General features: G+C 64.9%; 50 protein-coding genes (1 of these 50 cut by a window edge). 32 read left to right on the plus strand and 18 right to left on the minus strand.

Annotated elements, in window-relative coordinates:
• Positions 1-48 precede the first annotated feature (48 nt).
• Genes NK214_RS14750 through NK214_RS14760 form a run of 3 tightly spaced genes read right to left on the minus strand, consistent with a single transcriptional unit; the run spans position 49 to position 2,739 of the window.
• Positions 49-561, minus strand: coding sequence for a hypothetical protein (locus NK214_RS14750; RefSeq protein WP_253314865.1), 513 nt, complete (start codon positions 559-561; stop codon positions 49-51).
• Positions 562-569: 8 nt separating this feature from the next.
• Positions 570-1,955: a FimV family protein gene (locus NK214_RS14755; RefSeq protein WP_253314866.1), complete on the minus strand. Its 1,386-nt coding sequence runs from the start codon at positions 1,953-1,955 to the stop codon at positions 570-572.
• Positions 1,948-2,739: an MBL fold metallo-hydrolase gene (locus tag NK214_RS14760; RefSeq protein WP_107799636.1), complete on the minus strand. Its 792-nt coding sequence runs from the start codon at positions 2,737-2,739 to the stop codon at positions 1,948-1,950. Before NK214_RS14760 ends, NK214_RS14755 begins: the two co-directional genes overlap by 8 nt.
• Positions 2,740-2,988: 249 nt before the next feature.
• Here NK214_RS14760 and hmpA point away from each other — a divergent pair, with 249 nt between their 5' ends.
• From hmpA to NK214_RS14775, 3 genes are all read left to right on the plus strand, one after another.
• On the plus strand, positions 2,989-4,206 hold the full coding sequence (hmpA, locus tag NK214_RS14765) for an NO-inducible flavohemoprotein (protein WP_253314867.1): 1,218 nt from the start codon (positions 2,989-2,991) through the stop codon (positions 4,204-4,206).
• A 198-nt stretch (positions 4,207-4,404) separates the two neighbouring features.
• Positions 4,405-4,854 (plus strand): Rrf2 family transcriptional regulator, encoded by a 450-nt coding sequence (locus tag NK214_RS14770; RefSeq protein ID WP_253314868.1) that lies wholly within the window; start codon positions 4,405-4,407, stop codon positions 4,852-4,854.
• A gap of 96 nt (positions 4,855-4,950) precedes the next feature.
• Positions 4,951-5,808, plus strand: coding sequence for an endonuclease (locus NK214_RS14775; RefSeq protein ID WP_107799633.1), 858 nt, complete (start codon positions 4,951-4,953; stop codon positions 5,806-5,808).
• A 19-nt stretch (positions 5,809-5,827) separates the two neighbouring features.
• On the opposite strand, the gene NK214_RS14780 is transcribed toward NK214_RS14775, so the two are convergent.
• The 4 genes from NK214_RS14780 to NK214_RS14795 are packed head-to-tail and all read right to left on the minus strand — an operon-like array spanning position 5,828 to position 9,718.
• Complete coding sequence (locus NK214_RS14780) at positions 5,828-6,685, minus strand: carbohydrate ABC transporter permease (RefSeq protein ID WP_107799632.1); 858 nt, start codon at positions 6,683-6,685, stop codon at positions 5,828-5,830.
• Between the two features lie 16 nt (positions 6,686-6,701).
• Positions 6,702-7,568: a carbohydrate ABC transporter permease gene (locus NK214_RS14785; RefSeq protein WP_253314869.1), complete on the minus strand. Its 867-nt coding sequence runs from the start codon at positions 7,566-7,568 to the stop codon at positions 6,702-6,704.
• 10 nt (positions 7,569-7,578) lie between these two features.
• Positions 7,579-8,823, minus strand: a complete 1,245-nt coding sequence (locus tag NK214_RS14790; protein WP_227107901.1) for an ABC transporter substrate-binding protein — start codon at positions 8,821-8,823, stop codon at positions 7,579-7,581.
• 28 nt (positions 8,824-8,851) lie between these two features.
• Entirely contained in the window at positions 8,852-9,718 is an 867-nt protein-coding gene (locus tag NK214_RS14795) for a BadF/BadG/BcrA/BcrD ATPase family protein (protein WP_253314870.1), read from the minus strand.
• Between the two features lie 232 nt (positions 9,719-9,950).
• On the opposite strand from NK214_RS14795, the gene NK214_RS14800 reads away from it, so the two are divergent.
• Together NK214_RS14800 and NK214_RS14805 are read left to right on the plus strand one after the other, a co-directional pair.
• Positions 9,951-11,162: an ROK family transcriptional regulator gene (locus NK214_RS14800; protein ID WP_227107905.1), complete on the plus strand. Its 1,212-nt coding sequence runs from the start codon at positions 9,951-9,953 to the stop codon at positions 11,160-11,162.
• A 137-nt stretch (positions 11,163-11,299) separates the two neighbouring features.
• Complete coding sequence (locus tag NK214_RS14805; RefSeq protein WP_253314871.1) at positions 11,300-12,982, plus strand: glycoside hydrolase family 9 protein; 1,683 nt, start codon at positions 11,300-11,302, stop codon at positions 12,980-12,982.
• Between the two features lie 71 nt (positions 12,983-13,053).
• On the opposite strand, the gene NK214_RS14810 is transcribed toward NK214_RS14805, so the two are convergent.
• Positions 13,054-14,373, minus strand: coding sequence for a DEAD/DEAH box helicase (locus NK214_RS14810; RefSeq protein WP_107799626.1), 1,320 nt, complete (start codon positions 14,371-14,373; stop codon positions 13,054-13,056).
• Between the two features lie 519 nt (positions 14,374-14,892).
• Between NK214_RS14810 and NK214_RS14815 the strand changes: the two genes are divergently transcribed.
• A complete protein-coding gene (locus NK214_RS14815; protein WP_253314872.1) occupies positions 14,893-16,422 on the plus strand; it encodes an EAL domain-containing protein in 1,530 nt (509 codons plus the stop codon).
• Positions 16,423-16,498: 76 nt separating this feature from the next.
• Entirely contained in the window at positions 16,499-17,326 is an 828-nt protein-coding gene (locus NK214_RS14820; protein ID WP_107799624.1) for a hypothetical protein, read from the plus strand.
• Between the two features lie 23 nt (positions 17,327-17,349).
• On the opposite strand, the gene NK214_RS14825 is transcribed toward NK214_RS14820, so the two are convergent.
• Positions 17,350-18,147: a response regulator gene (locus NK214_RS14825; RefSeq protein WP_107799623.1), complete on the minus strand. Its 798-nt coding sequence runs from the start codon at positions 18,145-18,147 to the stop codon at positions 17,350-17,352.
• 301 nt (positions 18,148-18,448) lie between these two features.
• Between NK214_RS14825 and flgB the strand changes: the two genes are divergently transcribed.
• The 11 genes from flgB (at position 18,449) to flgL (ending at position 28,666) form a co-directional block, all read left to right on the plus strand.
• The gene (gene flgB, locus NK214_RS14830) at positions 18,449-18,862 is read left to right on the plus strand and encodes a flagellar basal body rod protein FlgB (RefSeq protein WP_019102825.1); all 414 of its coding nucleotides are present in this window, start codon (positions 18,449-18,451) and stop codon (positions 18,860-18,862) included.
• Complete coding sequence (flgC, locus tag NK214_RS14835) at positions 18,862-19,272, plus strand: flagellar basal body rod protein FlgC (protein WP_019102824.1); 411 nt, start codon at positions 18,862-18,864, stop codon at positions 19,270-19,272. Before flgB ends, flgC begins: the two co-directional genes overlap by 1 nt.
• A gap of 11 nt (positions 19,273-19,283) precedes the next feature.
• Positions 19,284-19,994, plus strand: a complete 711-nt coding sequence (locus NK214_RS14840) for a flagellar hook assembly protein FlgD (protein ID WP_227107912.1) — start codon at positions 19,284-19,286, stop codon at positions 19,992-19,994.
• 36 nt (positions 19,995-20,030) lie between these two features.
• Positions 20,031-21,275, plus strand: coding sequence for a flagellar hook protein FlgE (flgE, locus tag NK214_RS14845; protein ID WP_235088229.1), 1,245 nt, complete (start codon positions 20,031-20,033; stop codon positions 21,273-21,275).
• 17 nt (positions 21,276-21,292) lie between these two features.
• Positions 21,293-22,036: a flagellar basal body rod protein FlgF gene (locus NK214_RS14850; protein ID WP_107799621.1), complete on the plus strand. Its 744-nt coding sequence runs from the start codon at positions 21,293-21,295 to the stop codon at positions 22,034-22,036.
• A 72-nt stretch (positions 22,037-22,108) separates the two neighbouring features.
• Entirely contained in the window at positions 22,109-22,891 is a 783-nt protein-coding gene (gene flgG / locus NK214_RS14855) for a flagellar basal-body rod protein FlgG (protein ID WP_253314873.1), read from the plus strand.
• Between the two features lie 58 nt (positions 22,892-22,949).
• Positions 22,950-23,630, plus strand: a complete 681-nt coding sequence (locus tag NK214_RS14860; RefSeq protein ID WP_107799619.1) for a flagellar basal body L-ring protein FlgH — start codon at positions 22,950-22,952, stop codon at positions 23,628-23,630.
• Positions 23,631-23,710: 80 nt separating this feature from the next.
• Positions 23,711-24,787: a flagellar basal body P-ring protein FlgI gene (locus tag NK214_RS14865; protein WP_370445216.1), complete on the plus strand. Its 1,077-nt coding sequence runs from the start codon at positions 23,711-23,713 to the stop codon at positions 24,785-24,787.
• A 95-nt stretch (positions 24,788-24,882) separates the two neighbouring features.
• Positions 24,883-25,869, plus strand: a complete 987-nt coding sequence (flgJ, locus tag NK214_RS14870) for a flagellar assembly peptidoglycan hydrolase FlgJ (protein WP_253314874.1) — start codon at positions 24,883-24,885, stop codon at positions 25,867-25,869.
• Positions 25,870-25,950: 81 nt separating this feature from the next.
• Positions 25,951-27,732, plus strand: a complete 1,782-nt coding sequence (gene flgK, locus NK214_RS14875) for a flagellar hook-associated protein FlgK (protein WP_253314875.1) — start codon at positions 25,951-25,953, stop codon at positions 27,730-27,732.
• A 10-nt stretch (positions 27,733-27,742) separates the two neighbouring features.
• Positions 27,743-28,666 (plus strand): flagellar hook-associated protein FlgL, encoded by a 924-nt coding sequence (flgL, locus tag NK214_RS14880; protein WP_227107915.1) that lies wholly within the window; start codon positions 27,743-27,745, stop codon positions 28,664-28,666.
• Positions 28,667-28,730: 64 nt separating this feature from the next.
• Here flgL and NK214_RS14885 read toward each other — a convergent pair whose 3' ends face one another.
• Both NK214_RS14885 and NK214_RS14890 read right to left on the minus strand, forming a co-directional pair.
• Entirely contained in the window at positions 28,731-29,756 is a 1,026-nt protein-coding gene (locus NK214_RS14885) for a hypothetical protein (protein WP_253314876.1), read from the minus strand.
• A 105-nt stretch (positions 29,757-29,861) separates the two neighbouring features.
• On the minus strand, positions 29,862-30,611 hold the full coding sequence (locus tag NK214_RS14890; RefSeq protein WP_227107917.1) for an MgtC/SapB family protein: 750 nt from the start codon (positions 30,609-30,611) through the stop codon (positions 29,862-29,864).
• Between the two features lie 229 nt (positions 30,612-30,840).
• Here NK214_RS14890 and NK214_RS14895 point away from each other — a divergent pair, with 229 nt between their 5' ends.
• The 5 genes from NK214_RS14895 to NK214_RS14915 all read left to right on the plus strand — a co-directional run bounded on the left by NK214_RS14895 (position 30,841) and on the right by NK214_RS14915 (position 35,727).
• Positions 30,841-31,872: a flagellin gene (locus NK214_RS14895; RefSeq protein WP_107799612.1), complete on the plus strand. Its 1,032-nt coding sequence runs from the start codon at positions 30,841-30,843 to the stop codon at positions 31,870-31,872.
• 207 nt (positions 31,873-32,079) lie between these two features.
• Entirely contained in the window at positions 32,080-32,934 is an 855-nt protein-coding gene (locus NK214_RS14900; RefSeq protein WP_253314877.1) for a hypothetical protein, read from the plus strand.
• A 25-nt stretch (positions 32,935-32,959) separates the two neighbouring features.
• Entirely contained in the window at positions 32,960-34,042 is a 1,083-nt protein-coding gene (locus NK214_RS14905; protein WP_253314878.1) for a hypothetical protein, read from the plus strand.
• 53 nt (positions 34,043-34,095) lie between these two features.
• Positions 34,096-34,860 (plus strand): YdcF family protein, encoded by a 765-nt coding sequence (locus tag NK214_RS14910; RefSeq protein ID WP_253314879.1) that lies wholly within the window; start codon positions 34,096-34,098, stop codon positions 34,858-34,860.
• A gap of 3 nt (positions 34,861-34,863) precedes the next feature.
• On the plus strand, positions 34,864-35,727 hold the full coding sequence (locus tag NK214_RS14915) for an AraC family transcriptional regulator (RefSeq protein ID WP_253314880.1): 864 nt from the start codon (positions 34,864-34,866) through the stop codon (positions 35,725-35,727).
• Here NK214_RS14915 and NK214_RS14920 read toward each other — a convergent pair.
• Positions 35,701-36,285, minus strand: a complete 585-nt coding sequence (locus NK214_RS14920; protein ID WP_253314881.1) for a LysE family translocator — start codon at positions 36,283-36,285, stop codon at positions 35,701-35,703. The genes NK214_RS14915 and NK214_RS14920 overlap by 27 nt on opposite strands.
• Before the next feature lie 222 nt (positions 36,286-36,507).
• Between NK214_RS14920 and NK214_RS14925 the strand changes: the two genes are divergently transcribed.
• Entirely contained in the window at positions 36,508-37,749 is a 1,242-nt protein-coding gene (locus tag NK214_RS14925; protein WP_253314882.1) for a chitinase, read from the plus strand.
• A 60-nt stretch (positions 37,750-37,809) separates the two neighbouring features.
• Here the strand turns inward: NK214_RS14925 and NK214_RS14930 are convergent, their stop codons facing one another.
• Positions 37,810-38,538, minus strand: a complete 729-nt coding sequence (locus tag NK214_RS14930) for a peptidylprolyl isomerase (RefSeq protein WP_107799605.1) — start codon at positions 38,536-38,538, stop codon at positions 37,810-37,812.
• Between the two features lie 1,037 nt (positions 38,539-39,575).
• Here NK214_RS14930 and NK214_RS14935 point away from each other — a divergent pair.
• Complete coding sequence (locus NK214_RS14935; protein ID WP_107801826.1) at positions 39,576-40,004, plus strand: thioesterase family protein; 429 nt, start codon at positions 39,576-39,578, stop codon at positions 40,002-40,004.
• Between the two features lie 71 nt (positions 40,005-40,075).
• On the opposite strand, the gene mnmC is transcribed toward NK214_RS14935, so the two are convergent.
• Both mnmC and mnmH read right to left on the minus strand, forming a co-directional pair.
• Positions 40,076-42,061, minus strand: a complete 1,986-nt coding sequence (gene mnmC / locus NK214_RS14940; RefSeq protein ID WP_253314883.1) for a bifunctional tRNA (5-methylaminomethyl-2-thiouridine)(34)-methyltransferase MnmD/FAD-dependent 5-carboxymethylaminomethyl-2-thiouridine(34) oxidoreductase MnmC — start codon at positions 42,059-42,061, stop codon at positions 40,076-40,078.
• Between the two features lie 100 nt (positions 42,062-42,161).
• Positions 42,162-43,199, minus strand: coding sequence for a tRNA 2-selenouridine(34) synthase MnmH (gene mnmH, locus NK214_RS14945; protein ID WP_253314884.1), 1,038 nt, complete (start codon positions 43,197-43,199; stop codon positions 42,162-42,164).
• 20 nt (positions 43,200-43,219) lie between these two features.
• On the opposite strand from mnmH, the gene selD reads away from it, so the two are divergent.
• Positions 43,220-44,260 (plus strand): selenide, water dikinase SelD, encoded by a 1,041-nt coding sequence (selD, locus tag NK214_RS14950; protein ID WP_107799602.1) that lies wholly within the window; start codon positions 43,220-43,222, stop codon positions 44,258-44,260.
• A 10-nt stretch (positions 44,261-44,270) separates the two neighbouring features.
• Positions 44,271-44,768 (plus strand): translesion error-prone DNA polymerase V autoproteolytic subunit, encoded by a 498-nt coding sequence (locus tag NK214_RS14955; protein ID WP_253314885.1) that lies wholly within the window; start codon positions 44,271-44,273, stop codon positions 44,766-44,768.
• Positions 44,769-44,927: 159 nt separating this feature from the next.
• On the opposite strand, the gene NK214_RS14960 is transcribed toward NK214_RS14955, so the two are convergent.
• The gene (locus NK214_RS14960) at positions 44,928-45,410 is read right to left on the minus strand and encodes a hypothetical protein (RefSeq protein ID WP_253314886.1); all 483 of its coding nucleotides are present in this window, start codon (positions 45,408-45,410) and stop codon (positions 44,928-44,930) included.
• Positions 45,411-45,654: 244 nt separating this feature from the next.
• Between NK214_RS14960 and clpB the strand changes: the two genes are divergently transcribed.
• Positions 45,655-48,234 carry an ATP-dependent chaperone ClpB gene (gene clpB, locus NK214_RS14965; RefSeq protein ID WP_107799599.1) on the plus strand — a complete coding sequence of 860 codons (2,580 nt, stop codon included), beginning with the start codon at positions 45,655-45,657 and terminating at the stop codon, positions 48,232-48,234.
• Positions 48,235-48,293: 59 nt separating this feature from the next.
• On the opposite strand, the gene NK214_RS14970 is transcribed toward clpB, so the two are convergent.
• Positions 48,294-48,860, minus strand: a complete 567-nt coding sequence (locus tag NK214_RS14970; RefSeq protein ID WP_107799598.1) for a DNA-3-methyladenine glycosylase I — start codon at positions 48,858-48,860, stop codon at positions 48,294-48,296.
• The gene (gene fliW / locus NK214_RS14975; RefSeq protein WP_107799597.1) at positions 48,860-49,294 is read right to left on the minus strand and encodes a flagellar assembly protein FliW; all 435 of its coding nucleotides are present in this window, start codon (positions 49,292-49,294) and stop codon (positions 48,860-48,862) included. The genes NK214_RS14970 and fliW overlap by 1 nt, the downstream gene beginning before the upstream one ends.
• A 206-nt stretch (positions 49,295-49,500) precedes the next feature.
• Between fliW and NK214_RS14980 the strand changes: the two genes are divergently transcribed.
• The 4 genes from NK214_RS14980 to NK214_RS14995 all read left to right on the plus strand — a co-directional run.
• On the plus strand, positions 49,501-50,715 hold the full coding sequence (locus tag NK214_RS14980; protein WP_158274294.1) for an EAL domain-containing protein: 1,215 nt from the start codon (positions 49,501-49,503) through the stop codon (positions 50,713-50,715).
• Positions 50,712-51,443, plus strand: a complete 732-nt coding sequence (locus NK214_RS14985; protein ID WP_107799595.1) for a response regulator — start codon at positions 50,712-50,714, stop codon at positions 51,441-51,443. The genes NK214_RS14980 and NK214_RS14985 overlap by 4 nt, the downstream gene beginning before the upstream one ends.
• A 10-nt stretch (positions 51,444-51,453) precedes the next feature.
• Complete coding sequence (locus NK214_RS14990) at positions 51,454-55,317, plus strand: PAS domain-containing hybrid sensor histidine kinase/response regulator (protein WP_253314887.1); 3,864 nt, start codon at positions 51,454-51,456, stop codon at positions 55,315-55,317.
• Between the two features lie 157 nt (positions 55,318-55,474).
• Positions 55,475-56,164 carry the 5' portion of a ferritin-like domain-containing protein gene (locus NK214_RS14995; protein ID WP_227107938.1) on the plus strand. The gene runs 144 nt beyond the window's last position, so only the first 690 of its 834 coding nucleotides appear in the window; the start codon lies at positions 55,475-55,477; its stop codon lies off the right edge, out of view.

The raw sequence follows: 56,164 nt of genomic DNA on the forward strand, positions 1-56,164 counted from the left end.
CCGCCAGCGTCGGGACGGGCGCGCGCTCCGGCGGCGTCGCGGCGACGATCAGGGCCGGCAGCGCCGCGCCAGCCGCGTCGTCGCGCCGAGCAGGCCGCGTCGGGGGTCGAAGCGGGCGATGGAGATCGACGGCATGGACGGCGGCGGAGCCGGAGCGGCGACCGGTTCGGGCCGGGGCGCGGGCGCCGGGAGCGCTTCCGCTGCCCTTGCCGCGTCGGGCGCGCGCCGCAGCGCCGCTTGCAGTTGAGGAAACAGGGTCTCCACCCGCAGCGGCTTGGCCAGCGTCGGGACGGGCGCGCGCTCCGGCGGCGTCGCGGCGACGATCAGGGCCGGCAGCGCCGGATGACGCTGGCGGAATGTTTCCCAGGCCTGCCAGCCGACGGGGCTGTCGACATCGACGATGGCCAGGTCCGGCGCGCGTTCGTCGGACGGGGACTCGAGCAAGCGGTAGCGCAAGCTGTGGTGCAGGCGGAAGGCCATGCGCAGCAGGGCCAGCTTGCGATCGTCCATGCCGACGGCGAGCACGGCGATATCGGGGGCGGGAGGGGCGGCGCGCGGCATGGGCGTGCTCAGGCGGCCAGCATGCGCCGGCGGGCGGGGCCGGCGTCGGCGTCGAAACCGGCCAGCTGCGCGCTGACTTCCAGCGGCAGTTGGGCCACATGGCCGCGCAGTTGCCGCAATAGCCACTGGAAGCGCGCCCGGTCGTCCTGGCGGCGGTATAGCTGCAACAGGGGAGGATAGTTGGCGGCGTCCTCCGGCCGGCTCAGAACCGCGTGCTCCAAGGTCTGGATCGCCATGTCGACCTGGCCTTCGTTGAGGTAGGCGTCGGCTTCGCCGCGCGCGTCCAGATTCTCGGCCGCCTCCGTCTCGGTCCGCCGCGTCACCAGCGGCCGGCGCTGAGGCGCGACGGCCGGAGGCGCGCCGCTGAAGCCGAAGCTGCGGCCGATGCGTTCCAGTTCCGGCCTGTCCGGGCGTCGCGCCAGCAGGTCCAGCACCGGATGGGCGCCCAGCAGCCAGCCGGCGTGGATCAATTGTTCCTTGAGGCCGGCGCCGTGTTCGCCCAGCGCCAGATGGAAGCGCCATAGCGTCCGCGCATAGCGCGGCAGCTGGCGTTGCCGGTAATGCGCGTGCAGCAGGTCCAGCAAATGCGTCAGCGAGTGGGGGCGCAAGGTCAGCGTCTGTTCCAGCGCCGCCGTCGCCGCCGCGTATTCCTGCCAGCGCAGCCAGACTTTGGCCTGACGCTCGGCCGGCAGCAGCGCGGCGATGGCGTCCTTCTCCCGCTCATTCAGCGGAAACAACGGGGCGCAGCCGTGCAGCAAGACTTGCGGCCGTCCGGCTTCGGGAGGCGAGGGTTGAGACGGATGGGCGGGGAGGACGGCTGCCGTGGTTTCCTCGGCGTCTTCCGCCGCCAGTTCCGGCGCGTCATCGCCCAGGCGCAGGCCGATGGCCTCAGGTCCCCAGCCCAGCCTTTGTTCCGCCAGCACGCGCAGGGCCAGCTGATTGCGCTCGACGCGCAGACCGGCTTCCACCGCTTGTTCCAGCGCTTCCCGCCCGATCAGCGCCAGATCGTGCTGTCGTTCCAGCATCGCGGCGTAGTCGTCCAGCGCGCCGGTCTTGAGGTAGAGGCCGGCCAGCCGCAGCAACTGCTTGGAGGAGTGCGGCGCCTGCCTGTCCACATAGTGGCGCAGGGCCTGCGCCGCCTGTTCCAGATAGCCGAACTCGATGAAGATGTCGACTTCGGCGAGCGAATCCAGCTCGTCCACCTGATAGGGCTGCTCGGCGTCGCCGGCGTCCGTTGGGTCCGGCTCGGCCAAGGAGATGTCCTCGTCCCGCGCTTGGGCGGCGCGGTCGCGGCGAGCCTGCCAGCGCAGCGCGGCCAGCAAGGCGAGCAGGCCCATGGCCAGCGCCAGGCCGACGACCAGATCGACGGGGTTCTGCGGCAGCCAGTCAGTCATGGCGCGGCGCCTCGCGCGGCGGCGGCGTGAAATCGGCGGGGCCGATCAGATCGGTGCCGCATTCCAGGGTTTCGAACCAATCCAGAAAACGCTTCACCATGGGCTTGCCCTGGAAGGAGCCGCCGTGTTGCGGCACGATCCATTCGATGTCCAGCCGGCGGACCATGTCCACCCACAGCCGGCAGGCTTTGTTGTTGGACATATAGCGGCGATGGAAGGCGAGCATGTGGCTGTCGTGCAGGTGGGCGTCGAAGTCGCTGACCGGCAGGCCGGCCGCGTGGCCGTCCATCAAGGAGGCGCCGATGTCGCCGGAGAACAGGATCTTGCTGATCGGGTCGTAGATCTGAAAAAAGCCGACCGTGTGCAAGTAATGGGCCGGCACGATTTGCAGGTCCGCGCCGCCCAGCCGCATCCACATGCCGCGCGGCGGAATCGCCACCAGCCGCCCGGCGGTGGCGCCGCGCATGCAGAAGTGGGGCAGGAAGCGGGTCCATTCTTCGGCGATGATCACCTGGGCGTCGGTGATCAGCAGCCAGCCGCCCACCGAGGCGATGATGTCCGGGTCCTGATGCGAGGCGAAGATGTAGCGGGTGTGGGAGGGCAGGAAGTAATCGGCCAGTTCCGCGATCAGATGCTTGTAAGTGAGGTTGCCGCCGGGGTCCAGCAGAATGCCCTCGCCTTGGTCGATGATGGCGAACTGATTGGATTGTATGCCTTCGCCCTGCACCAGTTCGGTGAAGGCGACGCATTTGTGATTGCCGTCGTCGTAAAGCACCAATGCCATGAACCGCCCCGTTTGCTTGGCCCGCCCGCGAATGGACGTGTTATGCCGTAAGAATGCGCAGATATTATGCAAGCGGTATGGTTTGGGTCTTGACCTGGGTCAAGCTCACCCGGAAGGAATATTTTTACGCGGCGGTGACAGCATCGCCATAAAGATGTATTATTTTTACATCTTTAAGCCGACCGGCGCCGAGTCGGCGTTTTTTATCCACAATAAAATGTATTAAGCACACATCTTTAGGAGCCCGCCATGTTGAGTCCCGAAACCCGCGCCCTGGTCAAAGCCACCGTTCCTGTGTTGCAGCAACACGGCCTGAGCCTGACCAGTCATTTTTATCGCCGCATGTTCAGCCATAACCCGGAGCTGAAAAACATCTTCAACCAGGGACATCAGCACTCCGGCCAGCAGCAACAGGCGCTGGCCATGGCGGTGCTGGCCTACGCCCAGCACATAGACGACCCGTCGCCGTTGGCGCCGGTGCTGACCCGGGTGGCGCACAAGCATGTCAGCCTGGGCATCCGCGCCGAGCATTACCCCATCGTCGGCAAGCATTTGCTGGCGTCCATCCAGGAAGTGCTGGGCGAGGCGGCGACGCCGGCGCTGATAGCGGCCTGGGCCGCCGCCTACGGCCAATTGGCGGACATCTTGATCGCGGAGGAACGAGAACTGTACCGCGCCAGCGCCAACGCCGAAGGCGGTTGGGCCGGCTGGCGGCCGTTTCGCATCGCGCGCAAGGTGGCGGAGAGCGAGGAAATCACTTCCTTCTATCTGGCGCCGGCCGACGGCGGCGCGGTGCCTGGCTTCCGGCCCGGCCAGTATGTGTCGGTCAAATGCTTCGTCGAGGAATGGGGGCTGGCCCAGCCGCGTCAGTACAGCCTGTCCGACGCGCCCAACGACGAATATCTGCGCATTTCGGTCAAGCGCGAGGACGGCGGCGAGGGCAAGCCGGCGGGGCGAGTATCCAATCTGCTGCACGCGGAAAAACGGGAGGGCGACATTCTGGAGCTGAGCGCGCCGCAGGGCGATTTCTTCCTGCATGAAGAGCGAGACGGCCCGGTGGTGCTGATCAGCGCCGGCGTCGGTCAGACGCCGATGCTGTCCATGCTGCGGCATTTGCTGAGAACCGGCAGCCGCCGCGAAATCCGCTACCTGCACGCGGCTCGCCACGGCGGCGCGCACGCGATGCGCGACGGTTTGCGCCAGATGCAGGAACGCCACGCGCAGCTGCGCGCCCATGTCTGCTACGAGGCGCCGCGCGCGGAGGACGTGTTGGACCGGGACTATCAGCAGCAGGGACGCCTGCAACTGAGCCAGCTGCGCGAGATGACGCTGCTGCCGGACGCCGACTATTATCTGTGCGGCCCGGTGGGCTTCATGCTGGCGCAGCGCGCCAGCCTGCTGGACTTGGGCGTGGCGGCGGAACGAGTGCATTTCGAGGTGTTCGGCTCCAACGCCGTCGGCGGCTAAGCCGCGGCAAGGCCCGCGCTCTATTGAGCGGCGGGCTTTAGAACCTGTTCAATGTCCGCCGCGCGTCCGCGATAGGGCCGGAAAGGGCCTTGAAAACAGTTTTAGAATGCTGGTGTACCATGTGTACACTTCGCTTCTTCAGCCATTTTTGCCTTGTCTCGCGCTGGCTCGCGAGGCTTTGAACAGGTTTTTAAGATCATGCAATTGACCCGTTTTACCGATCTCGGCCTGCGCGTGCTGATGTATCTGACCTGGCAGGAAGAGGGGCAGTTGGCCACCATTCCCGAAATCGCCGCCCGTTTCGAAGTGTCGCGCAACCATCTGGTCAAGGTCGTCCACTTCATGGCGCAGCAGGGCTGGCTGCAGACCAGCCGCGGCAAGGGCGGCGGCTTGGCGCTGGCGCGGGCGCCGGAGCGCTACCGCGTCGGCGAGGTGGTGCGCACGCTGGAAGGACTGTCGCAGTTGATAGATTGCGCGGACCCGCCGTGCGCGCTGCGGCCGGGCTGTAGGCTCAAGGGCGCGCTGGACGAGGCGCTGGCGGCGTTTTTCCGTACGCTGGACCAATACACCTTGCGCGATATGATGGCCGCGCCCACCGGCGAGGCCATCGTCCGGCTGCATCGGCAGCCCTTGCCCATCTCAAAATGATGTTGGCGTATTTTGTTGAGATTCACATGGATTATCATTTGTAATATTTTTTGTATCTTATTGTCGTGAACGCGGCGGGTACTTACACTGCCCGCCATGCGTTATCCCATCCTTCTCCCCGTCGTTTTATTGTTGGCCGGCTGCGACGCGGCCGAATTTTCAAAAATCAGCCAATCCGCGGAAGTCAAAACCCTGGCCAAGGCCGGAGCGGCCGTGGTGCGCCAACTGGAGCAGGCGACGCGGCCCGCGGCCGAGGCCGGCGCGCCGGGCCGGGTCCAGGCGGCGCAGCTGGTCAGCGGCGTCAAGCAAGTGGGGCACCGCGATTTTTCCAACGCCAAGAAAGTGCTGCCGCGGGTGTTCTCCGGCATGGAGCAGGACTTCTATTGCGGCTGCGATTACCGCGGCAAGGCGGTGGATTGGGCGTCCTGCGGCTATGTGCCGCGCAAGTCCGAAACCCGCGCCAGCCGCATCGAGTGGGAACACGTGGTGCCGGCCTGGAATCTGGGCCATCAGCGCCAATGCTGGCAGCAGGGCGGCCGCAAGAACTGCGCGTCCAGCGATCCGGTGTTCCGCATGGCGGAAGGCGATCTGAACAATCTGGTGCCGGCGGTGGGCGAGGTCAACGGCGACCGCGCCAACTTCGCCTACGGCGCGTGGAGCCGCAAGCCGGCGACCATGTACGGCCAATGCCAATCGGTGACGGATTTCGGCAACAAGCGTTTCCAGCCGCGCGAGGAAGTACGCGGCGCGGCGGCGCGCATCACCTTGTACATGCACGCGCGCTACCAGCTGCGCATGAGCCGTCAGGATCAGCAACTGATGTGCGCCTGGGCGCGCCAGTATCCGGTTAACGCCTGGGAGCGCCGCCGCGACGCGCGCATTGTTCAACTGCAGGGCGAGGGCAATTTCCTGGTGGCGGAGCCGCAGCGGCTGGCCGAGCTGTGCGGCGCTTGAGCGCGGCGGCCGGGCGGCCTTATTTGACCGCGCCGTCCATGCCGCGCATGAAATAGCGCTGGCAAAACAGGAAGACCAGCAGCACCGGCGCGATGGTCAGCACCGCGCCGGCGGCCACCATGCGCGTGGAGGTGGCGAAAGCGCCCTTCAGATATTGCACCCCGACGGACAGCGGGTAGAGGTCCGGGTTCTTCAGCACCACGCTGGGCCAGACATAGCTGTTCCACGACCAGACCAGGGTGAAGATGGCCAGGGTGGCCAGATAAGGCCGGCTCAGCGGCAAGCAGACGCGCCAGAACAGCTGCCAGTCGTCGGCGCCGTCCATGCGCGCGGCGGCGACGATTTCTTCGGGAATCTCCTCGAAGGCGTGCTTCATCAGAAAAATGCCGAAGGCCCCGGCCAAGGCCGGCAGCGCCACGCCGACGCGGCTGTCGTCCAGGCCCAGCCAGGACAGCGTCACGTAATTGCTGAGCACATTGGTTTCGCTGGGCAGCAGCAGGGTGGCGATGATGGCGTAAAACACCCACTGCCGGCCGCGGAAGCGCAGCTGCGCCAGCGCGAAGCCGGCGCAGCTGGAAACCAGCAGGGTGCCGGCGGTGGTCAAGGCGGAAATCAGCGCCGAGTTCCATAAAAACCGCCCCATCGGAATCTGGGTCCAGACTTCGCGAAAGTGAGCCAGCGACAAGGGCTCGGGCAAGCGCGGCGGGAAGTCGAACACCTGCTCGCCGTCGCCCAGCGCGATCATCAAGGTCCACCAAAACGGATAGCAGGCGGCGCAGGCCAGCGCCAGCAACAGCAGATAGTCCGGCAGGCGCCGCAGCGCGCGCGAACGGGTTTGCCGGGCGGGGCGGGCAAGCGGGCTTGAAACGGCGGTCATGGCGGGCGTCCTGAAACTAGCGGTGGGCCGGGCGCAGCAGGCGGAAGTTGAGGCCGGCCAGCAATAGGCAGATCACGGTCAAGAGCAGGCCGGCGGCGGCGCCGCGGCCGAAGTCCAGCTGATCGAAGCCTTGGTGGAACATGTAATACAGCACGGTATAGGTGGAATTCAGCGGGCCGCCGCGGGTCATCACCAACACCTCCTCAAAGGCCTTTAGCGCGTCCAGCGTGGAAATCAGGCTGCAAAACAGAATGGTGGGCTTCAGCATGGGCAGGGTGATGCGCCAGAAACGCTGCCAGGCGTTGGCGCCGTCCAGCAAGGCCGCTTCCTGCATTTCCGCCGGGATCGCCTGCAGGCCGGCGAGGTAGAGCACCATGTAATAGCCGACGCCGCGCCAGAAGGTGACGAACATCACGGAAAACAGCGCGATGTCCTCGTCGCTGAGAAAGCCGATTTCCTGCGGCGCCGCCAGCAGGCGCAGCCAGCGCAGCGCGCTGTTGAGCACGCCGTAATCGGCGTACATCCAGTTCCACATGATGCCGACCACGGCGACGGTGGTGATCACCGGCAGATAGACGGCGGCGCGAAACAGCTTGACGCCGCGCAGCGGCCGGTTGGCCAGCAGCGCCAGCGCGATGGCGGCCAATTGGATGACCGGCACCACCAGCAGATAGAGCAGGGAATTGCGCAGCGCGCGCCAGAACACCTCGTCCTGCAGCAAATAGTCGAAGTTCTCCAACCCCGCCCACTGCGGTGGCGACAGCAGATCGTAGCGAGTGAAGGCCAGATAGCTGCCGAACAGCAGCGGCCAAAAGGTGAACGCCGCCATCAGCAGCAGGGCCGGGGCCAGGAACAGCCAGGCGTTGCGGGCGCTGGATTTCATCGCGGCGCGCTTACTTCAGCTGCCGGTTCCAGAAGGCGGCCGCCTCGTCCAGCGCCAGCTGGGCGTCCTTGCGGCCGGTGACCGCCGCTTCCACGCTGTCCACCAGTTTTTTCTTCAGGTCCGCCAGCCGCGGCACGCCGCTCAGGCTGAAAGTGCGGATGTCCGGCGCGGCCTTGGCGCCCTGGGCGCGGGCGACGTCGACCAGGCTGCCGCCGGCCTGGGTGAAGTAAGGATCGCGCAGCGCGGCGCGGGTGGAGGGGAAGGTGGCGCCGGTGACTTTGGAAAACGCCAGTTGCTGCGCGTCGCTGGTCAGGAAGCGGGCGAACTTGATCGCTTCGGCCTGGGTGGGCGCCGGCAAGCCCTTGGACACCGCCCAGCCGAACTGATAGCCGCCCTGGACCACGCCGGTGGGTCCCAGCGGCGCCGGCTGCACCCGGCTGACCGCGAAAATGGCGCGGGCGTCGGTCTGAGTGCGCCGCACCGCGGTGGGCGCGGTCTCCATCATCGCCAGCCGGCCGCTGTTGTAGAGCTTGACGCTGGCCTGGTAGTTGTCGTCGGCGAACAGGTTCTCCTTGGCCAGCGCGCCGGCTTTGTAGGCGTCGGCGTACTGGCGCAGCAAGGCCGCGTGCGCCGGGCTGTTGAAGACCGCCTTGCCGTTTTGCAGCAAGGGCAGGCCGCGGCCCAGCATGATGCCGTCGATCTGGCCCAGTTGCGGCAGCAGGCCGGGCACGCCGGTCTTGGCGCGGATGGCCTTGGCCGCGGCCAGCTGCTGTTCCAGGCTGAGCAGCTGGCGCGCCGGGTCCAGGCCGGCTTTGCGGAACAATTCACCGTTGAGCACCAGCACGTTGACGTTGTTGTACCAGGGATAGGCGTAGAGCTTGCCGGCCACGCTGAGGTCGGCCAGCGCATTAGGCAGATAGCCGGCCTTGTCCGCGGCCAGCGCGCCGTCCAGCGGCAAGAGCGCGCCTTTCTGCGCGTATTTGTACAGCCGCGGCACGTCGTGGTTGATCAACGCCGGCGGCTTGCCGGCGGCGATGGCGGCGTTGAGCTTGGTTTCGAAGCCCTCGTTGAACACGTCCACCCAGCGCAATTCGACATTGGGATGCTGCGCCTCGTACTGCTTCTTCGCTGCGGCGAAGTAGGCGTCGAACTGAGGCTTGAGCGAGTCGGTCCAGTACTCGACCACGATCTTGTCGGCGCGGGCCGGGCCGGCCAGGGCCAGCAGGCCGGCGAGCAGCAGCGGGGAGAGGCGCATGGGATGTCCTTATGGAGTGAGGAGGGGGTCAGTCGGCCAGCAGGAGCAGCGCGCCGGCGCAGGCGTCGCCTTGCGGCGAACTGAGGCGGCCGGCGAATTCCGGTGGCAGCCAATCGCGCAGCGCCTGGCCCAGGCCGCCGCACAAGGCCGTCGGCAAACTCTCGTCAGGATCCAGCGCCTTGGCGATGGACCAGGCGTCGCGGCCGGCCTGGCGCAGCAATTCGGCGGCCAGAGAGTCGCGGCGGCCATTGGCCACCACCAGCGGCGCCAGCTGCGCGAACAGCGTGGGCGTGGCGCGGCCGTTCCAGGCCATCATCGCCTGCCAGTCGCCGCCGACATGTTTCAGCACCGCCCGGGTCAGCGGCGTGGCGGCCAGGCGGCCGTCCAGCGCCATCTGCGCGTATTGCGCGGCGCGTTGGCCCAGCCAGGCGCCGCTGGCTTCGTCGCCGCTGGGATAACCCCAGCCGCCCGCCTCGCGATGACTGCCGTCCGGATACAGCGCTTCGCCTATGCTGCCGGTGCCCAGCGCCACGATCACGCCGGGCCGGCCGCCGTGGGCGCCCAGCAAGGTGGTGTAGCCGTCGGTGGCCAGGCGCAGACGGGCGTAGCCGGGATCGGCGGCGCGGAAGGCGGCCGCCCAATCGGCGTTGTGCACGCCGGACAGGCCCAGGCCGATCGCGCATCGCGCCGGCGGCGTCGGCGGCAGGCCGGCTTGGGCGAAGGCGTGGGCGACGACTTCGTTCACGGCGTCCCAGGCTTGCGGCACGCCGCGCGACAGCGCGGAGGGGCCGCCTTCGGCGCGGGCGAGCAGGCGGCCGGCGGCGTCGCTCAGGCAGACGCGGGTGCCGCTGCCGCCGCCGTCAACGCCCAGGCGGTATTCAAAAGCTTCAGTCACGGTGCTGTCCTTGGTCAAACGCGGGCATCCGGCGCAAATCCCCGCAACATCATGGGTTTGCATGGCCGGCGTCCGATGCCATTAGAATTTTTGAAAATTCAATCATTACGATGGCATTTCGTCAAGTTGATTTATTTAATTGCGGCGACTGGGGCGCCTGGCTGTCGCCGCCGCCGCAACAAGGCCGGCGGACGCGCTTGTCCGCCCGGGGCCGGCTCGCCATACTGCCGGCATGAAATCCATTCCTGCAGGCCAGGACCCGCGCACGGTGGCGGGGACCAATCTGGAGCACGCCCGCGCGCACAACCGTCGCGCGGTGATCGAGACCATACGCCTGAACGGGCAGCTGACCCGCGCCGAAATCGCCCGCCTGACCGCTTTGACGCCGCAGACGGTGTCCAATATCGCGGCGGAATTGCTGGACGGCGGCATGCTGTTGGCCGGAGAGCCGATGCGGGAGGGCGCGCGCGGCCAGCCGGCGATACCCTTGAGCATCAACCCGGACGGGGCCTACTCGCTGGGCATTCAGCTGGACACCCAGTCGCTGATCGCGGTGGCGGTGGACTTGGCCGGTCAATGCCGCGCGCGAGTGGAGGCGCCGGTGAGGCGGCCGGATCCGCAACTGGCCCTGCCCTTGATCGAAGAGGTGGTGGGCCGGCTGCGCGCCGAGTCGGGCATAGACTGGGGGCGGGTGCTGGGCCTGGGTCTGGTGATGCCGGGCCCTTTCGGCGTCGAGGGCATGAGTTCGGTCGGCCCCACCACCTTGCCGGGCTGGGAGGAGGTGGACGCGGCGGCGCAGCTGGAGCGCAGGCTGGATCTGCCTGTCCTGCTGGAAAAAGACGCCACCGCGGCCGCCATCGGCGAGCGGCTGTACGGCCGCGCCGCCGCGCTGCGCAACTTCGTTTATCTGTTCATCGGCGCCGGGCTGGGGGCGGGCTTGTTCCTGGACGGGCGCTTGTACGCGGGCGTTCGCCACAACGCCGGCGAGATCGGTCACATGATCGTGATGCCGGACGGACGGCCCTGCGATTGCGGCAACCATGGCTGCCTGGAGCGCTATGTGTCGCTGCGCGCGCTATACGAAACGCTGGGCCTGGCCGACGACGCGGAGCTGGCGGCCCGCAGCCTGCAGCGGCCGACGCCGGAGATCTGCTACGGCATCGAGCGCTGGCTGGCCACCGCCGCGCCGCCGCTGCGCCAGGCGATCAATATCCTGGAAAGCCTGCTGGACATCGAGGCGGTGGTGATCGGCGGTTTTCTGCCGCCGGCCTTGCTGGAGCAGCTGGAGCAGCGGCTGCATCCGCTGCCGGTGTCTATCCGGCAAAGCTGCGGCCCGCGGGTGCTGCTGGGCGGAGCCGGCCGCGACACGGTGGCGCTGGGCGCGGCGGCCCTGCCGATCTTCGACGAGTTCAATCCGCAGTACGAGGTCTTGCTCAAAGCTTGAGAAGCGGTTGGCGATCCAGCGCGCCGGCGTCACGGCGAGATCTTTTTATGTCATTGGCTTGACCTGGCCATCGCGGCGCGTAAATATTGCCCATCATTAAAGCAAAACGCTTTATTTAATTGAACGGGGATCGCGCCATGAAGATTCTGCTGAACCACATCGGTTTCGAACCGCAAGCGTCCAAGCTGGCCTTGTTGCAGGCGCCGGCCCAGGCCGCGCCGACGGCGCTGGTCTTGCTGGATGCCGAGGGGCGCGCCGCGACCGAAATCCCTTTGCAGCCGCAGGGCATGGCGGAGGGATGGCCGGAGTGGCATTACTGGCAGGCGGATTTCAGCGGCTGGACGCGGCCGGGCCGTTATCGGCTGTGGCTGCGGGACAGCGCGCCGCCGGTGATCAGCCATGAGTTCGAGGTGGGGCCGGGCTGCTTGGGCGGGCAGATGTTGTCCGACCTATTGCATTATTTCAAGTCGCAGCGTTGCAGCGGCCTTTACGACCAGGCGGATCGCGCGGCGCCGGAGTGGGGCGGCGAAGCGAGGCGGGACGTGCGCGGCGGCTGGTTCGACGCCTCCGGCGACTGTTCCAAATACCTGTCGCACCTGTCTTACGCCAACTTCATGAATCCGCAGCAGACGCCCTTGCTGGCTTGGGCGCTGATGGCCGGCCGCGAGGCGCTGCCGCCGCAGCCGCGCTGGTTCGACGAGCGCATGGTGGACGAGGCGCTGCACGGCGCGGACTTTCTGTTGCGGATGCAGCATTCGTCGGGGTTTTTCTATATGACGGTGTTCGACGGCTGGAGCAAGGCGCCGGAACAGCGCGAACTGTGCGCCTATTCCACTCAGCGTGGGCTCAAGTCGGGGCGTTTTCAAGCCGGCTTCCGCCAGGGCGGCGGCCTGGCGATCGCCGCGCTGGCGCGCGCGGCGGAGTTGCCGCGCGACGGCGAGTTCGGCCGAGGCGATTATCTGGCCGCGGCGCGGCGCGGCTTCGCCCATCTGCAGCAATACAATGCGCGCTATCTGGACGACGGCAGCGAAAACCTCATCGACGACTATTGCGCCCTGCTGGCCGCTTGCGAGCTGTACGCGGCCAGCGGCGAGCCGGTGTTCGCCGACGCCGCCGACCGCCGCGCGCGGCGGATGTTGGCGCGGCAGGACGAGGCGGGCCGCTTCTGGATGGACGCGGAGCGCCGGCGCAGTTTTTTCCACGGCGCCGACGCCGGCTTGCCCTATCTTGCCTTGTTGCGCTTCGCCGCGGTGTTGCCGGCTTCGCCGTTGGCGAGCGCCGCGCGGCAGGCGGTCCGGCGGGGGCTGGAGGCCGAAATGGCGCTGACGGCGGCGGCGGGCAATCCTTTCGCCTATCCGCGGCAATGGGTGGCCCGCGACGGCGAGGAGGGCGCGGCGCGCTTTTTCATGCCGCAAACCAATGAAAGCGCTTATTGGTGGCAGGGAGAAAACGCGCGGCTGGCGTCGCTGGCCGCCGCGAGCTGCGCCTTGGCGGAGAGGGAGGAGGGGGACGCTCGCGCGGCGATGCTGAAGTACGCGCAGGGCGCGCTGGACTGGATTCTGGGGCGCAATCCCTTCGACGTTTGCATGCTGCAGGGCTGGGGTCGTAATAATCCGCGCTATGAGCCGGGCTATTACAACGCTTGCGGCGGGGTGTGCAATGGGATCACCGCCGCGCCGGGCGCGGACGAGGGCATCGCCTTCCTGAGCCCGGAACAGACCGATATCAGCCAGTCCTGGCGCTGGACCGAGCAATGGCTGCCGCACGGCGCCTGGCTGTTTCTGGCCCTGGCTTTGCGTGGAAGGGCGGACGGCGCTTGAAATGCGAAACGCCATCGGCAAGCCGATGGCGTTCTGTTTCAGCGGCCCCCGCTGCCGGGGGCGTCTGAGATTTACTGCTGCTGGGTGCTGCGCGGACCGCGATTGCCCTGATAGCCGCCTTCGCGGCGTTGGCCTTGGTAGCCGCCTTCGCGACGATTGCCGTAGCCGCCGCGACCGCCGCCGCTGCCCGGACGGCGATCACCGTAGCCGCCTTTGCCGCTGGTGTTGCGACGCGGGCCTTTCGGCGGGCGACGGGTGGGTTCCATGCCTTCGATCACGCCTTCGGTGATCTGACGCTTCAGATACTGCTCGATGCGGCGCACTTTGTGGAATTCCTTGGACTCCGCCAGGGTGATGGCGGTGCCGTCGCGACCGGCGCGGCCGGTGCGGCCGATGCGGTGCACGTAGTCTTCAGCCTGTTTCGGCAGGTCGAAGTTCACCACGTGGGTGATGGTGGGCACGTCGATGCCGCGTGCCGCCACGTCAGTGGCCACCAGGATCTTGATGCGGCCGCGACGCAGATCGTTCAGCGTACGGTTACGCCAGCTTTGCGGCATGTCGCCGTGCAGGCAGGCGGCGGAATAGCCCTGGTCGGACAGCTTGTCGGCCAGTTCTTCGGAGTAGGCTTTGGTGGCGGAGAAAATCACGCACTGGTCGAAGCCGGACTCTTTCAGGATGTGATCCAGCAGACGGTGTTTGTGGTTCAGGTCGTCCGCGTACAGCAGGTGCTCTTCGATGGTGCCGCCCGAGGTCTCGGTGCGGGCGATCTCGATGCGTTGCGGATCGCGGGTCATCTTCTCGGCCATGCGGCCCACGGTGCCGTCCAGCGTGGCGGAGAACAGCACGGTCTGGCGGGTTTCCGGAGTGGCTTTGACGATGGTCTCGATGTCTTCGATGAAGCCCATGTCCAGCATGCGGTCGGCTTCGTCCAGCACCAGCATTTCCAGGCGGGAGAAGTCGATGCGGCCGGAGCGCATGTGGTCCATCAGACGGCCGGGAGTGGCCACGATCAGGTCAACCGGACGCGACAGCGCGCGGGTCTGATAGCCGAAGGAGGAGCCGCCCACCAGACAGACGGTTTTCATCCAGCGCAGGTCCTTGCCGTATTCCAGCGCGTTCTTTTCCACTTGCTGGGCCAGTTCGCGGGTCGGGCACAGCACCAGTACGCGCGGGCCCTGGCCTTTGCCGGTGGAGCGCTCGGACAGCTTGGTCAGCGCCGGCAGCAGGAAGGCTGCGGTCTTGCCGCTACCGGTTTGGGCGGAAACCAGCAGGTCGCGGCCGGCGATGGCTGCGGGCACGGCTTGAGCCTGTACTTCGGTAGGGGAAGAGTAACCAGCGGCTTCCAGCGCGCGCAGGATGGTCGGGGCAATGCCCAGGTCGGAAAAATGCATGATGTCCTTTCAAGCCGGAAACTGCCGGCGTCACTTGTAGCCAGGTTGGTGGCGGTCGGTTATACGGCGCCTTTAAGCCGTAAATCATCGGCACTAACCTGACAAGCGGCGAACAGCGGTCCAGTCTGATGCGACATTATAAGCGTGGACGAAGCCTGGAAATGGTCAGGGACGATGAAGCAATCTCACTCGGGCTGAGGCGTGGTTTGGAATGCCCGGTGGAAACACAAGAGGCCGGACTATACGGTAAATCAGGCGGGTTTACAACTGTTTTTTCAAAACATGCCGGCTAAGTATTTGATTGTTTGCCGCTTGCCGCGGCGATTTTGCAAAAAAACTGTCGGAATCCGCAATGACGACCGACAGCCAGGCTTGGGCCAAGCGACGTCCGCTTATGGAGATTTGCTGGCTTCTAACTACACTTCAACGATGACGGGCCACGCGTGAAACCTTCGTTGAGGGCTGGCAATGAGTGGAAAAAACAGATTCGCAAGCACGGACCGGGCTCACTCCTGGTTGATGTCCTGCTCCCCTGGCGCGGCCTATGCCGTTTGCGTCGCCTTGGCCCTGGCCTTGACTCTGGGCCTGGCGCTGGCGCTGACGGCGTGGCGCTTGCAGTCGCTGGCCGGGGAAAAGGCCGAACTGGTCGCCGGCCAGCTCACTTGGCAATTGTCGCCGGCGTTCGCCGCCTTGACGCGATTGGACACGCTGCCGCCGCCGGAGCCGGATTGCCGCGCCCAGACCCAGGCCTTGGCGGAATTGGTCCAGCGCACTTCGCTGGTGCGCTTCGCCCAGGCGCGCGGCGCCGGAGGCCTGCTATGCGCATCGCGGCGCGGCGCGGTTGCGGAGGCGGGCGGCGTGGAAGGCGGGGCGAGCCTGTTGCCGGCCGGCAGCGGACAGTTGTTGCCTGGTTTGCGGCTGGCGCATACGGCCGGAGTGCTGGAGCTGGACGCCGGCCCGCTGGTCGCGCAATTGGCCCTGGCCGAGCGCGAAGGCGTGAAAGTGAGCCTGCTGGCCGGAGGGCGGGCCTTGGCCGCCAACGGCGAGGTCAGAGAGCAGGGCCCGGACGCGGGCGGCGAGGTGGCCTGGGTGCCGTCCGCGCCGGCGCGCATCGGCGTGTTGGCGGCGCCGCAATGGGGGGCGGCGCCCTTGCTGGTGCTGAAAACCCAGTGGCTGGCCTTGTTGCTGGCCGCGGCGCTGGGCTGCGGCATCGCCTGGGGCGCGCGCCGCGGTTCGGGCGGGCGCAAGGCGACGGGGTGGGAGATCTCCGAGGGCATTCGGCAAAAAGAGTTCTTCGCTCATTACCAGCCCATCGTCACCGCGGCCAGCGGCGAATGCGTCGGCGTGGAAGTGCTGGCGCGCTGGCGGCACCCGGTGCAGGGCAATGTGCGCTCCGAGCTATTCATCCAGACGGCGATCGAGGCCGGCTTGATCGTGTCGCTGACGCGCTACATGTTGCGGCGGGTGGCCGAGGAGTTGAAGCAGATCGTGCTGCCGCCCGGTTTTATGGTGGGGCTCAATATTTCCACCGAGCATCTGGCCTTGCCCGAATTGCTGGAGGATTGCCGGCCGCTGGTCAATCTATTGCGCGAGAAGCAGGCGCAACTGGTGCTGGAGGTGTCGGAGCGGGCGCCGCTGCAAGAGGCGTCCGGCGCGCAGAAGGTGATCAACGGTTTGCGGCAGATGGGGGTGAGGCTGGCGCTGGACGACTTTGGCGCCGGCTACGCCGACAAGACATATTTGAGCCGCTGGGGCTTTGATTATCTAAAGGTTGAAAAAGGCTATGTGTCCGCCTTGGGGCAGGATAGCCTGAAGGGCAATATTCTGGACGGCCTGCTCTTGTCCTCCAATGAGATGGGGGTGCAGGTGATCGTGAAAGGGGTGGAGACCCAGGGGCAGCAAAGCTATTTGAATGTGAAGGGCTTCGAGTATTTGCAGGGCTTTTACTTCGGCAAGCCGATGACCTTGAATCATTTCCGGCAGTGGCTGTATTCCGGCATCGCCGAAAGCCGTACCCGCCCCTCCGGCAAAAGGGAGGGCGGCGGCTGAAACCGGATCGCGGCTTGGGGCGACGGGGGCGCTTTGTTACAATGCGCCCTTTTTTGTTTCAGGAAAGGGGTAGGGAATGATGTATGCCGTGCAGCGTTATGCGGCCTCCCGTCCTTGGGCCAAGCGCGTCAGCCAGCTGTATGTTCAGGCTTTGCAGCCGTCCGCGGCGCGCAAGGACATGAAGGAAGTGATCAAGCGCGAACTGGAGCGCGCCGCCCAGGTGTTCGAAGTGGGGCAGCAGACCATTGTCGCCGAACTGGCTTTGGCGGAGTCCTGGGGCTGCTTCGCCCGCCATGGCCGCGTGATTTCCCATCTGGACGACGGCTTGGTGCAAGCCTTGGCCCACACCCGGCTGCCCTCGCAATTGCCGGATACGCTGAGCTTGCCGGCCGACGCCTTCTTTTTACATGTGCCGGGCGGCGGCGGGGCTTTCGTCTCGCATCAAGCGGAGCGCAGGGCCTTGCTGCTGACGCTGGTGGGCGAGGGCTTTTCTCGCGACGCCGCGCAATGGCTGCACGAGTCCGACGGGGTGGAGGCCTTGTTGGTCAGCTACCCGGGCGAACTGGCGCCGCAGATCGCGGCGGTGGCCGAGCGTTGGCAGGCCTTGTTGGCCGCGGTGCTCAACGGCCTGGCGATGATGACCCAGCCCAAACTGGAACGGGAGCAGGCCTGGCAGCCGGGCGCGCCGCAGCCATGGGTGGAGCAGGCCGGCGCGCCGGCTTGCGTCAAGACCCGGCAGCGCGGCCGCAGCCAATTGCTGAAAGCGGGTTTCAGCGAGGTGAGTTTCTGCCGTATTCCCGAGCTGGACGCCGCGCAGGCTTACGCGACCCAGGGTTACTGGCGGCGGCAGGCGTTTGGCGAAGCCAAGGCGAATTCGCGCCTGGTGTGGGTGGCGCCGAAATAAGAGCGGCGGCTTGGAGCCGGCTCTCAGTATTCCTGCAGCAGTTCGCGTATGGTGTCTCTGAGCTTGTTGGTGGAGAAGGGCTTGTCGCAGCAGGCCGAGACGCCGGCCGCCTCCACCTCGGCCAGCCGGTCGTGGTCGGTCTCGCTGGTGATCATCAGGATGGGCGTTCGCCCCTGAGCGCTGTTCTGACGGATGTGGCGCGCCAGTTCGCAGCCGTCCATGCCGGGCATGTGGTAGTCGACGATGATCAGCTGGAAGCTTTCGTTTTCCAGCAAGGGCAGCGCGTCGGCGCCGCTGGCGGCTTCGGTGAAGTGTTCGAAGCCCAGGCGCTCCAGCACGGCGCGCACATGGCGGCGCGAGGTCTGGCTGTCGTCGACGATCAACACCTGGACGTTGGCCAGATCCGTGTCCACCTCCATGGCCAGGCTCTCGGTATTGATGAAGTCCAGCGCGTTGGCCAGCACCTCGTCCAGTTGGCCGCTGGTGAAGGGCTTGGGCAGAATGCCCAGGCTGCCGGCCTGGCGGATGGGCTCCAGCCGTTCCGGATTGGTTTCGCTTGAGACCAGAATGAAGGGCATGCCGCTGAGATCGGCGCTTTCGCGCATCTGCTGCAGCAACTGCTGGCCGGTCATGTCGGGCAGATAGTAGGCGCTGATCACCAAGTCGGGGCGCGACTCGCGCGCGCGGTTGAGCAGCGCTTCGCCGTTGGGATGGATCTCCACTTTGGAGATGCCCATCTCGCCCAGCGCCTTGCTGATGATCTGCGCTTGCACATGCGACGGTTCCGCCAGCGAGATGATTAAATGTTGTACTTCCAGCATGCCTCTTCCCCCGCCTGTCTTCTCTATTTTCTCAAAGCCGCCCGCCAGCGCCGGCCAATGTCTGAGTGTCGGCGATTCCGGACGCGTCTTCAATGGTTCTTATGTTGGTTTGGCACGAATTGCGCGGTGCGGCAAGCAAAATCTGTCGCTTGGGCCGGAGGCGGCAAATCTTGCCGCTCATTGTTGCCATTTGGGCCGTTGCGGCCGAGGGTTTGACGGATTGCCTAGAAAAATCAATGCGCTGGCGTGTCTGCATGGCTTGGCACGCTTCCTGCTTTAAGGTCGCCTCAAGGAGGCTGACATGCTAGACAAAATCGCCAAACATTTCGACTTTCAGCAGCGAGCGCTGAATTTGCGGGCCTATCGCACCGAGGTGCTGGCCAGCAATATCGCCAACGACGAAACCCCCAACTACAAAGCGGTGGATTTCGACTTCGGCAAGGCCTTGCAGGCGCAGACCGATGCGCAGGGTCGCTTGGCGATGAATCTGACCGATGCCCGCCACCTTGCCGGGGCCGGCGGCGCGGGCAACGGCGCCGCGCTGCAATACCGCGCGGCGGTGCAGCCCAGCGTGGACGGCAACACCGTGGACATGGATGTGGAGCGGGCGGCTTTCGCCGACAACGCGGTCCGCTTCCAGTCGACGCTGACTTTTCTGAACAAGCGGATCAGCGGCCTGAGTTCGGCGATCCAGGGCCAGGGAGGCAATAGCTGATGTCTTTGTCCAATGTGTTTTCCATTTCCGGTTCGGCGATGTCGGCGCAATCGATGCGCCTCAGCCTGGTGGCCAGCAATATCGCCAACGCGGAAAGCTCGACCAGCTCCACCGGCGAGCCCTACAAAGGGCGTCACGCGGTGTTCACCGCGATTCCGGTGACGGCGGCGCAGCCGCAGGTGGCCGGCGTGCGCGTGACCGCGGTGGTCGAAGACCAGACCCCGCCGCGGCTCAAGTACGATCCGGGCAATCCGCTGGCCGATCAGCGCGGCTATGTGACGATGCCGAATGTGAATCCGGTGGAGGAGATGGCCGACATGATCGCCGCCTCCCGCGCCTATCAGAACAATGTCGAAATCATGAATACCGCCAAGACGCTGCAGCAAAAAGTGCTGCAGCTTGGCCAGTGAGGAGTTAGGCGATGGCTAGCGCAAATCCTTATGACGTGTTGAACAGTCAGACTCAGACCAATCCGAACAGCAGCGTCAACGGCAGCAAGAGCAATTCCGGCGTGGTGGGCTCCAGCGCCAGCGACATTCAGAACACCTTTCTGAAACTGTTCGTGGCCCAGATGCGTTCCCAGGACCCGATGAATCCGATGGACAACAGCCAGATGACGGCCCAGATGGCGCAGATCAGCCAGGTGGGCGGCATTCAGCAGCTGAACCAGTCCATGCAGGCCTTGATCGGCGCGCAGGCGGCCTCCCAGTCGCTGATGGCGTCCAGCATGATAGGCAAAAAAGTGTTGGTGGCCGGCAGCAGCCTGCCCAAGCCGCCGGATGGCGGCACCACCCCGGCCGGCGTCTTGCTGAACGGGCCGGCGCAAACGGTGAAAGTCAACGTCAAGGACGCCAACGGCAATGTGGTTCGCACCATGACTATCGACAAGCCGGTGGCCGGCGTCAATACCTTCAGCTGGGACGGCAAGAACGACAAGGGCGAAGTGGTTCCGGCCGGCAAGTACAGCTTCAGCGCCGACGTGACCCAGGCCAGCGCCAACGGCAGTACCACGGCCGTGGCCTACAACACGCAAACGGTGACCGCGGTGGCGTGGGATAAAGGCGTTCCCGAACTGGTGCTGCCGGACGGCAGCCGCGCCCAATTGGGCGATGTGGCGCAGATGACCGCCTGATTCCACTGACCTCATTCGACTTCAAGGACTGACATCATGGGCTTTCAACAAGGTTTGAGCGGCTTGAACGCCGCCTCCACCCAGCTGGACACCATCGGCAACAACGTGGCCAACGCCAACACCGTGGGTTTCAAGAGTTCGCGCACCGAGTTCGCCGACATGTACGGCAACACCTTGTACGGCATCGCCACCACCACGCCGGGCATCGGCGTCAAGGTGGCCGCGGTGACGCAGAACATGAGCAACGGCAACGTGACCACCACGGGCCGCAGCCTGGACCTGGCGATCAACAACGGCGGCTTCTTCACCGTGGCCCAGCCGGACGGCACCTTGTCCTACACCCGCAACGGCCAGTTCCAGATCAACAATCAGGGTTACGTGGTCAACAACGGCAATTTCCTGCAGGGCTGGCAGGCGGACGCGGCAGGCAACATCACCCAGGGACCGGTCAGCAAAATACAGCTGAACTCCAACCTGGTGTCGCCGCAGGCCACCACCAAGGCCACTCTCGGCATCAATCTGGATTCTCGCAGCACGGTGCCGACCGTTGCGCCGCTGGATCCGACCAATTCGGCCTCCTACAACTGGTCCAACACCAATACGGTTTACGACTCGCTGGGCAACCCGCACCAGGTGACCATGTACTATGTCGCTGGCGCGCCCACCGCCGCCGGCCGGACCTGGACCGCAACCGCCTATGTGGACGGCAACCCGGCCAATAACACGCCGCCCAACAGCAATAATTTTTCGTTGACCTTCAACACCTCCGGCGTGTTGACCACGCCCGGACCGTTCAACATCAACTTCACCCCCAGCCCGCTCAACGGTTCGGCGGTGCCGCAGACCGTGGCCTTCAGCTTCACCGGCTCCACCCAGGTGGGGCAGAACTTCGGCGTGACCACGCCGCCGACCATAGACGGCTCCGCGCCCGGCAATCTGAAGGGCATCAATATTTCGTCCTCCGGCATCATCCAGGCGACGTTCACCAACGGCCAGACCAAGACCATAGGCCAGGTCGCCTTGGCCAACTTCATCAACCCGCAAGGCTTGCAGTCCAAGGGCAACAATCTGTGGGCGCAGACCTACGATTCCGGCATCGCCTCCTACAATGCGCCCGGCACCGGCAATACCGGCACCATCCAGGCCGGCGCGGTGGAGGATTCCAACGTCGACCTGACCGCGGAACTGGTCAATATGATCACCGCGCAGCGCTATTACCAGGCCAATGCGCAGACCATCAAGACCCAGGACACCCTGGTGCAGACCTTGCTGAACATCTGATGAGCTGAGCGCGCGCGATGGATAGAATGCTTTACCTGGCGATGAACGGCGCCAAGCACGTGATGTGGCAGCAGGCCACCACCGCCAACAATCTGGCCAATGTGCACACCAACGGCTTCAAGGCCGACGTGGTGGCCTTCCGCGCCTTGCCGGTGGTGGGCGAGGGCGCGCCGACGCGGACCTATGTGGTGGACAACACCGTGGGCCACGATCTGAGCCAGGGCAGCTTGATGCACACCGGCAACGTCAGCGACTTCGCCATCGGCTCCAAGGGTTTCTTCGCGGTGCAGGCGCCGGACGGCGCCGAGGCCTATACCCGCGACGGCGGCTATGTGCTGGACGCCACCGGCATGATGCGCACCCGCTCCGGCCTGCCCATCATGGGCGACGGCGGTCCCATCGTGGTGCCGACCGGCTCCCGCGTGCAATTGGGTCAGGACGGCTCCGTGGTGGCGATTCCGCTGTCCGGCGCGGTGCGCACGCCGCAACTGGTCGGGCAGATCAAGATGGTCAACCCGGGCCCCAAAGAAGTGTACAAGGGCGAGGACGGCCTGTTCCGCATTAACGGCGGCGGCAACGCGGCCGCCGACGCCAACGTCAAGCTGGTGCCGGAAATGTTGGAGGCCAGCAATGTCAACTCGGTGGAAAGCCTGGTGCAGATGATTTCCCACGCCCGCCAGTACGACCTCAACGTCCGCCTGATGCAAACCGCGCAACAAGGCGATCAGCAGGCGGCTCAACTGTTGTCCACCAACGGTTAAACCATAATATGAGATTGCGAGCCGCGGCGGCCCTGTAAGGGAACGCGGCTCTGGAGACGAGGTAAACAAGCCATGATGCGCGCACTGTATATCGCCAAGACCGGCATGGATTCCAGCCAGTTCCAACTGGACGTGGTGTCCAACAACCTGGCCAACGTCAATACCGTCGGCTTCAAGCGCAGCCGGGGCATTTTCGAGGACTTGTATTACCAGACCCTGCGCCAGCCCGGCGCGCAGCTGGCCAACGGCAACACCACGCCCACCGGCTTGCAGGTGGGCACCGGCTCGGCGGCGGTGGCCACCGCCCGCATCCACTCCCAGGGCAATACGACCCAGACCGGGCAGCCGCTGGACATGGCGATCTCCGGCGAGGGCTTCTTCCGCATTCAATTGCCGGACGGGACCACCTCCTATACCCGCAACGGCGAGTTCAAGCGCAACTCCAACGGCGACGTGGTGAATCCGGACGGTTATCCGCTGAACCCCAATATCAATATTCCCGGCACCGCCAACCAGATCACGGTGTCCTCCGCCGGCGTGGTGCAGTACTTCTTGCCCAATAATCCGGCGGCGCAAACCGCGGGCACCATACAGCTGACCACCTTCATCAACCCGCAGGGTCTGGAGAGCGTGGGCAACAACCTGTATCTGCAATCCGCGTCCTCCGGAGATCCGCAGGACGGCGATCCGCAGACCGATACCCGCGGCGCGGTGCGTTCCGGCTTCGTGGAAGCGTCCAACGTCAACGTCACCGAGGAACTGGTCAATATGATCACCGCGCAGCGCGCTTTCGAGATGAACTCGCGCGCGATCACCACCGCGGACCAGATGCTGCAGAAACTGAGCCAGCTGTAAGCAAGAACGGGCCGCCGGCTGAGGCGGCCGATCCGGATTTGAATTGACGAGGTGTTTGATGAAGGCGATGGCGATGGCGGCGATGTTGGCCGCACTATTGAGCGCTTGCGTGACCCAGGAGCCGCCGCTGGTGCAGCAGCCGACCAGCGCGCGTCCGCAACCGCAGCCGGTCAGCATGCCCAGCAACGGCTCGATTTTCCAGGCGGCCAGCTACCGGCCGCTGTTTCAGGACCGGATGCCCGCTTATGTCGGCGACACCCTGACCGTGAACATCCAGGAAAACTCGTCGACCTCGGCTTCCGAGCAGACCACCAATACCCGCACCTCGGGCCTGAACAGCAGCATCAACGCCGGCATCAAGATTCCCTTCCTGCCCAGCGGCGCCGCCGGCGGTTTGGCCGGCGCCAATTTCGGCGGCTCGGGTTCGGCCAACAATACCGGCAAGGGCGACAACAAGGTGGCCACCTCCTTCGTCAGCTCCATCACCGTCACGGTGCTGGAGGTGTTGCCCAACGGCAATCTGTCGGTCAGCGGCGAGAAAGTCGTGAGGGTGAACAGCGACACCGAATCGATCCGCCTGTCCGGCGTGATCAATCCGCGCGATATCGGCGCGGACCGCAGCGTGTCTTCGCTCAAGGTGGCGGACGCCCGCATCGAGCAGCAGACCAAGGGGACGCACCGGCTGTACAATGAGCCGGGTTGGCTGGCCAAGTTTTTCATGAGTATATTGCCGATTTAACGGATTACCGGCCCGGGCGCGGCCATCTGGCGGGCGCGATGGGCTGAAAGCGGGCGAAAATGAAGCGATTGATGTTAGCGATGCTGCTGGCGCTGGCCGTGTTTCCGGCCATGGCGGCGCAGCGTTTGAAGGATCTGACCAATGTCGGCGGGGTACGTCCCAACCAGTTGATAGGCTACGGCCTGGTGGTGGGCCTGGACGGCAGCGGCGACAAGGTTACCTCCTCGCCCTTCACCGGCCAGGCGATGTCCAATATGCTGAATCAGCTGGGCGTGCAAGTGCCTCCGGGCACCAAGCTCGATCCCAAGAACATCGCCGCGGTCACGCTGACCGCGACCTTGCCGCCGTTCGCGCGGCAGGGGCAGGCGATAGACGTGACGGCCTCGTCTATCGGCGACGCCAAAAGCCTGCGCGGCGGCACCTTGCTGCTGTCTCCGCTGAAAGGCGCGGACGGGCAGATTTACGCGATGGCGCAGGGCAATGTGGTCGTCGGCGGCGCCGGCGCCTCGGCGGGCGGCAGCTCCGCCCAGATCAATCAGCTCAGCGTGGGCCGCATTCCGGCCGGCGCCACGGTGGAGCGCGAAGTGCCCACCGCGCTGGGGTCCGGCGAATTCGTCAATCTGGAACTGCGCGAGTCCGATTTCACCACCGCCAACCGCGTGGTGCAGGCGATCAACAAATCGTTCGGCCAGGGCACCGCGCGCGCGGTGGACGGCAGGCTGATCGAAGTGCGCGCGCCCTTCGATCCGGACCAGCGCGTGCAGTTTCTGTCCAAGATGGAAAATATTGCCGTCGACCCGGCAGATGTTTCCCCCACCGTCATCATCAACGCCCGCACCGGCTCCATCGTGATGAATCAGGCGGTGACCCTGGCGCCGTGCGCGGTGTCGCACGGCAACTTGACGGTGACCGTCAGCAACACGCCGCAAGTGAGCCAGCCCAACCCGCTGTCCGGCGGCAAGACCACGGTGACCAACCAGGCCGACATCAGCATCAACACCCCGGGCAGCAAGCTGATCAGCCTGCCCAACGGCGCCAATCTGTCGCGGGTGGTGGCGGCGTTGAACGCGTTGGGCGCCAACGCTCAGGATCTGATTTCCATCTTGCAGGCGATGAAATCCGCCGGCGCGTTGAAAGCGGATCTGCAGATTATCTGAGCGCCGCCAGGACGGCGAACAACAAAGACGGCCGCGCGGCCGTCTTTTTATTCCTGGCCCGAATCTTGCTATTAGCTGGATTCCAGGAGCGAGAAATGACGATTCAGTCCATCAATGCCGGCGCCGTGAGCGCCAACGATTTGCTAAACCGGCAGCTGGCCGTGGATCCGAACCAGCTGAACGAGCTGCGGGCGCAGGCGATCAAGGACCCCAAGGGCGCGGCGAGACAGGCTGCGTCGCAGTTCGAGGCCTTGTTGATGAGCACCTTGCTCAAGAGCATGCGCGAGACCAAGTTCGACCCGGAAGGCGAATCCAACGATTTGAGCACCTACCAAGGCCTGTACGATCAGCAACTGACTCAGGCTTTGAGCTCCAACGGCGGCCTGGGGCTGGGCGATATGTTGTATCGCCAGATCGCCAAGCAGTCGAACTTCGATCCGGACGACAAGAGCGCGCGCACGATTTACGCCGCTCCCGGCCCGCAATTGGCCGCGCGTCCGGCCGGCGGCGCCAAGGCCCTGCAGGCCTACCAGGAAGCGCAGCAGACCGCCGGCGCGGTGTTGAGCTTGACGGCTCCGGCGGCTCAGACCAAGGTCGAGGCGGCCGGCAAGGGCGGCAGCCGCGACTTCGCCGCCGAAATGCTGCCGCATGCCCGCACGGCCGCGGCCCAGCTGGGCGTGGCGCCGGAAGCCGTGGTCGCGCACGCGGCGCTGGAAAGCGGCTGGGGCAAGCGGGCGATCCGCCATCCGGACGGCAGCAACAGCCATAATCTGTTCGGCATCAAGGCCAGCGGCGATTGGCAGGGACGCACGGTCAGCGTGATGACCACCGAATACGAGGGCGGCGTCGCGCAGAAGCGGGTGGAGAAATTCCGCGCCTACGGTTCTTATTCCGAGGCCTTCAGCGACTACGCCCGTTTGTTGAAGGATTCGCCGCGCTACAAGAGCGCGCTGAACCAGGGGCAGAATATGTACGGCTTCGCGCATGCGCTGCAATCCGGCGGCTACGCCACCGATCCGCGCTACGCGCGCAAGCTGGTGGACGTGGCGGCGACTTTGGCGCAGCAAACCACGCGCAGTTAAGGACAAGGCAGCGGCGGCCGAGCTTGCACTTCAGGGTCAAGTTTTGGCGCGCCGGGCCGATAAGGCAAAGAGAGGTAAATCATGAGCTCCAATATTTTCTCGATCGGCGTGAGCGGACTGAATGCGGCTCAAACGGCTTTGTCGGTAACCGGCAACAACATCGCCAATGTCTCCACGCCGGGGTACAACGTTCAATACATCACCCAGGCCGGCCGCACGCCGCAATATCAGGGCTTCGGCTTCCTGGGGCAGGGCGTGGACGTCACCAATGTGCTGCGCACCTATGACAAATTCCTGTCCGGCCAGGTGCAGACCGCGCAGACCAACAGCAGCTATTACAGCACCCAGGTCAAGCAGCTGAATCAGATCAACAATCTGATGGCGTCGACCGACGTGTCCATTCTGCCCGCCTTGCAGGATTTCTTCGGCGCGATGCAGACGCTGTCGCAGCAGCCGGACGCCATTCCCAGCCGGCAGACCGTGCTCAATATGGCCCAGGCGCTGAGCACCAAGTTCGCTACCGTCGACGGTCAACTGCAGCAACTGCAGTCCGGCGCCAACGGCCAGATCAAGAGCACGGTGGACAGCATCAACTCGCTGGCCTCGCAGATCGCCAGCCTCAACACCGAAATCGCCGCCTTGACCGGTGGCAATCAGCTGAGCGCGCAGCCCAACACGCTGATGGACCAGCGCGATCAGGCCATGCTGGAATTGAACAAGCTGGTCAGCGCCAAGGCCGTGCCGCAGGCGGACGGTACTTACTCGGTATACGTTGGCAACGGCCAGACCCTGGTGACCGGCGGTCAGACCAATACCCTGGCCACCCAGCCGCTGCCCAGCGATCCCACCACCTTGCAATTGGTGTTCAACAATCCCAACGGCACGGTGACGGCGATTCCGAACAATCTGATGTCCGGCGGCCAACTGGGCGGTTTGCTGAACTTCCGCGACGGCCCTTTGTTGCAGGCCCGGCAACAGCTGGGCACGATGGCGATCAACTTTTCCGCTTCGATCAATTATCAGAACCAGCTGGGCGTGGACAATACCGGCGCCGCCGGCCTGCCCATCTTCAACGATCTGAGCAGCTACGCCGCCAATCCGCAGAATGCGGCCAGCAATCTGCAAGTGCTGATGGGCGATCCCAATAAACTGGCCACCGCGTCCAATATGGTGTCCACCGGCGGCGCCGGCGGCAACGGCGTCACCATGAGCGGCGTGTGGGCCACCTTGCCGGGCGGTTACGCGGGCAGCATCAACAGCGTGCCGCCGGTCTTTCCCGGCACCGGCACGCATCCGTCCATCGGCATGACCGGGATGACCATCACCGCCGCGGGCAGCCCGGCGACGATGACGGCCACCATCGCCGGCCCCAACGGCGGCGGACCTTACAATGTGGTGCCGGTGGGCGGCGGCGCCAGCAATAGTTTCAAACTGCAGACCACGGCGGTGCCGCCGGTGGACGTGGGTGTCAGCTTTCAGCTGTCCGGCGCGCCGATCAACGGCCAGACCTTTACCGTGGGGCCGGCGCCGGCAGGGACCAAGCCGCCGCCGGGCGACAACACCAATTTGCGCGAGCTGCTGGCGCAGCAGAACCTCAAGCTGATGGGCAATCAGTCCTACGGTTCGTATTATTCGACGTTGGTGGCCTCGGTGGGCAACCAGACCAACACCGCGCAATTGCAGTCCGCGGCCATGCAGACTACTTTGAAGCAGACCACGGAAAGCCTGTCCAATGTCACCGGGGTGAGCCTGGATCAGGAGGCGGCCAACCTGATCAAGTACCAACAGTCCTATCAGGCGTGCAGCAAGGTGATACAGGTGGCGCAAACCACCTTCTCCAGCATTCTGAACCTGATGGGCTAAGGAGAGACCGATGCGTATCAGCTCCAACAATATTTATCAGTCAGGCCTGAACAATATGCAGAGCCTGCAGGCCAACATCTACAAGCTCACCATGCAGATCGACAATCAGCAAAGGGTGGTGACGCCGGCCGACGATCCGGTGGCCGCGGCGCGCATTCTGCTGATCAGCCAGTCGCAGGGACAGAACAGCCAGTACATCAACAACACCCAGGCGGTCAGTTCCTGGCTGTCGCTGTCGGAAACCGCGATCAAGAGTTCGTCGGACCTGATGGCCAGCATGAAGAGCCTGGCGATTTCCGCCGGCAGCGGCGCGTTGAGCCCAACCGAGCTGCAGGCGATCCAGAAGCAGCTGCAGGAAGGCATCACCGAGTTGACGACTTACGCCAACTCCACCGACGGCCGCGGCAATTACCTGTTCAGCGGCAACAAGACCGATACGCTGCCCTTCGCGGTCAGCTTGTCGGCGGTGCCGCCGGCTTCGTATCTGGGCGATACCGGCCAGCGCAGCGTGCAGATCAGCGCTTCGCAGCAGATGACGATTTCCGACCCTGGCAGCACGGTGTTCGGCACGCCCGGCGGCAGCGCCACCGCGGCCTTCGACGGTCTGATCCAGTTGAACACTCTGCTGGGCCAGAATCCCAAGCCCGCCAACTTCGGCACCCAGCTGAACAGCGCGATCAACGCCATCGATGCGGCTCAGCAGCAGATGTCGCTGTCTTTGGCGTCCATCGGCGCGCGCGGCCAGCAGAACGACAATATGCAGAATGTCGGGGGCAGCCTGAAACTGCAATACGCCAGCAGCATCGGCGATTTGCAGGATCTGGACATGCCGCAGGCGATATCGGACTTCACCTTGGCGCAGACCTCGTTGAAGTACAGCCAGCTGACCTATAACAAGGTGACTCAGCTTTCGCTGTTCAACTATATCTCCTAATCCGGCGTGCGCCGGACAAGACAAAGGCCGCGTAAGCGGCCTTTGTCGTTGGCGCGGGCCGGGTTCAGCCGTAGACGTCCACCTGGCTGATGCGGCCGGCGCGGCCGTCTTCGGTCAGGTAGACGCCGGAGCGACGAATATCGGCCTGGGACTGGTTGTCGGCGTTCTTGATGCTGAACGGGCTGTCCACGCTGGGCAGCAGGATGGCGCCGATGCCCAATTCCTTCAAGCCCATCAACTGGTCTTTGTCGCCGTCGCGGCCGGACCAGAGCTTCAATTGCGCGAACGCGGCGTCGCCGTCGTCCAGCACGCCGTCGCCGTTGCCGTCCAGCTTGGCCAGATCGGCGAAGCCGTTGCCCGATTGGGTGCCGAACAATTCCTTGCCGTCGTTGATCTTGCCGTCGCCGTTGCGGTCCAGGGCCAGCCAGCCGCCGTTGTTGATGAAGGGCAGCTGGCTTTGCTGGCCCTTGCTCTGCAGATCGAAGCTGACGCTGGCGCCGCTGAAGCTGCCGGCGTCGTTGCCCAGGCTGAGCATCAGCGGGTCGGTGGCCTTGCCGTTGCCAAACTGTATCGTGCTGCTGCTGTGGTATTCGAAGCTGCGGCTCATTTGCACGTCCAGCGCGAAATTGAACTCGCGTCCGTCCTGTGTCTTGATCGAGCCCTTGGCCGAAAACGCCAGGCTTTCGCTTTCCTGGTAGTCGACGGTCTGTTTGAACTCGCCGCCGGCGAGCGCTTGCTGCGACTGCGGGGCAGAGGACTGGCCGGATCGCGCGGGGCGCGAGTCGGCGGATGGCTCGCCTTGGCCGTCGTCTCTTTGCAAAGTGCCGTCAACAACCTTGAACTTGACGCCCAGCACCTTTTCCAGAATGTCCTTGATCAGCCCCAGCATCGGCGTCATGCCATCGGCGAAGGCCTTGTCCTTGGCGCTGGCGTTGACGCCGTCGGAGCTTAGGCTGACGTCGGAGGAAGGTTTGGCCGGAGGGGAGGACGGGGGCAGTTGCGCCCAGGTGCGGCTTTGTTGTTGAACGCTGAGGCTTTGGCTGAAACTGTATTGGCTGCTCATCGACAGCGCCATGGACGCGACTCGCATTGCAGACTCCGGAACAGGAAGTGTAGGTGAACTGATATCGTCAATCCGGAGGGAAACTTGATGGCGTGGAAACACCTAGCCGGCGGGCCGGCCGGGCGATAGGCCTTAATTGCGCGCGGGCTGGATGCTGAGGGTTTCGATATGGTCGATCTGCATGATTTCGCGCGACAGATCCACGACATTGATCAGGTCGCGCCGGTTTTGCGCGGAGACCAGAAAGCTCCACTCAGTGGCGTCCGGGCCGGCGTTCAGCGCGATGCTGTCCTCGTGTAGGCGCACGCCGAAGCGGAGCAGGCCGGCGCTGAGCGTCTGCACCGTCCATTGGTATTCCGGCTTGAAGCGGATGACGATGAACAGGCTGAAGCGGCGCGGCAAGCGGTTCTCCATCTGATTGATGGAGAGCATGCACAGCACGCACAGCAAGGTGATGGCGATGGCCGCGGCGTAGAAGCCTACGCCGACGAGGATGCCGATCACCGAGGACATCCAGATCGAGGCGGCCGAGGTCAGGCCGCTGATGCTCAGCCCTTCCTTCATGATCATGCCGGCGCCGAGGAAGCCGACGCCGGTCAGCACGCCCTGGGCCACACGGGTCATGTCGCCGTGGGTCATGTCGGGATAGAGGCCGCCGTACCAGTAGCCGGAGTAACCGACGATGCTGATGGCCGCGGCGGAGGCCATGGACACCAGGCCGTAGGTGCGCATGCCGGCGGCGCGGCCGTTGAACCAGCGCTCGTAACCCACCAGACAACCCAGCAACAGGCCGCCCAATAGGTTCAGCGTGATCAGCAGATTGACTTCCCACTTGGGGGTGGACCAGTACTGGCCGATCAGTTCGGAAAAGGATAGTGCCATGCGGGCTCCTGCGGCGCTTTGAAACGGCGAACGGACCGACGATAGCAAGTTGCGAGGCCGGCGGCTACTGGCTTGAGGGCGCGGCATGCTCAGGGGCGAGGAGGCGAGGCAAGACGGCGATGTGATTTTTCACGTTTTGGGCGGGCTTAAGTTTGTCAGTAGACGGCCGCCTTGTGATGGTGACGGCAGCAATGCCGGACCAACCAACCTGACTTCTGGAGCAAAAGCTATGCTGAGCCTGCACACCAATATCGCCGCACTGAACACCAAGTCCAACCTGACCGGCACCCAAACCGCGCTGTCCACCTCGATGACCCGTCTGGGCACCGGCTTCCGCATCAACTCCGCAATGGACGACGCCGCCGGCCTGCAGATCGCTACCCGTCTGGACGCGCAAAGCCGCGGCATGCAAGTGGCGATGAAAAACGCGCAGAACGGCATCTCCATGCTGCAAACCGCCGAAGGCGCGCTGAACGAAGTGTCCAACATCCTGCAGCGCATGAAGGACCTGTCCACCGAAGGCGCCAACGCCACCTCCACCAAAGCCGACAAGAGCGCGATGCAGTCCGAATTCGCCGAACTGGGCAAGGAACTGACCAACATCATGAAGAACACCTCCTTCGGCGGCGAGAAACTGCTGCAAGGCGGCAAGCTGACCGATGAGATGAAGTTCCAGATCGGCGCGTCGGCCGACGAATCCATGACGGTGAACATGAAGGATGGCATGACCGCGCTGAACAATGCGCTGGGCAGCGTTTCCAAGACCTTCTTCAAAGATGACACCGCCAGCACTGACTACGCCACCGCCGTCAAGACCGCTACCGATGCGATGCCGGCTCTGGTGACCGCGACCGACGCCGCCAAAGCCGCTTACGACGCCGCTCCGACCGATGGCACCAAGAAAACCGCTTACGAAACCGCGCTGAAGGCTCAGCAAGACGGCCAAGCCGCGCTGGACAAAGCCGCCAAGGGCGACGAAATCGGCAAAACCGACACCATCAACACCATCCAGGCCGCTCTGGATTCGGTAGGTTCGGTTCGCTCCTCCCTGGGCGCCAACGCCAACCGTCTGGACCACGTGAACAACAACCTGGCCAACGTGAACAACAACACCCTGGCCGCCAAAGGCCGCATCATGGACACCGACTACGCCAACGAAAGCGCCAGCATGACTTCCAAGCAAATGCTGATGCAAGCCGGCACTTCCATGCTGAAGCAAAGCGGCAGCATGAGCAGCCTGGCGATGTCCCTGCTGCAGTAATCGCGATTCAGCGTCGATCCGGCGCGAATCTGGAGCCAGCTGCGTACGCGGCTGGCTTTTTTGCGTCATGCGAGCGGACTTTTGTGAAGGGGCAAGGCGATTTCAATCAGAGCGATCACGGCGGCGACCCCGGTTACGCCGAGCGCGCCGATCTCGAACGGCGCGCAGCCGGGCGCGGAACTGACGCCGGGCCGGCAGTGGGAAGCGGTGCTGAGCCGCACCGCGGACGGCCGTCCGCTGTTGAGCGGCGACGGCGTCCAGCTGGCCCTGCCGACATGGCCGCAAGGCCTGGCGGAGCTGACGCCGGGAGCGGTGTTGAAAGTACTGGTGCTGGCCACGCAGCCGCGGCTGGAACTGTCGCTGTTGATGGAAAAGCCGGATGGCGACAGCGGCGGCGAAGCGCCGGCGCGGGCCTGGCAGCTGGAGCAGGCCGCGATGCCGAAGTTGGCGAGACCTCAGCCGGCCGCCGCCGAATTGGCGCAGTCCTGGCGGCAGGCTTTGCTGGGGCGCTTGACCCAGGCCGCGACCCAGTTCCAGCAGGCGGGCGGCAGCCATCTGCCGGGCGCCTTGTTGCAGCAGTTGCCGGAGCTGGCTCTGGCCGGCCTCAGGCAGGCCGCCGGCGAGCCGCCCTTGCCGCTGACTCTGCCGTTTTGGCTGTGGGGCGGTCCGGCGCTGACCTTGAGCGTAGAGGACGCGCTGGAGCGCGAGTCCGAGCCGGAACGGGACGAACTGGACCTGCTGCTGTGGCTGACGGCGCCGGGAATCGGCGCATTCTGCCTGCGCATCCGCCGCGTGGCGGCCGGGGTGGCGCTGGCCTTTGTGGCCGAGGCCGAGGTGTGCCGGGCTCTGCGTCGGCGCCTGCCGGAGATTGAGGCCGCGGCGGAGCGAGGCGGCGGCAGGCTCGCCGCTTGCTTGATCGGCGAGCGCATGCCGTGGAGCGGCTTGGCGATCAGCCGGCACGGCGCAACGGGTTTGCAGGCGCAGCGTCTGTCGCCGCTGCTGTTTGCGGTGGCGGCGGAAGTGGCCGGCCAGTTGCTGGCGGGAGACGGCGCGCCGCTTTGACCCGGCCGTGGTCTATAGTGGGTCCATGTTGCGCCTTCTCATACTGCTTCTGTGTCTGCTGAGCGTGGAGCCGGTCGCCGCCGATCCGGCGGCCAAGGGCGTCGGCGCGCCGCCAGCCCGGGATAATCCGGCGCGAGAGTGGACCGAGTGGGACGGCCCCGTCAGCGGGCCCGCGGCGCAGCCTGGCCGCAGCGTCTGGTTTTTGGCGTCGGACTTGCGCAACGGCGGCGTGGTCGGGGTTTACCGGGGCCTGGCCGAGGCGGGGCGTTTGCTGGGCTGGCGCGTGACGCTGCTGGATGGGCAGGGGCAGCGGAATTCCTTGCTCCAGTTTCTGGAGCGCGCGCAGCGGGAGCGGCCGGCCGCCGTGGCTTTGGGCGGTTTCGACGCCCAGGAATTCCAGCCGCAGATTCAAGGCCTGCACGCGCTGGGCGTGCCCGTGCTCGGCTGGCATGCCGGAGACAAGCCCGGCCCGGTGCCCGGACTGCTGTTCACGAATATCTCCACCAGCCCCTTGGCCGCGGCGCAAGCCGCCGCCGACTACATCGCGGCCAGCAGCCGCGGCCCGGTCGGCGTGGTACTGTTCACCGACAGCCGTTTCGCCATCGCCACCGCCAAAACCCGGCAGGCGGTGCGGCAGCTGCAGACGTGCCGGCGCTGCAAGGTGCTGGCGGTGGAAGACATCTCGCTGGCTCAGGTCCAGCAGCTGTTGCCGGCGCGGGTGGCGGAACTGTATCGGCGCCACGGCAAGGCCTGGACCCACAGCATAGGTATCAACGATCTGTATTACGACTCCATCGGTTATCCGCTGGGCAAGCTGAACGCCTCCGTCGTCAATATTTCGCTGGGTGACGGCTCGCTGAGCGCGATGAGGCGGATTCGGGCGGGCCTGATGCAGGAGGCGACCATCGCCGAGCCTTTGCACTTGCATGGCTGGCAGATGGCCGATGAGCTGAACCGCGCCTTTGCCCGCCAGCCGCCCAGCCTGTACGTCACCCAGCCGCATCTCTTGGTCAAACAGACGATACGCGACAGTTATCTGAGCATCGGCTACGATCCGGCCAACGGCTACCGCCGCGCCTACGCGGCCATTTGGTTCCCGCGGCATTGATTTGCCGCGCGACGCGTGCTTAACTGGCGCTCAATCCACGCATCGTCATCCCCATGATCTCCACGATTTCCACGCAGGCGCTGGTCCATTTGGTGTTGGGCGCCTTCTTGCTGCCGCCGCTGAACATGTTGTTGCTGATCTTGCTGGGACTGGGGCTGCGCCGCCGCTGGCGGCGCCTGGGCGCCGGCCTGCTGGCTTTGGGCATGGCGGGCCTGTACGCCTTGAGCACGCCGATGATGGCGATGTGGCTGAACCGGGGCCTGGAACGCTATCCGGTGATAGGCGCGGAGCCGTTGAGCCGGGCGGAGGCCATCGTGGTCTTGTCCGGCGGCAAGAAGCCCGCGCCGGAATACGGCGGCATGGAACCGGGCGCGGACTCGCTGGCGCGGCTGCGTTACGCCGCGCGGCTGGCGCATCAAAGCGGCAAGCCGATACTGCTGACCGGCGGCGCGCCGATGGGCGGGGAAGCCGAAGGCGCGGTGATGGCGCGGGTCCTGCGCGAGGAATACGGCATCGTCCCCCGTTGGGTGGAGACGCGTTCCAACACCACGCTGGAAAACGCCCGCTACTCCGCCGAATTGCTGCGTGCGGCCGGAATCAAGCGGATTGCGCTGGTCAGCCAGGGCTGGCATTTGCGTCGAGCCTTGCCGTTTTTCCAGCGTCAGGGTTTGGAAGTCACCGCCGCGCCAACTGCCTTTATCCGCTACGACGGCGGCGGCGTCGCCTGGTATCTGCCTAGCGGCCGAGCGATGCAGGAGTGCCACGCCGCGTTGAGGGAATGGCTGGGCATGCTGTTTTACCGGATGAAGGGAGAGTAGCCCATGCCGACGCAATCCGCCGCGCCCGCGCGGCCAAGAGTCGATCATCGCTTCTGGCGCGACGCGGCCTTGCCGCAGTTCGAGGCGCGCTCAGTGGCGGACGGACGCCGCGTCTGTTACGCCAGGCACGCGCATGAGACGTTTTCCCTGGGCGTCATCACCGCCGGTGCCTGCGACTACTTCAACGGCAAGGTGCGCCGCAGCGAGCGGGGCGCCTTGGTGTTGATGAATCCGGGCGACATCCATGCCTGCAATCCGGTGGCGGGGCAGGCCTGGTCCTATCGCATGCTGTATGTGGATGTGGGCTGGCTGGGCGGATTGCAGCAAAGGCTGGGTCAGGGCCAGGCCGGCGGCTTTCGTCCCTTTGGCGAGGCGGCGAGCCGGGACCCGCGGCTGTTCTCCGGCTTCAACGCCTTGTTCGATGTGCTGTGCGCGGAGGGGCGGGAGCTCTTGGAGAAAGACGCGGCGGCCACCGCCTTCTTCGACGGCGCGCACCGGGTATTGGGCTTGGCCGTCGAGCCGGCGGCGGAATCGAATCAGCGTTTGGCGCGCGCGGCGGAATATATCGCCGCGCATTGCGATCAAGCCTTGCGCTTGGAGGAGATCTGCGCGGCGGCGGACTTGTCGGCCTCCTATCTGATCCGCGCGTTCAAGCGGCGTTACGGCGTCACGCCTCATGGCTTTCTGCTGAATCAGCGGGTGCAACTGGCGCGGCGGCTGATGCGCGGCGGCCTGCCCTTGGCGGAGGTGGCGCAGGCCGTCGGCTTCTCCGATCAAGCTCATCTGCATAAAATCTTCAAGCAGTACGTGGCCGCCACGCCGGGACAGTACCGCGGGGGCTCAGGTCAACAAGCCCAGCGCGCTTAGTCCCAGCAAGACCGCCATCGCTTGGTTGAAGCGGCGCAGCCGCCCAGCCGAGGCCAGTTTCTGTCCGAGCCAGGCGCCGGCCAGAACCCAGCAGGCTACCGAGGCGTAGCAAATCAGAAAGTAAAGCGCGGCGAAGCGCCATAAGGCCATTGCGTCTTGGCCCGAGGTGAACGCGGCGCAGCCCGCCAGCGCCGCGACCCAGGCCTTGGGGTTCAGCCATTGAATCGCCGCGCCCCGCCACCAGCCGGGTTGGACGCCGCTTTTGTCCCAGTCCAGCGCGCCGTCGCTGCGAGCCAATTGATACGCCATATAGAGCAAGAACGCCACGCCGGCCCATTGCAGCGCCTGCGTCAGTGCCGGCCATTGTCCCAGGGTCTGTTCCAGGCCCAGGCCGGTCAGCAGCAGAAGCAGGGTGAAACCGACGGTGGCGCCGCCGACATGGCGCATGCCGGCGCGCGCGCCATGCTGAGCGCCGCAACTGAGCGCGACGATATTGACCGGGCCGGGCGTGATGGAGGCGGCCAGCGCGAAGCCGGCCATGGCGAGAGTCTGATTCATGATGTGTCCTGGAGGGTGGGCGATGCGGACAAAGTAGCCGGGCGAGGGCGGGGCGTATTGTAGAAAATTGACCTGTCGGAGAGGTTTATCAAAAAATGCCTTTGACATGAACGGTTTAATGTAATACCAATTAAATACCAGCAAGATCTGGGCTGACGTCCCGTTTGGCTCCCGTCTCCTGCGCGCGCCGACGCGGACGCTGCAATCCAAGGAGGAAGACGCATGTCGTTGAACTGGATAACCGTGATGCGGGCGTCCGCGTGCGCGCTGGCGGCGGGGCAGGCGTGGGCGATCTGCCCTGCATGGCAGGAGGGCGCCAGCTATCGGGCCGGCGACACGGTCGCGTACGCCGCGGCCAACTACACCGCGCGGGTGGCGCATACCGCCCATGTCGGCGCCAACTGGAATCCTCCGGCGTCGCCGACCCTGTGGCTGGCGGGAGGTAGTTGCGCGGGGGCGCCGGAGCCAACGCCGGAGCCGACGCCGTCTCCCGCTCCTGGGCCGTCCGCGCCGTTCGCCAAACATGCTTTGGTGGGCTACTGGCACAATTTCGCCAACCCCAGCGGCGACGCTTATCCGCTGAGCCAGGTCAGCGACGATTGGGACGTGATCGCGGTGGCCTTCGCCGACGACGCGGGCAACGGCAAGCTCAGCTTTGCGCTGGATCCCAAGGCAGGTTCCGAAGCTCAGTTCATCCAGGATGTTCGCGCCAAGCAGGCCAAGGGCAAGAAGGTGGTGTTGTCGCTGGGCGGGCAGAATGGCTCGGTCACGCTGAACACCCCGGCGCAAGCCCAGAATTTCGTCAATAGCCTCTACGCCATCATCGTCAAATTCGGCTTCGACGGCATCGATCTGGATCTGGAAAGCGGGGTGTCGCAAGGCGCGCCCATCATCGGTAATCTGATTGGCGCGGTGAAGCAGTTGAAGGCCAAGGTGGGGGCGGGTTTCTACCTGTCCATGGCGCCGGAGCACCCCTATGTCCAGGGCGGCTATGTCGCCTACGGCAGCATCTGGGGCGCTTATCTGCCCATCATCGACGCGTTGCGCGACGATTTGAGCGTGATCCATGTCCAGTATTACAACAACGGCGGGCTGAACACGCCTTATTCCAACGCCGCATTGGCTGAGGGCAGCGTGGACATGTTGGTGGGCGGCAGCAAGATGTTGATCGAGGGCTTCCCGCTGGCTTACGGCGCTTCGGGCAGCTTCAAGGGTTTGCGGCCGGATCAGGTGGCTTTCGGCGTGCCTTCCGGCCGCAGTTCCGCCAATTCCGGCTTTGTCAGCGCGGATACCGTGATCAAGTCGCTGGATTGCCTGATGGCCTTGAAAAATTGCGGCAGCGTCAAGCCGAGTCAGGCCTACCCGTCGTTTCGCGGCGTCATGAGCTGGTCGATCAACTGGGACCGCAAGGACGGCTTCCCGTTCTCGCGGTCGGTGGGGGCCTCGCTGCGCGGCCGCAACTGATGGACGTAAAAAAACCGGGGCGCGATTGCGCCTCGGTTTTGTACGGGTTCGCGCCGTGGCTTACAGCGCCGGCATCGCATAGCCTTCGATCTGAGCGGCGGCGACCAGCTGGCCCAGATAGGCCTGCATCGCCTTGTTGCCGGCCATGTCGTTCAGGTATTGCTGCAGGCGGTCCTTGATTTCCTCAAAGCTCACCTTGCCGCCCTCGTGGCGCTCTTGAACCTGGATGATGTGGTAGCCGAACTGGGTCTGCACCAGGTCCGGAGCGAGCTGGCCGGCGGCGGTGTTGAATACCGCTTGTTCGAATTCCGGCACCATCTGGCCGCGGCCGAACTGGCCCAGGCTGCCGCCTTGCTGGCCGGACGGGCAGGTGGAGTGTTCGCGGGCCAGGTCGGCGAAGCGGGCCGGATTGGCCTTGATTTCTTCCAGCACGCCTTCCGCCTTGGCTTTGGCCAGGCTGCCGGCCAGGCCTTCGCCCAGCGGGAACAGAATGTGGCTGGCCACGGCGGACTCGCCGCTGCTGAAGCGCTCGGGGTATTGATTGTAGAAGGCCAGGCATGCGGCCTCGTCCACGGCGTCAACGTGCAGTTCCTGTTCCAGCAAGGCGCCGATGGCGGCGCCTTGGTCGGCGGTGTCGATGCCGAGGGACTTGGCTTTCTGCAACAGCAGTTCGCGCAGGACCAACTCCTGAACGGCGGCGTCGCGCGGGTTCGGCGCGTCAGCGTAGTGGGCTTGTTCCGCTTGCACCGTGTCTTCGGTGATTTCGATGCCGTTGACTCGAATGGTCATGGAGATTTCCTGTGATGGTAGATGAGGGATGCGCCCAAGGGCGGGAAATGTGCGATTTAAAAAGCGTTCGCCGCGCTTGTCAAGAAAGGCGGCGAGTCTTATCGAGGGGCATTGGAATAAAGCGCGAAAATTTTAAGAATAATCTTATATTTGCCCGGTCGCTTAATCGCTAGTATACGAGCCATGCAGCTTCAGGGCTTGCATGAAAACCCGGTTGGCTGCTCATGCTTGTACGCCGCTTGCCGAGTCTTGATGTTCATGTGTACGTAGACGTCGTCCGTCTGTACTTCGTTCTGGTGCGCCAAGCTTGGGCTTGGACACTTGGTGAATTGAGATCCCCGTTTGGGCCGCCTCCGTGCGGCCTCTTTTTTTGCCCAGCCCTCTGAGCATAACACGAAAGCATGCCGGCTTGGCCCGCGCCGCCGGGAACGGAGCATAAAAAAAGAGCCCCGATCAGGGGGCTCTGAATTGCACCTTCGCTCAGGTGATCGTCGCGGTTGCCGGTGGGCGTGTATCCACAGCCGGCAGCGCTTCGATCGTATCGAACCGCCCTCGGGGGAGAGCCGATTCGATGGAGGCAGTATGCGCCTGCCGGCACGGGCCAAATAGAGTGATTATTGGGGGCTTGTGTGACGGGCTGTGATGAAATCGGGGCGGGCTTAACATTTGCGCAATGAATTGGCGCGCAGGTCTGGCTGAGGGGGCGCGAAGCATAAAAAAAGAGCCCCAGATGGGGCCCCAATTTGCACCTTCGCTCAGGAGACCAACGCGCCGGCCAGAAGGGGTAGGTAATTTCCAACAGAACCCGCGCGCTGATCATGCCAGATCAGGACTCTTGCGAGCCCTGGCTGCTGACGGAAACCAGTATGCCGATTTGTTTCGAGGCCGGATATTTGGATTTGTTGTGTTTTATGTGACGCTATGTGACCCGGACGGGATTGGCCGCTATCATGACGCAGTGCAAACAATCATGGCGCGCCGGCCGTGAACGGCGCGCCTATGGACGCCGCGCCGGCTCGTCTTTTAAGGGGAACAGCGTGGACAAGCATTACCCGGTTATCGATACCCGCAGCATCGTGATGCGTTGGGGCGATATGGACGCCGTCGGGCATCTGAACAATACGTACTATTTCCGTTATCTGGAGCAGATCCGCCTGGATTGGCTGGAAAGCCTGGGGCACGGCATCGACCCCTCAGGCTGCGGTCCGGTGCTGGCGGGCACCGCCTGCGTGTTCCGCAAGGAGATCACCTATCCGGCCACGCTCGACATTAGCATCGAACTGGAAAAACTGGGACGCAGCAGCTTGAAGCTGCGCCATCATTTTTATCGGCGCGACGATCCCGGCGTGGTGTACGCCAGCGGCGAGGTGACGCTGGTGTGGGTGGATTATCAGGCGGGCAAGTCGGTCGCCATCCCGGAGGACATTCGCGCGGCGGTGGAGACGGCGGCCAAGTCCGCCGCCTGAGACGACCAGGTTTTCCCGGCCCCCGTCGCCTTGGCGCGGCGGGGGCTTTTTCGCGCCCGGCTGCCGCCGGGTCAGCTTTGCCGCGGCACTTTGTTGCGCGTCAGATCGCGCATCAGGAAACGGCTGGGGTGGGTGGCCTGCATCAGGCTGCGGGCCACGGGGGCCGGTTCGTCCTCCAGCAGGGCGGCGAGTATTTCGCCCGACAGCGGCGCGGTGATCATGCCGCGCGAACCATGAGCGGTGTTGACGTAGAGGCCGTCTATCCAGGGCGCGGCGGCGGTCAGCTTCAAGGAAGCGTCCTTGCTCAGCGGCAGATAGGCGTCGATCAGGCCTTGCGCGTGGGCGACCGGTCCGACGATGGGCAGATAGTCCGGGCTGGTGCAACGCAGCGCGGCGCGTCCGGCCAGGGCTTTGTCCAGCAGGCTTTCGCCGCCCAGGGCTTGGTACAGGCTGGGCGCGAGTCCCGCCAGCATCTGCAGGTTTTCCTGATGCTCGAACAGGTTGACGCCGAGATCTTCGGTGTTGAACTTGAAGGTGGCGCCCAGGCAGTGTTCGCCGAAACGGGCCGGGGAAATATAGCCTTCGCCGCACAGCACGGTGCGCAGCGCCTCGCTGTGTTCGGTGGCGCGCGTCACGGTGACCTGGCCGCGAATCTTTTTCAAGGGCAGATGCTGGGTGGCGTCGAAGGCGCCGGTTTCCGCCGCGCCGGCCAGAATGACCACGGAACCGATGGCCACCGAGCCTTCATCGCCGATGGCGACCCAGCTCTTGTCCAGCGGGTTGTAGTCCAGCTCTACGATGGTGCGGCTGGTGCGGACCTGGATATTGGGATGCTCCACCAGCTTGCGCACCAGGGCGGGCGGATTGACCCAGCCGCCCTGCGGAAAGAACAGGCCGCCGTGCTGCAGCTCGACGCCGGCCAGCTCGCTGGCTTCCCGCGCGTCGACCGGGCGCAGGAAGTCTTCGCCGAAGCCGGCCGCGGCCAGCCCTTGCTGGCGTTCCGCCTCGGCCGCGTCGTAGGCCAGTTGCAAGACGCCGCAGCCGCGCCAGTGCGCGTCGTCCTCCGGCAGCTGGGTTTTCAGCGTGCGCAGGCTATAGCCGTAGCCGGACAGGATCAGGCGGGTCAGCGGGGTGAAGTGCGGGGACAGCTTGGTGTACAGCACGCCTTGCGGGTTGCCGGAGGCGCCGCGCGCGAGTTCGGGCAGGCGTTCCACCACGGTGACCTGCCAGCCGCGGCAGGCCAGGCTGTAGGCGCTGGCGGCGCCGGCGATGCCGCCGCCGATGACGATGGCGCTGCGTTCCCCGTGGCGCCGCGCCGGGCGGGCGAACCACGGAGGCGACCATTCGCCGTCGGGCAGGGTTTGCAGATGGCCGTGGCTCATTTCCCGCTTATGGCCGAAGCCGGCGGTCTTGCTGACGGCGAAGCCGGCCTCGCTCAAGCCGCGACGCACGAAACCGGCGCTGGTGAAGGTGGCGAAGGTGGCGCCGGGCGCGGAGAGCCGCGCCATGGTCTGGAACAGCTCCGCTTGCCACATGTCCGGGTTCTTGGACGGGGCGAAGCCGTCGAGGAACCAGGCGTCCACGCGAGCGTCCACCTCCGGCAGCACTTCCAGGACATCGCCGATCAGCAAGGTCAGCGTGACGCGCCCCTGGCTGAGCAGCAGGCGGTGCCAGCCCGGAGGCAGGGACTGGTATTGGGCCAGCAGCTGCTGCGCCAGGCCGGCGAGCTGGGGCCAGAGCGCCAGCGCCCGGGCCAGATCGCGCGGGGTCAGCGGAAACTTCTCCGCGCTGATGAAGTGCAGGCGCGTATCGGCCGGCGCGTATTGCAAAAAGCATTCCCACGCGCATAGAAAGTTCAGGCCGGTGCCGAAGCCGGTTTCGGCAATGGCGAAGTGGCCGCCGGCGGGCAGTTCGGCGAAGCGCTCGGCCAAACGGTTGTGCCGCAGGAAGACATGGCGGGTCTCGTCCAGGCCGGAAGCGCGGGAGAAGTAGACGTCGCCGAAGGCGAGGGAAACCGGTTGACCGTCGTGCCAGTCAAGTTGAGCGTGTGGGGTCATGCGCGCGGGGTCGGGGCGCGGCGCGGCGCCGCGGGTGAATTAGGATGTTCTGATGATACCGCAGTTTTGCGCCGCTGATGAGCGGCGCCGCGGCCCCTGTTCAGACTATCCGCGCCGCGGCCAGGTCCAGTTGCTCCGGAGCCAGGCTGTCCAGCCGCAAAGGCGCGGTCTTGGCCAGCTGCGGGTAATGCTTGCCCAGCGAGCGGTAGTAGAGCGGGTCGTAGTGCTTGGCCAGCAGCTCCGCCACCAGAGCGTCGAAGCGCCCGGCCCGGATCAACTGGTTCCAGGCGTCCAGCTGTTCGCCCGAGTGCAGCCCTTTCAAGAAGCCCAGTTGGCGGATCAAGGTTTCGGGGTCTCGCAGGTAGAAGTCGTAATCCTCCAGCAAAAAGCGCACGCGCTCCGCCAAAGGCACGTCGATCAGCAGGCAGTCGCCTTGGTGCATCTGGCGGTACAGCGCGTCGGGCAGGGTGACGAAGCCGACCTTCTTGCTTTCCGATTCGATGAAGACGGGGCGGCCGGGATCCAGGCTGCGGATCTGTTGCAGCAGCAAGGTGTCGAACCATTTTTGCGGCGGCTGGGGCAAGTCCGGCAGACGGCCCAGCACCGAGCCGCGGTGATTGGCCAGCTGCTCCAGATCCAGCACCTGGTGGCCGGCGCGCGCCAGCGCCTGCAGCAAGCGGCTTTTGCCGGAGCCGGTGGGGCCGCAGATCACGCGCAGCTTGAGCTGGCCGGGCAGTTCCTCCAGCCATTGCAGCGCCTGGCGGCGATAGGCTTTGTAGCCGCCCTCCAGCTGATGCGCGGGCCAGCCTATCTGGGCGAAGATCAGGGCCATGGAGCCGGAACGCTGGCCGCCGCGCCAGCAGCAGATCAGCGGGCGCCAGGATTTGGGGCGATCGGCGAAGCGCTCTTCGATATGGCGGGCGATATTCTTGGCCGCCAGCGCGGCGCCGACCTTGCGCGCTTCGAATGGGGAAACCTGTTTATACAGCGTGCCGACGCGAATCCGCTCGTCGTTGTCCAGAACCGGGCAGTTAATGGCGCCGGGGATATGATCTTCGGCAAATTCCGCCGGAGATCGGACGTCGATGATCTCGTCAAACTGCCCAAGCTGTGATACGTTCGCGACCTTGAAAAGCATAAATATGGCGGAGTCCGCAAATGGCTGAAATCAAATTGACGCAATTGTCTCACGGCGGCGGCTGCGGCTGCAAAATTGCCCCGGCGGTGCTGGAGTCCATTTTGTCGACGGCCAAGGAAAAAATGGTTTTCCCCAATCTATTGGTGGGGGCGGAAACCAGCGACGACGCCGCGGTGTATCAGTTGAACGCCTCGCAAGCCATTGTGGCGACCACTGATTTTTTCATGCCCATCGTCGACGACGCCCGTGACTTTGGCCGCATCGCCGCCACCAACGCGCTGTCCGACATTTACGCGATGGGCGCGACGCCCATCATGGCCTTGGCCATTGTCGGCATGCCGGTGAAGGTGTTGCCGGTGGAAACCATCCGCGACATTCTTGCCGGCGGAGAGTCGGTATGCCACGCCGCGGGCATCCCGCTCGCCGGCGGCCATTCCATCGATTCCCCCGAGCCGATCTACGGTCTGGTGGCCTTGGGCGTGGTGCATCCGGACCAGCTCAAGCGCAATAGCGAGGCGCGCGACGGCGATGTGCTGATCCTGGGCAAGGGCCTGGGCGTGGGCGTGCTGGCGCAGGCGATGAAGAAAGGGGAGCTGGACGATAAGGGCTATCAGGCCTTGATCGCTTCCACCACCAAATTGAATACCGTCGGAGCGGAACTGGCGGCCATGGACGGCGTGCACGCGCTGACCGACGTCACCGGTTTCGGCCTGTTGGGCCATGCGCTGGAGGTGTGCAAGGGCGCCAAGCTGGCGGCGCACATCGATATGGCCGCGGTGCCGGTGATCGAGGAGGCGCGCGCTTTCGCGGAGCAAGGCTGCGGTCCGGGCGCGATCGAGCGCAATCTGGCCAGTTTCGGCGAGCACGTCGATTTTGGCGCGGGGCTGCCGGAGTGGCAGCTGCGGCTCTTGGCCGACCCGCAGACCAGCGGCGGTTTGCTGGCGGCGGTGGCGCCGGAGCAGGCCGACGAGGTGTTGGCGCGTTTCCAGCGCGCCGGTTTCGGCTATGCGGCCAAGATCGGCCGCCTGGCCGCGGGCGAGGCCCGCGTCATCGTCCGCTGAGCGGCGCGACGTGAAAGACGCGCGTCCGGAGCGCCTGCGGCTGGCCGCCCGCGACCGGCCCTTGACGGAGCTGGCGCGGCTGGCGCCCGGCCGGGTGAGCGGCGCGCGGCGCGCCAGCGCCGACGACGCCCAGATTCCTTGGTTCGACGGCAGCGTGGCGGCGGGTTTCCCGTCGCCGGCCGACGACTATCTCGAGCGTTCGCTCAACCTCAACGATTTGTTGATCCAGCACCCGGACACCAGTTTCTTCGTGCGCGTCGCCGGCGACGCGATGGCCGGGGCCGGCATTTTCGACGGCGACTTGCTGATTGTCGATCGCATGCTGCCGCCGCGTCACAACGATGTGGTGGTGGCGGTGGCGGGCGAGGAATTCCTGGTGCGCCGGCTGCACCTGAGCCCTGATCGCGCCTGCTTGCGCGCCGCTCAGCCGGGCTACGCCGATTTACAGGCGGAGACCGATGTCGAGATCTGGGGCGTGGTCAGCTCGGTGGTGCGTTCGCTGCGCTGAGTTTGCCGGCGCGGCTTAGCGCCTATTTCAAAGTCTTGCGAGCTAGGGCGATACCAGGCGAAAACGGCTGAGCAAGCGGAATGCACATAGGGTCTATGAGCATTTCGAAGGTGTTCTCAACGTCGTATCGCCGAAGCACGGCAGGCTTTGAACAGGTTCTTAAAAGGTCCAGCGCAGGCTGAAGGTGGTGACGGCAACCCGCGTCTTGTGCGGGGTGTAGTCCATCTTGGGCACATAGCCCACTTCCAGCGCCAGTTTGCGAGTGCCTATGCTGAGCATGGGGAAGGCGACCACCTGCTTGACGCCGGAGCCGTCCAGATAACCGACCAATAAGGTGGTGCCGGCGTAGAGCGGGCTGGATCCCAGTTGCCATTCCTTGCGCCAGCCGCCGGCGACGAACCAGGCCGTTTCGCGGAAGGAGTCGCGATAAGAGCCGACGCGGCCGATCCAACGGCCGTCCGCGTCGTTGCCCAGCGGCGCCCATTCCAGCCCGAGGCCGGGGTTTTCTCCGTTGAAATCACAACGCTTGCCGCTGCATTGGCTGTGTATGGACGCGCCGTAGGCCAGCAAGGAAAGATCATTGTCGGCGTGGGCCAGGGAACAGGCGGTCAATAGCAGGCCGGCGGTCAGGAGTGGCTTCATGGTGATACCCCTTTACGGAAGAGAAGCGATTACGCAAGTCAGGCGGCTCGGGACTTGGGTGGGCGGCTCTTGTTGGGCCAGTCCGGTTCCGCTCTTGATTTAATGCATAGATTAAATTTTTTACCAAAGCCATAAATAAAATGCGTCTGAGGGAAAATCGGGTTCAAGATCGACGATTGCGAGGCTTGAAAAGCAACTGGCCATGCCCAGATAGTGTTTATCAATCTTCCGAAGGAGCCACTCCATGCGATTCGACAAGCTGACGACCAAGTTCCAGCAGGCGCTGGGGGATGCCCAGAGCCTGGCCCTGTCTCAAGACCATGCTTACATCGAGCCGCAGCATCTGCTGTTGGCCATGCTGGACGACGCCGACGGCGGCATCGCCGGCCTGCTGGCGCGCGCCGGCGTCAACGTGCCCGGCCTGAAAGCCGGCTTGAACCAGGCTTTGCAGCGCCTGCCGCGGGTGCAGGGCAATGGCGGCGAGATCACCGTCTCGCGGGATTTGGCCAATCTGCTGAACCTGAGCGACAAGGCGGCGATGAAGCTGGGCGACGAATTCATCGCCAGCGAGCTGTTCCTGTCCGCGCTGAGCCAGGACAAGGGCGAGGCCGCGCGGCTGCTGAAAGAGCACGGAGGCCAGCCGGCGGCGATCCAGGCCGCGATCGACGCGGTGCGCGGCGGCGCAAGCGTGTCCAGCCAGGACGCGGAGAGCCAGCGCGAAGCCTTGAAGAAGTACACCCAGGACCTGACCGAGCGCGCGCGCCTGGGCAAACTGGACCCGGTGATAGGCCGCGATGACGAGATCCGCCGCGCCATCCAGGTATTGCAGCGCCGCACCAAGAACAACCCGGTGTTGATCGGCGAGCCCGGCGTCGGCAAGACCGCCATCGTCGAGGGCCTGGCCCAGCGCATCGTCAACGGCGAAGTGCCGGAAAGCCTGAAGAACAAGCGCCTGCTGGTGTTGGATCTGGCGGCGCTGATCGCCGGCGCCAAGTTTCGCGGCGAATTCGAAGAGCGGCTGAAAGCGGTGTTGAACGATCTGGCCAAGGACGACGGCCAGACCCTGATCTTCATCGACGAGATCCACACCCTGGTGGGCGCGGGCAAGGCGGAGGGCGCGATGGACGCCGGCAATATGCTGAAGCCGGCGCTGGCGCGCGGGGAGCTGCATTGCATCGGCGCCACCACGCTGGACGAATACCGCCGTTACATCGAGAAGGACGCGGCGCTGGAACGCCGCTTCCAGAAAGTGCTGGTCGGCGAGCCCTCGGTGGAGGACACCATCGCCATCCTGCGCGGCTTGCAGGAAAAGTATGAAATCCACCATGGCGTGGACATCACCGACCCGGCCATCGTCGCCGCCGCCGAGTTGTCGCAGCGCTACATCACCGACCGCTTCTTGCCGGACAAGGCCATCGATTTGATCGACGAGGCCGCCAGCCGCATCAAGATGGAGCTGGATTCCAAGCCGGAAGAGATGGACAGGCTGGACCGCCGGCTGATCCAGCTGAAGATCGAGCGCGAGGCGGTGAACAAGGAAAGCGACGAGGCCTCGCAAAAGCGGCTGAAGCTGATCGAGGACGAGATCGCGGAACTGTCGCGCGCCTATGCGGACCTGGACGAGATCTGGAAGGCGGAAAAAGCCGCGCAACAGGGCTCGCAGAGCATCAAGGAGGAAATCGAGCGCCTCAAGGTGGAGATGGAGGATCTGAAGCGCAAGGGCGATTGGCAGAAGCTGGCGGAACTGCAGTACGGCAAGCTGCCGCAGCTGGAGGCGCGGCTGCAGGACGCCGAGGCGGCCGGCGCCGGCGAGCAGGCCAGGCCCAACCGCCTGCTGCGCACCCAGGTGGGGGCGGAGGAGATCGCGGAAGTGGTCAGCCGCGCCACCGGCATTCCGGTGTCCAAAATGCTGGAAGGCGAGCGCGACAAGCTGTTGCGCATGGAGGAGGTGCTGCATCAGCGCGTGGTGGGGCAGGACGAGGCGGTCAGCGCGGTGGCCGACGCCATCCGTCGCTCCCGTTCCGGTCTGGCCGATCCCAACAAGCCTTACGGCTCCTTCCTGTTCCTGGGGCCGACCGGCGTGGGCAAGACCGAGCTGTGCAAGACCTTGGCCGGCTTTATGTTCGACAGCGAAGACCACCTGATCCGCATCGACATGTCCGAGTATATGGAGAAGCATTCGGTGTCCCGCTTGATCGGCGCGCCGCCGGGCTATGTCGGTTACGAGGAGGGCGGCTATCTGACCGAGCAGGTGCGCCGCAAGCCGTATAGCGTGATCTTGCTGGACGAGGTGGAGAAAGCGCATCCGGACGTGTTCAACATCCTGCTGCAAGTGCTGGACGACGGCCGCCTGACCGACGGTCAGGGCCGCACCGTGGATTTCAAGAACACCGTGGTGGTGATGACGTCCAATATCGGCAGCCAGCAGATCCAGGCGATGGACAGCGACGATTACCAGGTGATCAAGCTGGCGGTGATGGCGGAGGTGAAAACCCAGTTCCGGCCGGAGTTCATCAACCGCATCGACGAGGTGGTGGTGTTCCACGGCCTGGGCGAGCAGCACATCAAGTCCATCGCCCGCATCCAGCTCAAGAGCCTGGAGCGCCGGCTGGCCAAGCTGGATCTGGACTTGCAGATCAGCGAGGAGGCGCTGGCCTTGCTGTCCGAAGCCGGCTTCGATCCGGTCTACGGCGCGCGGCCCTTGAAGCGGGCGATCCAGTCCGAACTGGAAAACCCGTTGGCCAAGGCCATCCTGGCCGGCGAATACCCGCCGAAATCCACCATCCTGGTGGAAGCGCGGGACGGCCATCTGAGCTTTGCCTGAACGCAGGCCCGCTCGTAAAAAAAGCCCGGGAATCCGGGCTTTTTCTTTGGGCGGCGCGCTCAGCCGCGATCGGGGTGGCGGAAGCAGGCTGACATGTGGTCGTTGACCACGCCGCAGGCCTGCAGATAGGCGTAAATCACCGTGCTGCCGACGAAGTTCATGCCGGCTTTTTTCAGCGCCTTGCTGATGCGGTCGGACAGCTCGGTGCTGGCGGGCACCCGCTCGTCGTCGCGGCGGCGCAGTATCGGCCGGCCGTCCACATGCGCCCACAGCCAGTCGGCGAAACTGCCGTGTTGCCGCTGCATCTGCAGAAACACCTTGGCGTTGCGGATGGCGCTCCGGATCTTCAGCCGGTTGCGCACGATGCCGGCGTCCTGCATCAGGCGCTCAACGTCGCCGTCGTCCATCGCCGCCACCTTGACCGGGTCGAAGCCGTGAAAAGCGCGGCGGTAGCCGTCGCGCTTGCGCAGGATGGTGATCCAGGACAGGCCGGCCTGCGCGCCTTCCAGAATCAGCATCTCGAACAGCTTGCGGTCGTCGCGCTCGGGACATCCCCATTCCTCGTCGTGATAGGCGACGTAGAGCGGATCGTCGCCGCACCAGGCGCAGCGGGCCGGGGCCGGCATCAGCGGTTATGCAGCAGGATGTCGCACTGCAGCCCCACTTTTTGCAGGCCGGTGCGGCTTTGCAGATTGATCACCAGAGGATTGCGGATGTTCGCCTTCATCGTGGACAGCGCCGGGTGCTGTTCATCGGCCTGATTGCTCAGCATCAGCAGAATGGCCACATCCTGCGGACGCTGCAATTGCAGCTCGGCCACTTCGGCGTCGTCCAGCTCTATCTCATAGCGGATGTCCAGCGCTTCCGGAGTGGTGATGCTGAAGATGACGCCGGCGTCGTCCAGCGATTGCAGCCAGAACACCTGCGGCTGGGCCTGGGTGGCGTTGTGGAACAGCTTGAAGCGGGTGCAGTTTTCCAGCGCGGGAATGCCGCGCGGGAAGGTGATGACGGTGCTCTCGTCGATATCGACTTGGCCGAGCTGGCTGGACTGGAACCGCATGGCGTGCCTCCTGGCGTGACAATGCTCTCATTATGCATGGCGACGACGGCAATTGCACAAGCGGAACGCCGCCGCGCGCGAAGATTGCAAGCCGTGGTTGTGGCCGAGGGCTTATCGGCCTATATCAATATTACTCGAATGTCGTATCTAAATTGGGTTGCGGACAGCCGGCAGGGCGCCCGCGCGCGATGCTAAGGGGAGATCCCATGAGCTTGCCCGCCAAGCGGTTTCTGATTCTTGAAGACCAGCTGGTGCTGCGGAAACTGATTTCCCGTCAGGCCAGTTTCTTTAGTCGCTACGAAGTGGCCATCGACGAGTTCAGCGACCCGGCCGAGGCGCTGCGCAGCATCGGGGAGAACCACTACGACCTGATCGTCACCGATATCGGCATGCCGGGCATGAACGGCATCGACTTCATCAAGCACGTGGCCTTGCTCGGCTACCGGGCGGCCTTGCTGATCATTTCCGGCTATGACGGCAAAACCCTGAACACCATCAGCGAGATGGCTTGCAGCCTGGGCATAGGCAGCACCCGCTTCCTGTCCAAGCCGTACTCGGCGGAGTCCTTTCTCACCGCGCTCAACAGCGTGTTCAACGATCTGGAGCGCGCCTACCAGGTGCAGCAGCTGGACGTGGAGGGCTTTTTCGCCGACGTCTGCTCCGGGGAATTCAAGCTGGAGATCGAACCCATCCTGGGCCTGCCCGGCCATCGGCTCGCCGGCTTCGACGTGACGGCCCTGATTCGGCCGCAAGGGCGGGTGGAGTGGGGCGCCGGTCTTTTCAATGTGCTGGCGCGCCGCAAGGGGGTTTCCGCCCTGGTGCTGGAAGAGCTGGTGGCCCGCATCGCCAGCCTGTTGGCCAGCCTGCGCCAGCAAGGCCTGGGCGAGGAGTGCGGCGTCAACGTGCGCATAGACAAAGCCTGTCTGGAGAGCGAGAACCTGTTCGACCACTGCCATGCCCAGTTGCAGCAGCGCGGCGTGCCGCCGCGCTTGCTGGGTTTCGAGCTGGCCGAGGGGCTGGGGCAGCAATCGCCGGCCCAGGCTTTCGAGAACGTCGCCAAGATCAAGTATCTGGGCTTCCGGCTGATCGCCGATCATTTCGGCAGCGGTTCGCTGACCCAGAGCAATATGCTCAAGCTGCCGTTCGACCATGTGAACATCCCCATCGAATCCCTGCAATGGATACGCGCCATGCTGGGCGCGGACCCGCAGGCGCTGCGTTTCTTGCGCATCTACGGCTTGCCGCCGGGAGCCATCACCGCCAGCGGGGTGGACGAGGAGGAGGATGTGACGCTGGCGCAGGAGATGGGCTGCCCCTGCGTGCAAGGCGCTTATATGGCCTTGCCGGTGCGTGAAAACGAATTGAGCGACTATTTGCGGCGGAGTCAGGAAACCGCGGCGGCGGAAGGGGGCGCGGGATGAGTATCGCGGCGGTGGACTTCTCGCGGATGCGGATATTGGTCGTGGACGACCAGACTCTGGTGCGCTCCTTGATCAGTCAGGCTTTACAGACCATGGGCATGCGCTCGGACGCCATCTTCCAGACCGCGGACGGCACCGCGTCGATGCGCTTGCTGGATATCCGCATGGTGGACCTGGTGCTGTGCGATGTGCAGATGGCGCCGATGAACGGCATGGATCTGCTCAAGGAACTACGCTGCGGCCATACCATGAATCCTTCCAATCTGCCCTTTGTGTTCCTGTCCGGCCATGCGGATCGCAGCAATGTGGTGCTGGCCAGCCAGTTGCACGCAGACGGCTTCGTGGTCAAGCCGCCGAAGCCGGCCGATGTGGAGAAGGCCATCGTGGCGGCGATGCAGCGCAAGCGGCCGGAGATTGATCCGTTCAGCTACTACGGCGTGTCCACCGGCACCGAATACGACCGCAAGGTTTTCGGCCGGCTGTTCGACGCTCCGGCGCTGCCCGAAGCGCCGCCGGGCATGGCGGTCAGCCTGCTCACGGTGAAGGCGGGCGCGGTGCTGGCTCAGGACCTGCACAGCAAGCACGGCCATTTGCTGCTGCCGCGCGGCGCGGCCATCTCCGCCAACCAGATCACGGTGCTGCGCGATTTCAGCGACCGCTACGGTGTTTTGCGGCTCTTCGTCGAGGAGGTTTCCGAGACGGAGGCCGAGTCGTCACGTGAGCTCTGAGCGGCCGTCGATGAAGTTTTCCAGGCCGCGTCAGGAGCACATCAAATCCATCCGCCGCGCGGTGATCCTGATCGTCTTATTGCTGGGCGTGCTGCAGACCGGGGCCATTTTGCGTCTGTTGGACGAGTCCTGGGACTCCTATCGCAGGGCCCGGCACGTGGCCGAGCTCAATCGAGACATCTCGGCCTTGTATCAGGCGGTCAGCGCGGAAAACCTGGAGAGCAGCAAGCTGCGGCTGCTGCTGACGGCAAAGTCGCCGCCTACGCCGCAACAACAGGAAGAACTGAAGCAGCTTGCCCGCGACACCGACGCCAAGTTCGTGGTGGCGCTGGCGTCGGTTCCCGTCATGACCGGGGCGGACGCCTCCAGCCAGGGGCGGCTGCGTAATCTGGCCCACGATTTCAAGGTGCTGCGCGATGAAACCACAAAGATATTGAGCCAGCCGGATTTTCAGAACGAATCGCTGAGCAATCTGCTCTACCTGGCCACCGCGCGGATGCGCAACGAGGCCGGCGGCATCCTGGCCGCGGACATGGCGCAGCTGGCCAGTCAGGGCGATCCCACGCTCAACAGCCTGATGATGATCAAGCAGAGCCTGTGGCAGCTGGGCGGGCAATTGCGCGGCAACGCGGTGGCGCTGATCATGCGCGAGCAGCTGGGGCACCGGATGAACCGCGACATCGAGGACGATCTAGCCTTCCGGCTCAGCTCCGCCATGGTCATGGTGGAGCAGCTGCGCCCTGTGATCCTGGGCGTGCACGACGACGCCTTGAAAGCCGCGTTCACCAATCTGACCACCTTGACGCTGAAGCTGCAACTGGTCGTCAAACTGCAATACGAACAGATAGACGGCGTTCAGTCTTTCCGTCAGGTCACGAATTTCCGCGTTAACTTGCTGGAACTGGATGAGGAGCTGCGGCGCACCTTCGGCATGGTGGAGCGGATGACGGCCGAGCGCATTGACGAAAGCCGGCGCACTTATCTGCTGCGCATGGTGCGCGACGGCTTGTTCGGCGTGCTGGCGCTGAGCCTGGTGCTGGTGTTGCTGTACTACATGGTGCGCCGCGTATTGCGGCCGCTGTCCGCGCTGAAGCATATGCTGGACGCCTCCGGCGACGCGGTGTTGATCGTCAATCGCAACGGTCGGATCGAAATCGCCAACGCCGGGGCCGGCAAGATGTTCGGCTATCCGCAAGCGGCCTTGCACGGCATGTCGGCCTATAGCTTGCTGGAGGTGCCGGGCGGCGCCGCGCATCTGACCCAGGCCTTGAACGACCAGGAAACCGTGGCCTTGGCCGGAGAAGGCTTGCCCGCCAACGGCGAACGCTTCTACGTGGCGATCTCGCTCAGCCAGTTCAGCAATAGCCGAGACCACGGCTGGCGCATGCTGACGGTGCGCAACGAGCAGCAAAGACGGCAGGCCGAAACCTCGCTGGAGCGCAGCGTGGAACTGTTGTCGGCGATTTCGGTGGTGGAGGGCATGTTGCTGGCGCGGGAGCCGCGCGACAAGGTGTTCGAGGAGCTGCACCGCGTGTTCTGCCACCACACCGGCGCCCGCGAATGCCTGTTGGTGGCCTGGTCGCCGCTGGACGAATGCGGGCAATCCCTGCGTTTGCAGGCCGGCAGCTGGCCGCCGGAATTGCCGTCGCTGCAGGAAGTCACCCACGCGGCGGCTCCGCTCAGCCAATTGTTCCAGCTGCTGAGCGAGCGCTCCACCTGGATTTCCCTGCCGGTGATGCTGGGCGGCGATGTCGCCGCGGCGGTGTGCATGCAGCAGCCGGACGTGTTCCGCCTGGGCGTGGGCATGCAGCCGCTGATCGGCGCCTACGCCAATATCCTGGGCTTTTACGATGAGGAAGCGCGGCGCAAGGTGTCGGAGGCGCAGTTGCGCACCGTGTTGCAGGAAGAGGAGGCGGTGTTCGCCTCGTCTCCGGTGGGTTTGCTGCGCCTGAACGAGCAATTGCAGATTTCCCGTTCCAACCAGACGGCGGAGATGATTTTCGACGTCGGCGATTACGGCCTGGTGGGCATGCATTTGATGGAGCTGATGGCGTCGGATCAAGGCTGGATAGAGTTGACCGAGCACTTGCAGCAAATGCGTCAGGGCACCCGCATCCACTGCGAACTGGAATGCCTGACCGGCGCGGGCCTCCCGATCTGGGTCCTGTTCGAAGGCCAGATGGTGGCGACGGAAACGGTGGAGGGCGTGATGATCCTGGCTTGCCTGGACATCACGGAACGCAAGATGGCCGAATTCGAACTGCGCATGGCGCGGGACCAGGCCAATGCCGCCAACCGCGCCAAGAGCGCCTTCCTCGCCACCATGAGCCACGAAATCCGCACGCCGATGAACGGGGTGCTGGGCATGTTGGAACTGTTGAACATGACCCGGCTGGACGGCGAGCAGCGGGACGCGGTGGCGACGATACACGATTCCGCGCACACGCTGCTGCGGCTGATCGACGACATCCTGGATTTCTCCAAGATCGAGGCCGACAAGCTGGAGATCGTCACCGCGCCGACGGCGACGCGGCCGTTTCTGGAGAGCATCCGCAGCCTGTATCAGGAAAACGCTTATAAAAAGGGGTTGGATTTCCAGTTGGAAGTGGATGAGCAGCTGGCGCCGACGCTGGTGCTGGACCCCTTGCGCGTCCGGCAGATTTTGCAGAACTTCATCAGCAACGCGATCAAGTTCACCGCTCAGGGCGGCGTGACCATACGCGTCAAGGTGCTCAGCACCATGGCCAATTACCAGTCGCTCAGCTTCGAGGTGGAGGACAGCGGCATCGGCATGTCCGAGGACAGCTTGTCCAGGCTGTTCCAGCCCTTCACCCAGGCGGACTCCGACACCACCCGGCGGTTTGGCGGCACCGGCCTGGGCCTGGCCATCTGCCGGCGGCTGGCCGGCTTGATGGGCGGTCATGTGGAACTGGAGAGCGAGCTGGGCCAGGGCCGTTGCGCGCGTTTGCTGCTGGAGGCGGAGTGGTCGGAACAAGTGGTGGCCCCGGTCAGCCTGCCACAGGTCCACGTGCCGGCGGAGACGCCGCGCGAAGAGGAGGTCGAAACCGCGGCGCCGTCGCCGGAGCGGAGCGCGCTGCCCATCTTGTTCGCCGAGGACAATCCCACCAACCGCAAGCTCACCCTCAAGCAGCTGGAAAAGCTGGGCTATGCGGCGGAATGGGCCGAGGACGGCGAGCAGGCTTTCGCCAAATGGCAGTCCGGCCGCTACTCGATGATCCTGACCGATTGCCATATGCCGGGCATAGACGGTTATCAGCTGGCGCGGCTGGTGCGCGCGCGCGAACAGGAGGAAGCGGAAGGAAGCCGTATTCCCATCGTCGCCTGCACCGCCAACGCCGCCAAGGAGGAGCTGGACAAGACCCGGGAAGCCGGCATGGACGATTTTCTGACCAAGCCGCTGTCGATTGCGGAGCTGTCCGCCGCGCTGCAAAAGTGGACGACGGCGGAGGCCGGGGCAAAAACGGCGGCGCCGCCCGTCGCGGCCGAACCTGAGGGCGGGCCGGAAGACGGGCCGGTGGACCGCTCCGTGCTGCAGGTGTACAGCAACGGCGAGCTGCAAGTGGAGTTGGAAATCCTGCGCGACTTCCAGCAAGGCAACGCCGAGGACGTGGCCGAACTGCGCAGCGCCATCGTGGAAGGCTCCAGCGACCGCGTCAGCTTCGCCGCCCACCGGGTCAAGGGCGCCAGCCGCATGGTGGGCATCAAGGCCTTGGGCGAGGCGGCCGAAGCGGTGGAAAAGGCCGGCAAGGCCCAGGCGATGGAGCAGGTGGCGGCCTTGATGCCGGCTTTCGACGCCGCGCTGGCCGAGTTCGAGGCCTGGCTGGCCAGGCAGAATGAAACCAATCCGGCCTGAGGTACGGTTCAAAGTCCGCAGCGCGCCGACGACGCGGCGGGGGAGCCGGGCATTGAAATGCCCATGCGCCGTATGAGCAAAACCGCTTGCTTTGTCGCAGGCCGCTAGACTTTGAACAGGTTCTGAGGCGAGGCGAGATCGGCTAAAATACCCGGCCATGAGCGAGTCGACATCTCTTTACCCGCAGTTGGAAGCGGCGCTGCTGTGCGGCGACGTCGAGCGCAAGATGACGCTGGCGACGGCGGTCTTGCACGGCTGGCGTTTAGACGCGTTGCCGCGCCGCGCGGACGCGCCGCCGGCCTATCCTTTGCCGGAGGCCGGACGGCCGCCGCTGCCGGAACTGGTCCATCCGTCCAAGGTGCCCAAGCGCAGCCTGTCCTCCCGGCAGGGGCACGCCGCGCTGCTCCACGCCATCGCCCATATCGAATTCAACGCGGTCAACCTGGCGTTGGACGCCGCTTGGCGCTTCCGCGAGATGCCGGACGCCTTCGTCAGCGACTGGTTGCAAGTCGCCGCGGAAGAAGCGCGCCACTTCTCCCTCCTGCTGCGGCGTCTGCGAGAGCTGGGCCACGACTACGGCGATTTCCCCGCTCACAACGGCCTGTGGGCGATGAGCTGCAAGACCGATTACGATCCGCTGGCGCGGATGGCCCTGGTGCCCAGGGTGCTGGAGGCGCGCGGCCTGGACGTGACGCCGGGCATTCAGCGGCGGCTGGCCGGCATTGGCGATCACGCGAGCGTGGCGGTGCTGGACATCATCCTGCGCGAGGAAGTGGGACATGTGCGCATCGGCAACGCCTGGTTCGGCCGGCTGTGCCGGCAGCGGGGGCTGGAGCCGGAGGCCTGT

The sequence above is a fragment of the Chromobacterium sp. S0633 genome, from assembly GCF_024158805.1.
Lineage (GTDB): Bacteria > Pseudomonadota > Gammaproteobacteria > Burkholderiales > Chromobacteriaceae > Chromobacterium.

Excerpts from the sequence above, each read along its gene's own strand:
- NK214_RS14895 (WP_107799612.1), top strand. The coding sequence starts at position 30,841 with ATGCTGAGCCTGCACACCAATATCGCCGCACTGAACACCAAGTCCAAC.
- NK214_RS14780 (WP_107799632.1), bottom strand. The coding sequence starts at position 6,685 with ATGACCGCCGTTTCAAGCCCGCTTGCCCGCCCCGCCCGGCAAACCCGT.
- NK214_RS14925 (WP_253314882.1), top strand. The coding sequence starts at position 36,508 with ATGTCGTTGAACTGGATAACCGTGATGCGGGCGTCCGCGTGCGCGCTG.
- NK214_RS14790 (WP_227107901.1), bottom strand. The coding sequence starts at position 8,823 with ATGCGCCTCTCCCCGCTGCTGCTCGCCGGCCTGCTGGCCCTGGCCGGC.
- NK214_RS14775 (WP_107799633.1), top strand. The coding sequence starts at position 4,951 with ATGCGTTATCCCATCCTTCTCCCCGTCGTTTTATTGTTGGCCGGCTGC.
- NK214_RS14960 (WP_253314886.1), bottom strand. The coding sequence starts at position 45,410 with ATGAAGCCACTCCTGACCGCCGGCCTGCTATTGACCGCCTGTTCCCTG.
- NK214_RS14770 (WP_253314868.1), top strand. The coding sequence starts at position 4,405 with ATGCAATTGACCCGTTTTACCGATCTCGGCCTGCGCGTGCTGATGTAT.
- mnmC (WP_253314883.1), bottom strand. The coding sequence starts at position 42,061 with ATGACCCCACACGCTCAACTTGACTGGCACGACGGTCAACCGGTTTCC.
- NK214_RS14815 (WP_253314872.1), top strand. The coding sequence starts at position 14,893 with ATGTCCTGCTCCCCTGGCGCGGCCTATGCCGTTTGCGTCGCCTTGGCC.
- NK214_RS14985 (WP_107799595.1), top strand. The coding sequence starts at position 50,712 with ATGAGTATCGCGGCGGTGGACTTCTCGCGGATGCGGATATTGGTCGTG.
- NK214_RS14920 (WP_253314881.1), bottom strand. The coding sequence starts at position 36,285 with ATGAATCAGACTCTCGCCATGGCCGGCTTCGCGCTGGCCGCCTCCATC.
- NK214_RS14785 (WP_253314869.1), bottom strand. The coding sequence starts at position 7,568 with ATGAAATCCAGCGCCCGCAACGCCTGGCTGTTCCTGGCCCCGGCCCTG.
- flgJ (WP_253314874.1), top strand. The coding sequence starts at position 24,883 with ATGACGATTCAGTCCATCAATGCCGGCGCCGTGAGCGCCAACGATTTG.
- NK214_RS14755 (WP_253314866.1), bottom strand. The coding sequence starts at position 1,955 with ATGACTGACTGGCTGCCGCAGAACCCCGTCGATCTGGTCGTCGGCCTG.
- flgG (WP_253314873.1), top strand. The coding sequence starts at position 22,109 with ATGATGCGCGCACTGTATATCGCCAAGACCGGCATGGATTCCAGCCAG.
- hmpA (WP_253314867.1), top strand. The coding sequence starts at position 2,989 with ATGTTGAGTCCCGAAACCCGCGCCCTGGTCAAAGCCACCGTTCCTGTG.
- NK214_RS14760 (WP_107799636.1), bottom strand. The coding sequence starts at position 2,739 with ATGGCATTGGTGCTTTACGACGACGGCAATCACAAATGCGTCGCCTTC.
- NK214_RS14980 (WP_158274294.1), top strand. The coding sequence starts at position 49,501 with ATGAGCTTGCCCGCCAAGCGGTTTCTGATTCTTGAAGACCAGCTGGTG.
- NK214_RS14970 (WP_107799598.1), bottom strand. The coding sequence starts at position 48,860 with ATGCCGGCCCCGGCCCGCTGCGCCTGGTGCGGCGACGATCCGCTCTAC.
- selD (WP_107799602.1), top strand. The coding sequence starts at position 43,220 with ATGGCTGAAATCAAATTGACGCAATTGTCTCACGGCGGCGGCTGCGGC.
- NK214_RS14860 (WP_107799619.1), top strand. The coding sequence starts at position 22,950 with ATGAAGGCGATGGCGATGGCGGCGATGTTGGCCGCACTATTGAGCGCT.
- clpB (WP_107799599.1), top strand. The coding sequence starts at position 45,655 with ATGCGATTCGACAAGCTGACGACCAAGTTCCAGCAGGCGCTGGGGGAT.
- NK214_RS14990 (WP_253314887.1), top strand. The coding sequence starts at position 51,454 with ATGAAGTTTTCCAGGCCGCGTCAGGAGCACATCAAATCCATCCGCCGC.
- NK214_RS14800 (WP_227107905.1), top strand. The coding sequence starts at position 9,951 with ATGAAATCCATTCCTGCAGGCCAGGACCCGCGCACGGTGGCGGGGACC.
- NK214_RS14915 (WP_253314880.1), top strand. The coding sequence starts at position 34,864 with ATGCCGACGCAATCCGCCGCGCCCGCGCGGCCAAGAGTCGATCATCGC.
- NK214_RS14905 (WP_253314878.1), top strand. The coding sequence starts at position 32,960 with ATGTTGCGCCTTCTCATACTGCTTCTGTGTCTGCTGAGCGTGGAGCCG.
- NK214_RS14930 (WP_107799605.1), bottom strand. The coding sequence starts at position 38,538 with ATGACCATTCGAGTCAACGGCATCGAAATCACCGAAGACACGGTGCAA.
- flgL (WP_227107915.1), top strand. The coding sequence starts at position 27,743 with ATGCGTATCAGCTCCAACAATATTTATCAGTCAGGCCTGAACAATATG.
- fliW (WP_107799597.1), bottom strand. The coding sequence starts at position 49,294 with ATGCGGTTCCAGTCCAGCCAGCTCGGCCAAGTCGATATCGACGAGAGC.
- NK214_RS14850 (WP_107799621.1), top strand. The coding sequence starts at position 21,293 with ATGGATAGAATGCTTTACCTGGCGATGAACGGCGCCAAGCACGTGATG.
- NK214_RS14890 (WP_227107917.1), bottom strand. The coding sequence starts at position 30,611 with ATGGCACTATCCTTTTCCGAACTGATCGGCCAGTACTGGTCCACCCCC.
- flgB (WP_019102825.1), top strand. The coding sequence starts at position 18,449 with ATGCTAGACAAAATCGCCAAACATTTCGACTTTCAGCAGCGAGCGCTG.
- NK214_RS14865 (WP_370445216.1), top strand. The coding sequence starts at position 23,711 with ATGCTGCTGGCGCTGGCCGTGTTTCCGGCCATGGCGGCGCAGCGTTTG.
- flgC (WP_019102824.1), top strand. The coding sequence starts at position 18,862 with ATGTCTTTGTCCAATGTGTTTTCCATTTCCGGTTCGGCGATGTCGGCG.
- NK214_RS14910 (WP_253314879.1), top strand. The coding sequence starts at position 34,096 with ATGATCTCCACGATTTCCACGCAGGCGCTGGTCCATTTGGTGTTGGGC.
- NK214_RS14820 (WP_107799624.1), top strand. The coding sequence starts at position 16,499 with ATGATGTATGCCGTGCAGCGTTATGCGGCCTCCCGTCCTTGGGCCAAG.
- NK214_RS14840 (WP_227107912.1), top strand. The coding sequence starts at position 19,284 with ATGGCTAGCGCAAATCCTTATGACGTGTTGAACAGTCAGACTCAGACC.
- flgE (WP_235088229.1), top strand. The coding sequence starts at position 20,031 with ATGGGCTTTCAACAAGGTTTGAGCGGCTTGAACGCCGCCTCCACCCAG.
- flgK (WP_253314875.1), top strand. The coding sequence starts at position 25,951 with ATGAGCTCCAATATTTTCTCGATCGGCGTGAGCGGACTGAATGCGGCT.
- NK214_RS14805 (WP_253314871.1), top strand. The coding sequence starts at position 11,300 with ATGAAGATTCTGCTGAACCACATCGGTTTCGAACCGCAAGCGTCCAAG.
- NK214_RS14825 (WP_107799623.1), bottom strand. The coding sequence starts at position 18,147 with ATGCTGGAAGTACAACATTTAATCATCTCGCTGGCGGAACCGTCGCAT.
- NK214_RS14750 (WP_253314865.1), bottom strand. The coding sequence starts at position 561 with ATGCCGCGCGCCGCCCCTCCCGCCCCCGATATCGCCGTGCTCGCCGTC.
- NK214_RS14885 (WP_253314876.1), bottom strand. The coding sequence starts at position 29,756 with ATGCGAGTCGCGTCCATGGCGCTGTCGATGAGCAGCCAATACAGTTTC.
- NK214_RS14810 (WP_107799626.1), bottom strand. The coding sequence starts at position 14,373 with ATGCATTTTTCCGACCTGGGCATTGCCCCGACCATCCTGCGCGCGCTG.
- mnmH (WP_253314884.1), bottom strand. The coding sequence starts at position 43,199 with ATGCTTTTCAAGGTCGCGAACGTATCACAGCTTGGGCAGTTTGACGAG.